51 protein-coding genes and 1 pseudogene (2 of these 52 only partly in view) are annotated in these 57,671 nt (G+C 70.7%); 17 read left to right on the forward strand and 35 right to left on the reverse strand.

All coding sequences use genetic code 11. The features are described from left to right. Both BLS95_RS45995 and BLS95_RS46000 read left to right on the forward strand, forming a co-directional pair. Window positions 1-212, forward strand: partial view of an NAD-dependent epimerase/dehydratase family protein gene (locus BLS95_RS45995; protein ID WP_090945940.1) — the 3' portion only. It extends 796 nt beyond the left edge of the window; the window shows 212 of its 1,008 coding nt (coding positions 797-1,008); the start codon falls outside the window, past its left edge; it ends in the stop codon at window positions 210-212. A gap of 58 nt (window positions 213-270) precedes the next feature. Then, complete coding sequence (locus tag BLS95_RS46000; protein WP_245765691.1) at window positions 271-1,326, forward strand: dihydrodipicolinate synthase family protein; 1,056 nt, start codon at window positions 271-273, stop codon at window positions 1,324-1,326. A gap of 27 nt (window positions 1,327-1,353) precedes the next feature. Here BLS95_RS46000 and BLS95_RS46005 read toward each other — a convergent pair whose 3' ends face one another. After that, complete coding sequence (locus BLS95_RS46005; RefSeq protein WP_245765692.1) at window positions 1,354-2,559, reverse strand: helix-turn-helix domain-containing protein; 1,206 nt, start codon at window positions 2,557-2,559, stop codon at window positions 1,354-1,356. Between the two features lie 47 nt (window positions 2,560-2,606). Between BLS95_RS46005 and BLS95_RS46010 the strand changes: the two genes are divergently transcribed. The 5 genes from BLS95_RS46010 to BLS95_RS46030 all read left to right on the forward strand — a co-directional run bounded on the left by BLS95_RS46010 (window position 2,607) and on the right by BLS95_RS46030 (window position 7,835). Further along, window positions 2,607-3,782, forward strand: a complete 1,176-nt coding sequence (locus BLS95_RS46010) for a DegT/DnrJ/EryC1/StrS family aminotransferase (protein ID WP_218136313.1) — start codon at window positions 2,607-2,609, stop codon at window positions 3,780-3,782. A 62-nt stretch (window positions 3,783-3,844) separates the two neighbouring features. Continuing rightward, a complete protein-coding gene (locus BLS95_RS46015) occupies window positions 3,845-5,092 on the forward strand; it encodes an ABC transporter substrate-binding protein (RefSeq protein WP_090945942.1) in 1,248 nt (415 codons plus the stop codon). 54 nt (window positions 5,093-5,146) lie between these two features. Beyond that, window positions 5,147-6,013 (forward strand): carbohydrate ABC transporter permease, encoded by an 867-nt coding sequence (locus BLS95_RS46020; RefSeq protein ID WP_090945943.1) that lies wholly within the window; start codon window positions 5,147-5,149, stop codon window positions 6,011-6,013. Then, the gene (locus BLS95_RS46025; protein WP_090945944.1) at window positions 6,010-6,873 is read left to right on the forward strand and encodes a carbohydrate ABC transporter permease; all 864 of its coding nucleotides are present in this window, start codon (window positions 6,010-6,012) and stop codon (window positions 6,871-6,873) included. The genes BLS95_RS46020 and BLS95_RS46025 overlap by 4 nt, the downstream gene beginning before the upstream one ends. A 68-nt stretch (window positions 6,874-6,941) precedes the next feature. Continuing rightward, complete coding sequence (locus BLS95_RS46030) at window positions 6,942-7,835, forward strand: dihydrodipicolinate synthase family protein (RefSeq protein ID WP_090945945.1); 894 nt, start codon at window positions 6,942-6,944, stop codon at window positions 7,833-7,835. A 4-nt stretch (window positions 7,836-7,839) separates the two neighbouring features. Here the strand turns inward: BLS95_RS46030 and BLS95_RS46035 are convergent, their stop codons facing one another. Genes BLS95_RS46035 through BLS95_RS46045 form a run of 3 tightly spaced genes read right to left on the reverse strand, consistent with a single transcriptional unit; the run spans window position 7,840 to window position 11,263 of the window. Then, a complete protein-coding gene (locus BLS95_RS46035; protein ID WP_090945946.1) occupies window positions 7,840-9,768 on the reverse strand; it encodes a PQQ-binding-like beta-propeller repeat protein in 1,929 nt (642 codons plus the stop codon). Window positions 9,769-9,812: 44 nt separating this feature from the next. Continuing rightward, the gene (locus BLS95_RS46040; RefSeq protein ID WP_090945947.1) at window positions 9,813-10,541 is read right to left on the reverse strand and encodes an amidohydrolase family protein; all 729 of its coding nucleotides are present in this window, start codon (window positions 10,539-10,541) and stop codon (window positions 9,813-9,815) included. After that, entirely contained in the window at window positions 10,538-11,263 is a 726-nt protein-coding gene (locus BLS95_RS46045) for an amidohydrolase family protein (RefSeq protein WP_176993744.1), read from the reverse strand. Before BLS95_RS46045 ends, BLS95_RS46040 begins: the two co-directional genes overlap by 4 nt. 84 nt (window positions 11,264-11,347) lie before the next feature. Here BLS95_RS46045 and BLS95_RS46050 point away from each other — a divergent pair, with 84 nt between their 5' ends. From BLS95_RS46050 to BLS95_RS46075, 6 genes are all read left to right on the forward strand, one after another. Next, a complete protein-coding gene (locus tag BLS95_RS46050; protein WP_090945948.1) occupies window positions 11,348-13,351 on the forward strand; it encodes an NHL repeat-containing protein in 2,004 nt (667 codons plus the stop codon). After that, window positions 13,351-14,019, forward strand: a complete 669-nt coding sequence (locus BLS95_RS46055) for an amidohydrolase family protein (protein ID WP_090945949.1) — start codon at window positions 13,351-13,353, stop codon at window positions 14,017-14,019. The genes BLS95_RS46050 and BLS95_RS46055 overlap by 1 nt, the downstream gene beginning before the upstream one ends. Next, window positions 14,016-14,735 (forward strand): amidohydrolase family protein, encoded by a 720-nt coding sequence (locus BLS95_RS46060; protein ID WP_090945950.1) that lies wholly within the window; start codon window positions 14,016-14,018, stop codon window positions 14,733-14,735. The genes BLS95_RS46055 and BLS95_RS46060 overlap by 4 nt, the downstream gene beginning before the upstream one ends. Then, on the forward strand, window positions 14,732-15,889 hold the full coding sequence (locus BLS95_RS46065) for a DegT/DnrJ/EryC1/StrS family aminotransferase (RefSeq protein ID WP_090945951.1): 1,158 nt from the start codon (window positions 14,732-14,734) through the stop codon (window positions 15,887-15,889). Before BLS95_RS46060 ends, BLS95_RS46065 begins: the two co-directional genes overlap by 4 nt. A gap of 280 nt (window positions 15,890-16,169) precedes the next feature. Next, window positions 16,170-17,039: a bile acid:sodium symporter family protein gene (locus BLS95_RS46070; RefSeq protein WP_342742830.1), complete on the forward strand. Its 870-nt coding sequence runs from the start codon at window positions 16,170-16,172 to the stop codon at window positions 17,037-17,039. Window positions 17,040-17,426: 387 nt separating this feature from the next. After that, window positions 17,427-20,462 carry a BTAD domain-containing putative transcriptional regulator gene (locus BLS95_RS46075; protein WP_218136314.1) on the forward strand — a complete coding sequence of 1,012 codons (3,036 nt, stop codon included), beginning with the start codon at window positions 17,427-17,429 and terminating at the stop codon, window positions 20,460-20,462. Window positions 20,463-20,493: 31 nt separating this feature from the next. Here the strand turns inward: BLS95_RS46075 and BLS95_RS46080 are convergent, their stop codons facing one another. Beyond that, window positions 20,494-20,709, reverse strand: coding sequence for a 2TM domain-containing protein (locus BLS95_RS46080; RefSeq protein ID WP_090945954.1), 216 nt, complete (start codon window positions 20,707-20,709; stop codon window positions 20,494-20,496). A gap of 140 nt (window positions 20,710-20,849) precedes the next feature. On the opposite strand from BLS95_RS46080, the gene BLS95_RS46085 reads away from it, so the two are divergent. The 4 genes from BLS95_RS46085 (at window position 20,850) to BLS95_RS46100 (ending at window position 25,192) form a co-directional block, all read left to right on the forward strand. After that, window positions 20,850-21,647 carry an alpha/beta fold hydrolase gene (locus tag BLS95_RS46085; protein WP_090945955.1) on the forward strand — a complete coding sequence of 266 codons (798 nt, stop codon included), beginning with the start codon at window positions 20,850-20,852 and terminating at the stop codon, window positions 21,645-21,647. A 6-nt stretch (window positions 21,648-21,653) separates the two neighbouring features. After that, window positions 21,654-22,997, forward strand: a complete 1,344-nt coding sequence (locus BLS95_RS46090) for an MFS transporter (RefSeq protein WP_218136315.1) — start codon at window positions 21,654-21,656, stop codon at window positions 22,995-22,997. Between the two features lie 104 nt (window positions 22,998-23,101). Then, window positions 23,102-24,616 (forward strand): FAD-dependent oxidoreductase, encoded by a 1,515-nt coding sequence (locus BLS95_RS46095; RefSeq protein WP_143044179.1) that lies wholly within the window; start codon window positions 23,102-23,104, stop codon window positions 24,614-24,616. Between the two features lie 69 nt (window positions 24,617-24,685). Beyond that, window positions 24,686-25,192: a monooxygenase family protein gene (locus tag BLS95_RS46100; protein WP_090945958.1), complete on the forward strand. Its 507-nt coding sequence runs from the start codon at window positions 24,686-24,688 to the stop codon at window positions 25,190-25,192. A gap of 21 nt (window positions 25,193-25,213) precedes the next feature. Here BLS95_RS46100 and BLS95_RS46105 read toward each other — a convergent pair whose 3' ends face one another. The 30 genes and pseudogenes from BLS95_RS46105 to BLS95_RS46240 all read right to left on the reverse strand — a co-directional run. Then, complete coding sequence (locus tag BLS95_RS46105) at window positions 25,214-25,681, reverse strand: NAD(P)-dependent oxidoreductase (RefSeq protein WP_245765693.1); 468 nt, start codon at window positions 25,679-25,681, stop codon at window positions 25,214-25,216. A gap of 154 nt (window positions 25,682-25,835) precedes the next feature. Next, complete coding sequence (locus tag BLS95_RS46110; RefSeq protein WP_090945959.1) at window positions 25,836-26,162, reverse strand: DUF1048 domain-containing protein; 327 nt, start codon at window positions 26,160-26,162, stop codon at window positions 25,836-25,838. Between the two features lies 1 nt (window position 26,163). After that, the gene (locus BLS95_RS46115; RefSeq protein ID WP_090945960.1) at window positions 26,164-26,520 is read right to left on the reverse strand and encodes a DUF1048 domain-containing protein; all 357 of its coding nucleotides are present in this window, start codon (window positions 26,518-26,520) and stop codon (window positions 26,164-26,166) included. Beyond that, a complete protein-coding gene (locus tag BLS95_RS46120; RefSeq protein ID WP_090945961.1) occupies window positions 26,517-26,843 on the reverse strand; it encodes a PadR family transcriptional regulator in 327 nt (108 codons plus the stop codon). The genes BLS95_RS46115 and BLS95_RS46120 overlap by 4 nt, the downstream gene beginning before the upstream one ends. Before the next feature lie 112 nt (window positions 26,844-26,955). Beyond that, window positions 26,956-27,258: a serine hydrolase gene (locus tag BLS95_RS57290; RefSeq protein WP_218136316.1), complete on the reverse strand. Its 303-nt coding sequence runs from the start codon at window positions 27,256-27,258 to the stop codon at window positions 26,956-26,958. Between the two features lie 148 nt (window positions 27,259-27,406). Next, window positions 27,407-27,829 (reverse strand): annotated as a pseudogene (locus BLS95_RS57295) (serine hydrolase domain-containing protein); the annotation flags it as partial. 92 nt (window positions 27,830-27,921) lie between these two features. Beyond that, window positions 27,922-29,130 (reverse strand): cytochrome P450, encoded by a 1,209-nt coding sequence (locus tag BLS95_RS46130; RefSeq protein WP_090945962.1) that lies wholly within the window; start codon window positions 29,128-29,130, stop codon window positions 27,922-27,924. 61 nt (window positions 29,131-29,191) lie between these two features. Next, a complete protein-coding gene (locus tag BLS95_RS46135) occupies window positions 29,192-29,956 on the reverse strand; it encodes an ABC transporter permease (RefSeq protein ID WP_090945963.1) in 765 nt (254 codons plus the stop codon). A gap of 9 nt (window positions 29,957-29,965) precedes the next feature. After that, window positions 29,966-30,730, reverse strand: a complete 765-nt coding sequence (locus BLS95_RS46140) for an ABC transporter ATP-binding protein (protein ID WP_090945964.1) — start codon at window positions 30,728-30,730, stop codon at window positions 29,966-29,968. Next, the gene (locus tag BLS95_RS46145) at window positions 30,730-31,134 is read right to left on the reverse strand and encodes a DUF1048 domain-containing protein (RefSeq protein ID WP_090945965.1); all 405 of its coding nucleotides are present in this window, start codon (window positions 31,132-31,134) and stop codon (window positions 30,730-30,732) included. The genes BLS95_RS46140 and BLS95_RS46145 overlap by 1 nt, the downstream gene beginning before the upstream one ends. Before the next feature lie 386 nt (window positions 31,135-31,520). Beyond that, entirely contained in the window at window positions 31,521-34,007 is a 2,487-nt protein-coding gene (locus BLS95_RS46150) for a P-loop NTPase family protein (protein WP_090945966.1), read from the reverse strand. Window positions 34,008-34,019: 12 nt separating this feature from the next. Continuing rightward, a complete protein-coding gene (locus tag BLS95_RS46155; protein WP_090945967.1) occupies window positions 34,020-35,417 on the reverse strand; it encodes a hypothetical protein in 1,398 nt (465 codons plus the stop codon). Then, on the reverse strand, window positions 35,410-36,459 hold the full coding sequence (locus BLS95_RS46160; protein ID WP_143044180.1) for a TRAFAC clade GTPase domain-containing protein: 1,050 nt from the start codon (window positions 36,457-36,459) through the stop codon (window positions 35,410-35,412). The genes BLS95_RS46155 and BLS95_RS46160 overlap by 8 nt, the downstream gene beginning before the upstream one ends. Window positions 36,460-36,654: 195 nt before the next feature. Next, complete coding sequence (locus BLS95_RS46165; protein WP_342742832.1) at window positions 36,655-39,906, reverse strand: CHAT domain-containing tetratricopeptide repeat protein; 3,252 nt, start codon at window positions 39,904-39,906, stop codon at window positions 36,655-36,657. Between the two features lie 8 nt (window positions 39,907-39,914). Beyond that, entirely contained in the window at window positions 39,915-40,304 is a 390-nt protein-coding gene (locus BLS95_RS46170; RefSeq protein ID WP_143044181.1) for a hypothetical protein, read from the reverse strand. Between the two features lie 95 nt (window positions 40,305-40,399). Beyond that, on the reverse strand, window positions 40,400-44,554 hold the full coding sequence (locus BLS95_RS46175; protein WP_090945971.1) for an AHH domain-containing protein: 4,155 nt from the start codon (window positions 44,552-44,554) through the stop codon (window positions 40,400-40,402). A gap of 13 nt (window positions 44,555-44,567) precedes the next feature. Further along, window positions 44,568-45,131 carry a hypothetical protein gene (locus tag BLS95_RS46180; protein WP_090945972.1) on the reverse strand — a complete coding sequence of 188 codons (564 nt, stop codon included), beginning with the start codon at window positions 45,129-45,131 and terminating at the stop codon, window positions 44,568-44,570. A gap of 4 nt (window positions 45,132-45,135) precedes the next feature. Next, window positions 45,136-46,572 carry a hypothetical protein gene (locus tag BLS95_RS46185; RefSeq protein WP_090945973.1) on the reverse strand — a complete coding sequence of 479 codons (1,437 nt, stop codon included), beginning with the start codon at window positions 46,570-46,572 and terminating at the stop codon, window positions 45,136-45,138. 31 nt (window positions 46,573-46,603) lie between these two features. Then, on the reverse strand, window positions 46,604-47,089 hold the full coding sequence (locus BLS95_RS46190; protein ID WP_090945974.1) for a hypothetical protein: 486 nt from the start codon (window positions 47,087-47,089) through the stop codon (window positions 46,604-46,606). Beyond that, window positions 47,082-50,168, reverse strand: a complete 3,087-nt coding sequence (locus tag BLS95_RS46195) for a LamG domain-containing protein (RefSeq protein ID WP_090945975.1) — start codon at window positions 50,166-50,168, stop codon at window positions 47,082-47,084. Before BLS95_RS46195 ends, BLS95_RS46190 begins: the two co-directional genes overlap by 8 nt. Further along, a complete protein-coding gene (locus tag BLS95_RS46200) occupies window positions 50,165-51,481 on the reverse strand; it encodes a baseplate J/gp47 family protein (protein WP_090945976.1) in 1,317 nt (438 codons plus the stop codon). Before BLS95_RS46200 ends, BLS95_RS46195 begins: the two co-directional genes overlap by 4 nt. A 3-nt stretch (window positions 51,482-51,484) precedes the next feature. Continuing rightward, window positions 51,485-51,952 carry a hypothetical protein gene (locus BLS95_RS46205; protein WP_090945977.1) on the reverse strand — a complete coding sequence of 156 codons (468 nt, stop codon included), beginning with the start codon at window positions 51,950-51,952 and terminating at the stop codon, window positions 51,485-51,487. Then, window positions 51,949-52,293: a hypothetical protein gene (locus BLS95_RS46210; protein ID WP_143044182.1), complete on the reverse strand. Its 345-nt coding sequence runs from the start codon at window positions 52,291-52,293 to the stop codon at window positions 51,949-51,951. The genes BLS95_RS46205 and BLS95_RS46210 overlap by 4 nt, the downstream gene beginning before the upstream one ends. Then, the gene (locus tag BLS95_RS46215) at window positions 52,293-53,966 is read right to left on the reverse strand and encodes a hypothetical protein (RefSeq protein ID WP_090945979.1); all 1,674 of its coding nucleotides are present in this window, start codon (window positions 53,964-53,966) and stop codon (window positions 52,293-52,295) included. Before BLS95_RS46215 ends, BLS95_RS46210 begins: the two co-directional genes overlap by 1 nt. Next, window positions 53,963-54,346, reverse strand: coding sequence for a hypothetical protein (locus BLS95_RS46220; RefSeq protein WP_143044183.1), 384 nt, complete (start codon window positions 54,344-54,346; stop codon window positions 53,963-53,965). Before BLS95_RS46220 ends, BLS95_RS46215 begins: the two co-directional genes overlap by 4 nt. A 26-nt stretch (window positions 54,347-54,372) precedes the next feature. Beyond that, the gene (locus tag BLS95_RS46225; protein WP_090945981.1) at window positions 54,373-54,876 is read right to left on the reverse strand and encodes a hypothetical protein; all 504 of its coding nucleotides are present in this window, start codon (window positions 54,874-54,876) and stop codon (window positions 54,373-54,375) included. After that, complete coding sequence (locus tag BLS95_RS56350) at window positions 54,873-55,040, reverse strand: hypothetical protein (protein WP_176993746.1); 168 nt, start codon at window positions 55,038-55,040, stop codon at window positions 54,873-54,875. The genes BLS95_RS46225 and BLS95_RS56350 overlap by 4 nt, the downstream gene beginning before the upstream one ends. Before the next feature lie 2 nt (window positions 55,041-55,042). After that, window positions 55,043-55,435 carry a hypothetical protein gene (locus BLS95_RS46230; protein WP_090945982.1) on the reverse strand — a complete coding sequence of 131 codons (393 nt, stop codon included), beginning with the start codon at window positions 55,433-55,435 and terminating at the stop codon, window positions 55,043-55,045. Between the two features lie 14 nt (window positions 55,436-55,449). Continuing rightward, the gene (locus BLS95_RS46235; RefSeq protein ID WP_218136317.1) at window positions 55,450-56,889 is read right to left on the reverse strand and encodes a hypothetical protein; all 1,440 of its coding nucleotides are present in this window, start codon (window positions 56,887-56,889) and stop codon (window positions 55,450-55,452) included. A gap of 223 nt (window positions 56,890-57,112) precedes the next feature. Beyond that, window positions 57,113-57,671, reverse strand: the 3' portion of a protein-coding gene (locus BLS95_RS46240; protein WP_090945983.1) for a hypothetical protein. It continues 257 nt past the right edge of the window; 559 of the gene's 816 nt are visible here — the last part of the coding sequence; its start codon lies off the right edge, out of view — the gene reads right to left on this strand; the stop codon is at window positions 57,113-57,115.

Here is a 57,671-nt window from a genome sequence, read left to right on the forward strand (position 1 = left end):
CGCTGGGCGAGGCGCTCGGCAAGGAGCCGGTGTTCACCGGCGAGGAGGCGCCGACGGCGCTGCTGTCGAACGCCTCCCGGTGCCACGCCCTGTTCGGCTACCCCGAGCTGACCCCCGCCGAGCTGATCGAGCACACGGCGCGCTGGGTCGAAGGCGGCGGGCCGCTGCTGGGCAAGCCCACCAAGTTCGAACGCCGCGATGGGCGTTTCTGACCGCACGTGCTCACTTCTCACGCCCGTGCTTACTTCTGACGACAAAGGGGGATCCCACGTGCTCGGCACGGCTAGAGAGGCGCAGACGTCGGTGCGCGACCTGTTCAGACGCGGTCTGGTGATCCCGGCGCACCCGCTGGCCCTGACCGAGGACAGGAAGCTGGACGAGCGCCGCCAGCGCGCGCTGACCCGTTACTACGTCGAAGCCGGCGCGGGCGGGCTGGCGGTGGGCGTGCACACCACGCAGTTCGCCATCCACGGCACCGGCCTGTTCGCGCCCGTGCTCGGGCTGGCCGCGGACACGGCGAAGGAGTTCGACCGCGAGGTGGTGCTGGTGGCCGGCGCGACCGGGCCCACCGAGCAGGCGGTGGCCGAGGCGGAGCTGGCCAGGTCGCTCGGCTACCACATGGTGCTGCTCAGCCCGTACAGGGAGCTCGACGAGGACGGGCTGATCGAACGGGCCGGTGCCGTGGGCGAGGTGCTGCCCGTGATCGGCTTCTACCTGCAGCCCGCGGTGGGCGGGCGGCCGCTCTCACGCGACTTCTGGACGCGGCTGGCGGCCATCGAATCCGTGGTGGGCGTCAAGGTCGCGCCATTCGACCGGTATCGCACCCTCGACGTGCTGCACGGCGTCGTACGGGCGGGCCGGGTCGGTGAGGTGGCGCTCTACACCGGCAACGACGATCACATCCTGGCCGACCTCATCACCTCGCACAAGGTGGTCGTGGACGGGCGGCAGGTGGAGGTGGAGTTCGTCGGCGGGCTGCTCGGCCAGTGGGCGGTCTGGGTCCGGCGGGCGGTGGAGCTGCTGGAGGAGGCCACGCTCGCCCGGTCGGGCGACGACGCGGCCGTGCGCCGGCTGCTCGGGCTCGACGGCCACCTCACCGACGCCAACGCGGCCATCTTCGACTCGGCGAACGGCTTTCACGGCTGCATCCCGGGCATCCACGAGGTGCTGCGCCGTCAGGGGCTGCTGGCGGGCCGCTGGTGCCTCGACCCCGAGGAGGAGCTCTCCCCGGGGCAGCTCGCGGAGATCGACCGCGTCTGGGCCTCCTACCCCTGGCTGCGCGACGACGACTTCGTGGCCCAGGGCCTGGACCGATGGCTCGCCTGAGCTCCACCAGGGCTCGGGCCGGACGGCTCAGAGGGTGAGGCGGTAGAGCGTGAGGGGACGGCCGCTGGATCCGCTGGTCAGGTTGCCCGTGCGCTCGGCCAGCCCGGCCAGCTCCAGCCGGTGCAGCATGCGCCGGGCGGTGCGCTGCTGGACAGCGAGCCGCTCGGCGATCTCCCGGGTGGTCAGCGCCTCGCCGCCGGCCGCGTCGCGGGCCTCCAGCAGCCGCTCCAGGGTCGGCACCGACAGGCCCACGCGGCGCGCGATCAGCGACAGGTTCTGCTCGCCCGAGGGCGCGCTGATCACCGACTCCAGCACGATGTCGGTGTCGGCGCGCAGGGACAGCACGGCGGCCACGTTCCCGATGCGCCTGGCCCTGGCCAGGGCTCGGCGGGCCAGGCTCTCGGCCTCGGCGGCGCTGCGCCCGAGGCCGAAACCCACCCGCGCCACGCTGCTGTGACCGGCCAGCCGCGCCAGCATGGGCAGCCCGGTGAAGCCGCCCGTGGCCTCGTAGAGGGGGCCGCGGGTGGTCACCAGCAGGTGTGTGCCGCCGCGGAAGCTGGCCAGCGTGCCGCCCAGCGCGCCGGCCTCGCGCAGCAGGCCCTCCTCGCTGTCCACCTCCACCAGGCCGAGCGCGATCTGCGCGTCCTCCTGGACCTGGCCCTCGGCGGTCAGCAGGAGCTGGCGCAGCGCCGCGCGTACCGAGTGCTCGGACGGGGCCAGGCGCAGCACCTGCATCTCGTCGCGCAGCGCCTCGTGCACGGAGCTGAGGCAGGTGATCACCGGGTGGTCGGGAGAACGGCGGTGGAAGGCGATGATCTTCTTGGAGGTGGTCTCAGGCCGGTAGCCGAGCATCCGGAGCTGGTCGGTGGGCAGCCCGGCCTCGACGAACGTGGCGGTGACGTCGGCGGGGGAGAGGGTGTCGATGGACAGGCGGGTGATGTCCCGGCCCTCGCGCTGGAGCCGTACCAGGGCGCTGAGCAGCGTCGCCCCGGAGTAGTCGACGAACACCGCCGGGCGGGAGAGCACCTCGGCGCCACGGGCCAGCATGTACGGCACCACGCCGGTGAACAGCCAGCCCTCGGCCGCGCCCGCGTGAGCCTCGACGATGGCCGGCGCCTGCGACTCGTGGTCGTAGTCGAGCCGCAGCGTGCTCACGCCGGGCTGCTCCTCGCAGGTGGCCGCGACGTCGTCGACCAGATCGTGCGGGCCGACGACTCCGATGACGAAACCCACCCGCGCCTCCTTCTCCCTCTTTACGGTCCCGACCGAAAGGTTATCTCGTGACCCTGCACTTTCCCAATATGGCCGAACCCGCGGGCCGCACCCTCGGCGACGAGGAGGTGGCCGCGCTGGAGCGGGTGATCCGTTCCGGCATGCTCAACTCCGTGTGGGGGACCGAGGCGCGGGCGCTCGAACACGAGATCGCGGAGCTGTATGGCTCCCGCCATGCGATCGCGTGCTCCTCCGGCACCGCGGCCCTCCACCTGTCGGTCGTGGCGGCGGCGCCGGATCCCGGTGACGAGATCATCACGACGCCGATCACGGACTTCGGGACCGTGGCCCCCATCTTGGCGCAGAACGCGGTTCCTGTCTTCGCCGACGTGGACCCGTCCGACGGCAATCTCGATCCCGGCGCCGTGGCCGCGCTCATCGGGCCGCGCACCCGCGCGATCATGGTAGTGCACCTGTTCGGCGCGCCGGCCCGAATCGGCGAGCTGCGCCGGCTGGCGGACCTGCACGGCCTCACGCTCATCGAGGACTGCGCGCAGGCGTGGCTGACCGAGCTGCCGGGCGGCCGGTTCGCGGGCACGGCGGGCCACGTCGGCACCCTGAGCCTGCAGCAATGGAAGCACATCACCTGCGGTGACGGCGGGCTGACCATCACCGACGACGACGAGCTGGCCCGGCGGATGCGGCTGTTCACCGACAAGGGGTGGGACCGGGCCGCGGGGCGTTCGCACGAGAGCCCGGGCCTCAACTACCGCATGACCGAACTGCAGGCCGCGGTGGCGCGCGCCCAGCTCGCCAAGCTGCCCGGGGTCGTCGCGTCCAGGCGCCGCACCGCCGCCGAGCTCATCGAGGTCCTGCGCCCGCTGGAGGGACCGGCACTGCGACTGCCCAGGGCGGACGGGCACGCGTGGTGGCTGTTCCCGCTCGTCCTGCCCGGCGGCGACGCGCCCGAGCTGGCCGCGCACCTGAGCGCGGCCGGGATTCCGGCACGGGCCGGTTACCTGAAGGAGCCGCTCAACCGGGCCCCGCTGTGGGGCAGGCCCGTGTACGGCTCCTCCCGCTACCCCCTGGAGCACTACGACCCCGCCCCCTGCCCCGAGGCCGAGCGGATGGTCTCCAGCACGCTCCTGATCATCGACTGGAACGAGCACTACACGTCGGAGCACGTCAAGATCATCGCTGACGCCGTCGCGAGCCGTCCCGAAAGGGCGTCATCAAGGGATTGACCACTTCAGCGCTGATCGCTAGGTTTCGGTCAGGACCGGTATTCAGGAAAGGAAAGCCGCCGATGAGGAACATAGCGGCAACCGGCATCGCGGTCGCCCTCAGCGTCGTGGTGGCCGGATGCGGATCCGGTGGCTCGGGCTCGGACAAGAGCGCGGTGACCCTGTGGATGTATCCCGTGATCTCGGACCAGGCCAAGAACCAGGCCTTCTGGGACAAGGTCGAGAAGGACTTCGAGGCCAAGAACCCCACCATCGACGTCACCATCGACCAGCAGCCCTGGGACGGCCGTCAGGAGAAGGTCACCACCGCGCTGGCCTCCAGGAAGGGCTTCGACCTCGTCGTGCTCGGCCCGGACCAGATCCCCCAGTACGCCGAGCAGGGCACGCTGGAGGCCGTGGACGACGTGATCGCGGCCGACAAGAGCGCCTACCTGCCCAACGCGCTCACCGCGCTGACCGTGAACGGCAGGCTCTACGGCGTGCCGATCTACCAGACGATCACGGCCCCCATCTACAACAAGAAGCTCTTCGCCGACGCGGGCGTCACCAAGGTGCCCGAGACGCTGGCCGAGCTGAAGGAGGCCGCGCCCAAGCTGGCCGCCAACAAGATCGCGATCCTCGACTACCCCGGCAAGCCCGAGGTCTCGCTCAACCAGAGCTTCTACCCCATCCTGTGGGCCAACGAGGGCTCCGTGTTCTCGCCCGACGGCAAGAGCGTGGTGGTCAACAACCAGCAGGGCATCGACAGCCTGCAGTTCATCCTCGACCTGAAGGCGGTCGGCGGCCTGCCGGAGAACGCCGCCAGCAAGAGCAACGACATCGAGGGCGGCGCCCTCGCCGCCGGCAAGACCGCGATGTACCACGCGGCCACGGCGCTCAACGCCGACCAGCTCGGCGCCGCCATCGGCGCGGAGAACGTCGGCATCGGCCTGCCCTTGGAAGGGACCAAGCGGGTCGCGTTCGGCATCCCCGGCGGCCTCGTCCTCGCCAAGCACTCCGAGAACAAGGACGCCGCCAAGAAGCTCGCGGGCTACATCGCCTCACCCGAGGTGGCCGCGACGCTGGCCAAGGAGTCCGGCTTCTTCTCCCCGCGCACCGACGTGACGATCCCCGGCCAGTCGGAGGCGTCCAAGGAGTTCGCCAAGTCCCTGCAGTACGCCTTCCCCGGCGACACCCACCCCAAGGCCCGCCAGGTCATGGCGATGATCTCGGCCCACATCCAGGCGGCGCTGATCGGCAAGGAGGACGCCAAGACGGCCCTCGACGCCGCCGCCAAGGAGGGCAACGAACTGCTGGCCAGCGGCGGCTGACCCGACCCGGGCCGCCAACCGGCAGGCCCGTACTCTCGAAAGGTGTGAACCCCGGTGCGCCATCGCCTGCGTGATCCGGTCACGGGACTGCTGTTCGTGCTCCCGATGCTCGTCCTGTTCCTGATCTTCAAGATCTTCCCCACGCTCGGCGCGGCGGGGATGAGCCTGACGAACTGGAACATCGGCGGCGAGTGGAGCTTCATCGGCGCGGACAACTACACGCGGCTCGTGAACGACCCGAACTTCTGGTCCAGCCTGCGGGCCACGCTGGTGTACACCGTCATCTACGTGCCGCTCGTCATGGCCGTCTCCCTCGGCACCGCCCTGCTGCTCAACTCGATCGTCTTCATGCGGGGGCTGTTCCGCGGCATGCTGTTCCTGCCGTACGTGACCAGCTTCGTGTTCGCCGGCATCATCTGGCGCTGGATCTTCGAGTTCGACGGCCTGGTCAACGGGGTGCTGGCCAAGCTGGACCTCGGTCCCGTCGGCTTCATGGAGCGGGCGGAGCTGGTGCTGCCCGCCCTGGCCGTCGTCTCCTGCTGGAAGGGCTTCGGCTACTCCATGCTGATCCTGCTGGCGGGGCTGAAGGCCATCCCCGGCTCGTACCTGGAGGCGGCCAAGGTCGACGGGGCCGGCCCCTGGCAGCGCTTCCGCGGCATCACGCTGCCCCTGCTCAAGCCCGCCCTGTTCTTCGTGCTGGTGATCGAGACGATCGCCTCGTTCCAGGTCTTCGACACGATCTACGTGATGACCGGCGGCGGGCCCGCCAAGGCCAGCTACACCCTCATCTACGGCATCTTCGAACGGGGCTTCAGGTTCTGGGAGTTCGGCTACGCGGCCACCTGGGGGATGGTGCTGTTCGCCATCGTGCTGGTCGTCTCGCTGATCCAGCGCCGCTTCATCGGCAAGGAGAACACATGACGATGACGGCTGCGCGCCCCGCCACCGCCCAGGCCAGGCCGGCCGCCAGGCCGCGCCGCCACGGCCGGAGGTGGCCGCTCTACACGCTGCTCGCGGTCATGTCGCTGCTGACGCTCGGCCCGTTCATCGCAATGGTCATCGTGGCGCTGTCGCCCAGGAACGCGCCGACCGTGCCCGCGCAGTGGCCGGACTCGCTCACCCTCGACAACCTCACGCAGGTCCTGGGCGCCTCCGGGTTCGCCGAGTGGACGCTGAACTCGCTGGTCTACTCGGGCGTCTCCGTGGTGATCATCCTGCTCACCGCGTCGATGGCCGGCTACGCGTTCGCCAAGAAGCGCTTCCCCGGGCGCGACACCATGTTGTGGACGTTCCTGGCCACCATGATGGTGCCGTTCCAGGCCACCCTCATCCCGCTGTACGTGCTCGTCTCCGACTTCGACGGCGCCGACACGTTCTGGGGGCTGATCGTGCCGACGCTGGCCAACTCCCAGGCCGTCTTCCTGATGCGCCAGTTCATCATGGGGCTGCCCGACGAGCTGTTCGACGCGGCCAAGGTGGACGGGGCCTCGGAGCTGCGCGTCTACTGGACGATCGTGGTGCCGCTGACCAAGCCGATCCTGGCCACGCTGGGCGTGTTCGTCTTCCTGTGGCACTGGAACGACTTCCTGTGGCCGCTGGTGATCTCCCAGAGCGACGCCACGCGGACGCTGACCGTCGGGCTGACGGTGCTGAAGACCGAGGAGGCGCAGTGGTCGATGCTGATGTCGTCCGCGGCGATCTCGGCGGTGCCGTGCCTGCTGGTCTTCTTCCTGCTGCAGCGTTACCTGGTCAACAGCATCGCGATGACCGGACTGAAGTGACCTGCCGCCCGCGCCGGAGCTGAAGGGCCTACGCTTGTCGCCCGGAATGTCCGGTGAGGGGAGCGACGATGAGCACGCCGATCGATCCGCGGGCCGCCGGGTTGCGCGACCGCCTGCGCGGCGGGCTGGTCGCCGCCGCGCTGACGCCCATGACACGGGCGGGGGAGGTGGATCTCGACGTCGCGCAGGCGTACTTCCGGCGGCTGACCGCCTCGGGCGCCGACGCCCTGGCCGTCCTCGCCCACACCGGCCGCGGCCCCTTCCTCGGCCCGCGGGTACGCGCCGGCGTGATCACCCGCGCCCTTCGCACCGGCGTCCCGGTCATCGTCGGCGTCGGCGGCTCCTCTCGTGGGCAGGACGCGGTCGCGGACGCGCGGATGGCGGCCGAGCTGGGGGCCGACGGGGTGCTGGTGTTCCCTGAGCCGGGGGATCGGGTGGCGTTGCACGAGGCGGTGTGGGAGGCCACGGGCCTGCCGATGATCGCGTTCGACCTGTACACGAACCCGTGCCCGCCCGATACCCTGCGCGGGATTCTGGGCGTCCCCGGCGTCGCCGGCCTGAAGACGGCGTTGTTGTCGGACGCGATGGGCTGTCAGGAGACGATCGCCCTCACCCGCGAGGCCGGCCGGCTGGCGATCACCGGTGAGGACCGCATGTTCGCCCCCACACTCCTGTGGGGCGCCCAGGCGGCGCTGGTGGGCATCGCGGCGGCGTCGGTGGAGACGACGGCGGCCGTGATGCGCGCGTTCGAGGGGGACGACCTGCGGGGTTTCGAGAAGGCGTCCGCGCGGCTCGACCGGCTGGCGGCGGCCACGTTCACGGCTCCCATGGAGGGCTACGTGCAGCGCATGTCCTGGCTGGCCGCGGAGGAAGGGCTGATCCCCGGGGAGTACGCGTACGACCCGTACGGACCCGCCCTTCCCGACGGCGAACGCGCCAGGGTGCTGGCGGCCGCCTCGTAGCCGGTCAGATGGCGATGCGGATGAGGTTGCGCGCCCTGAGCGCGTAGAGGGCGTCGTGCGACGGGTCGATGTTGATCCGGGAGCCGCCGCCGAACCAGTCGCTCGCCAGCCCGTCCACGAGCGTGACCGACGTGAGGCGCGACAGGTCGATCTTGTAGACGGCGTTCTCGTCGCTGGTGTACCCGTACTTCCCCGCCAGCACGAGGTCGCCGCCCCGGTCGCACACCTTCAGCGTGCGGGTGACCTTCCGCCGGCGCAGGTCGTACTCGAACAGGACGCCCTTGTCGGTGATCCCGTACAGGGCGGAGCCGGTGTGCTTCAGGCTCGTGACGGCCTGCGCGCCGGCCACCGGCTCGATCTCCCAGAGCACCTCGCGGGAACGCAGGTCGAACGCCGCCAGCCTGGCCGTCGGGGTGACGGGCGGCGCGCCGAGCCCCTCCTGCGTGCTGGTGCCCATGTAGACGGTGCCCCCCTGGGCGGTCAGCGAGAAGACGGTCTGGCGCTCGACGATCGGGCGGTAGTTGTCGAGCCTGCCCGTCCTGGGGTCGTACACGTCGAGCGAGCCGTTCTGGTGTCCCGGCTCCGGCTGGGTGGACATGACGATCAGCCCGGTCGCCTTGTCGTGCACGAGGTCCTTCGGCCGGTCCTGGTTCTGGCCGGTGCGGAAGAGCAGCCTGGCCTCGGGGTCGCCGGCGCGGTGGGAATAGAGCGCGGCCTGGGTGTAGACGCCGAGGTAGGTGGTGTCCTTGACGGTCATGATGGTCTTGGGCTCGCCGGCGATGCCCAGCCTGGTGACCTGACCGGTGGCCAGGTCGTGGATGTCGCAGCCGCCCTTGCCGCCGACGTAGACGTGCTCGCCGTCGCAGTGCACGGACATGGGCTCCTCGGGCGCGGCGCGGAAGCCCTTCTGGACATGGCTGACGTAATCGGTGGTGCCGGTGGCGGGGTCGTAGACGAAGATGCCCGGGTCCTGGACGCCGTAGATGAGGCCGCCGTGCTCCAGGATGCGGCAGGTGGCCGCCTCCGGGTAGGGCACGCCGAGGACCTCGTACGTGCCGGTCGCGATCTCGTAGCGGTAGAAGGTGCCCGAGGGGCGGCCGGCGAAGTAGACCCAGCCGTCGTGGATGAGCACCGAGACGACGTACTTCTCGCCGGGGGCGGTGGCCTTGACGACCTTGTACGCGGCCGGGTTCGCCTTCTCCACCACGAGCAGCTCGGCCAGCGAGTTCATGCCGCCGGCGATGTGCGTGCCGCTGATCGCCATGCTGGACACCCAGTCACGGTCGGCCACCTCGGCGGGCAGCAGCTCGCGCTTCTCGCCGGTCCGCCGGTCGATGGCGATGAGGTGGGCGTTGGTGCCGACGCCGGCGTAGACGTGGGTGGCGTCGGCCTCGATGCTGCGCACGTACGCCTCGCCGGGCGCGGGCTGGCCCAGGTCGCGGCTGGTGCCGGTGGCGGGGTCGTACTCGATGACGCGTCCCGGTTCGGAGGTGCCCATGTAGACCTTGCCGTCGGGCGAGGCGGCCATGGTCCAGATGTAGTTGTCGGTGTACTGGGCCAGCAGGGTGGTGGCGCCGGTGAGCGTGTCGATCTTGTAGAGGTCGGAGCGTGAGTGGGTGCCGGCGTAGACGTCGGTGCCGACCTTGCACATCGCCCAGATGCCCACGCCGGTGGGGATGTCGAAGTGGGCGGTGACCTTGTCCTGGTTCAGGTCCCACGCGCCCACGACGTTGGGCGACAGGCCGCGCGAGCCCAGGTAGAGCACGTCGCCCACGAACTCGGCGTTGCCCAGCGGGGCGGCGACGCTGGCCGGGCCCAGGTCGGTGATCGTGCCTTCCGGATCACGGGGGGCGGCCAGTGCGGGAGCGGCGGGGAGGGTGAACGCGGCGGCGGAGGCGGCTGCGGCTTGGAGAAAACGACGGCGAGGGATCATTCGCTGCTCACTCCTTGTTAAGTTCCGCCGCACGCTATAACGGCCTAGGCCGTAATGTCCAGACCGAAGAGCCGGGCCGCGTTCCGCCACGCGACCAGCTCGGCCGTCTCCGCGTCCAGGCCCGCCGCCGCCACCGCGCCGAACGCCGAGGCCGGGTCGATGAGCGTCGAGTCGGTCCCGAAGAGCAGCCGGGCAGGGTCCACCGCGGCGGCCACCCGCGCGACGCGGCCCGCGGGGGCGTGGGAGTAGCAGGGCTCAAGGAAGAGCCGGTCACAGGCGTTCGCGGCCTCGATGGCGTGGGCGTAACCGTCGGCGCCCATGTGCCCGGCGATGACTCGCAGGCCCGGCGTGTCCAGGCAGGCCTGCGCCAGATCCAGCACCGTGGCGCCCCAGGTGTGCACGAGCGCGGGCACCCCCGCCTGCGCGACCATGGCCAGCGCCTCGCGGGTCTGGGGCGAGGAGACGGGCGACCCGGTGTAGTCGGTGTGGATCTTGACGCCGACGAACCTGCCGGTGGGCAGATAGGCGCGCAGGTCCCGCTCGGCGTCCGCCGGCCTGCGCGGGTTGACGGTGACGTAGCCGAGGTGGCGGGGCTGGGTCTCCAGCCAGGCGGCCAGGGCCCGGTTGCCCGCGGGGGCGTCGTAGATGACCGCTTCGGTGGCCGAGACGATCGACAGGCCGATGCCGAACCGGTTCATGGCGCTCAGGTTGGCGCCGGCCACGTCCATGGTGAAGAACCAGGGGCCCCAGTGCGCGTGCACGTCGATGATCATCCGAGCAGCCTCCTCGCGTTGCCGCCCGCCACGGCGGCGAGCTCCTCCGGCTTCAGGCCGCTGGTCGCCAGGCGCAGCAGCGGGACGACCGGCTCGTAGTGGGGGGTGCGGGAGCCGTACAGGAGCCGGTCGGCCGGTACGGTCTCCAGCGCGTCGGGGGAGTTGAGCAGCCGGGTCGAGGTGTGGAAGCCGGGCTCGTCGGCGGCCACGACGAGGAAATCGCCCAGGTGGTAGAAGTGCGTGTCGAGGAAGACCACCTTGGCGTCCAGCCCCGCGAACGGCTGCCAGAACCGCCGCACGTCCCCGCCGGTCAGCACGACGAGGCCGAGCCCCGCCGCCTTCCTGGCCACGTGGCGGACCGAGGGGAAGCCCGCCTCCACGCCCTGCTCGTCGGGGAAGAGCCTGATCGCCCTGACGCCCGCCTCGGCCAGCCGGTCGATCTCCCGTACGGCGCCGATAGGGTCGCGCAGATCCACGGCCCCGACCGGGACGACCGCCGAGCCCAGCGCCAGCACCTCGTCATTGCCCGAGCGCACGTCGAACAGGGCGGCACGCAAGGACGCGACCGCGCCCGCCCCGATGCCGTGCGCCGCCAGGGCGTCCAGCACCGACCGGGGCGTTCCCGGCGGGCCGTCGCGATCGGGGTACGCGCCGACCAGGACGTCCACGTCGAGGCTCACCTTGAGATCGCCCACCAGTTCGCTCGCGTCGAACACCGTCACAACCCGCCTCCCATTGACTTATCAAGCTCAGCACATTACGGTCTGGGCCAAAATTGGGCAACACGCTCTTGTGGAGGTGCGGCAGTGCCGCGTAAACCCCTCGCAGTCCTCGCGGCTCTGACCGCCGGCCTGCTGCTGCCGGCGTCGCCGGTGCTCCCGGCCCAGGCGGCCACCCCATCCGAGACATCCTCGTGCGCCGGGCCCAGGGTGGAGACCTTCGGGCCGGCCTCCGTGACCGGGGCGATCGTGGGCGCCGCCGTCCACGAGGGCAAGGCGTACGTCGTCACGCGCGGGCAGAAGCCGCCCGTACTGGCCGAGATCGACCTGGCCACCCGCAAGGTCGTCAGGAGCGTGCGCCTGCCCGACGCCCCGGCGGCAGGGGAGGCGGAGGGGGGCTGGGCCACCGCCGTGTCGGGCGGCAAGGTCTACGTCGGCACCTACCCCGTGCCCGACCTCTACCGGTTCGACCCCGCCACCGGCGAGGTCGCGCACCTGGCCTCCTTCGGCAAGAACGGCGGCTACATCTGGGCGCTGACCGCCGCCCCCGACGGCACCCTCTACGCCGGCACCTACCCCGACGGCCGGGTCAGGGAGTACGTCCCCGCCACCGGCGCCGTACGCGACTTCGGCGTACTGGCCACCGGCGAGCGGTACGTCAGGGCGGTCGCCGCCGACGCCGAGAACGTCTACGCCGGCCTGCTCGACAAGGGCAAGCTCGTCGCGATCAACCGGACCACCGGCGCCGTCAAAGAGCTGGCCCAGGGCGGCACGGGCATCGGGGTGGTCGCCGACCACGGCGACCGGATCCTCGCGGTGAGCGGCCCGACCCTCATCGACGTGCGCAAGGACGGCACCGACGCCCGGTTCGTCCCCCTCGGCGCCGACAGCTTCGACACCCTCACCGTCTCCCCCGACGGCACGGTCTACGGCACCTCGCGCCCCGACGGCGCCGTCCACCGCTACCGCACCGGCGACAGCGCGCCCGTCAAGGTCGCCGACCCGCCGTCGCAGGACGACGAGACCCGGCAGATCGCGCTGAGCGGCGACGACACCCTGATCGGGTTCTCCGGCAGCGGCGGCATGTGGTCGCTCGACCTGCCCACCGGCAAGGCCGAGTTCACCGACCTCATCGAGGCGGGCCTGCCGAGCGGCGCCGAGCGCCCCCAGAGCATGCTGCTGGTGCCCGGCCGCGCCGTCTACGTGGGCGGCCACTTCTTCATGGACGTGCGCGACCTGCGTACCGGCGAGCAGCGCAGGTTCCGCGTCCCCGGCGAGCCCAAGGACCTCGTGCGCCGCGGCAACAAGATCTACGCCGCCATCTACCCCAGCGGGAACATCATCTCCATCGACCTGCGCACCGACGAGATCCACAGCCTCGGCTACCTCGGCCACGGCCAGCAGCGGCCATGGGACATCGAGTACGACCCGGTCACCGACAAGCTGCTCGTCGCCTCCGCCCCGCTGGGCGCCAAGCTCGACGGTGCGCTGTCGATCGTCGATCCCGACACCGGCGAGATCGACGTGTACGAGGGCGTCATCCCGGGGGAGAGCCTGATGAGCCTCTCGCTGGACTCCGCCGGCGGCATCGTGTACCTGGGCGGCGACGTGCTCGGCGGCGGCGGGACCCCGCCGGTGAAGACCTCGGCGTCCGTCGCGGCCTTCGACCTGGCCTCCCGCACGGTGCTGTGGCAGGTGGACCCGGTCCCCGGCTTCCGTACCTTCCAGGACATCAAGGTGCACGACGGGCTGCTCTACGGCGTGTACAAGCGCGACTCCGGCGCCTGGATCGCCCTCGACCTGGCCACCAGGACCGTCAGGCACCGCGGCACCCTGTCCGGGTACGGCGAGCTGACCACGCACCGCGGCAGGGTGTTCGTCAGCACGTTCTTCGGCGGCGGCAACGCCTACGAGCTGAGCGACACGGCCACGCACCTGGCCACCGGCCTGGGCGACGAGTGGTACACCAACCCGCAGCTCCACTTCGAGCCCGGCTCATGGAAGGCGTGGGCCCTGAGCGGCCGGCACCTGGCCAGGATCGACCTCGACCCGCGCTGCCCTCTCCTGACCGTCGTGCCTCCGCAGAGCTGATGCCCGGCCTCATCGTGGACGCCCACCGGCTCATCGGCCCCGTACCCTTCGACGACCTGCCGGAGGACCCGCGGCCCGAGATGGACCGGCTGGGCGTCCACCGCGCCTACGTGACCCACACCCTCAGCCTCTACTCCGACGCCCGCGCGGGGAACGAGGCGCTGGCCGTCCTCGACGACCCCCGGCTCGTCCCGGTGCCCGTGCTGCTGCCGCAGCCCTTCGAGCCCGTGCCGGACTGGGACGTGCCCATGGTCAGGCTCTGCCCGGTCCGGCACCGCTTCGAGCTCACCGGGCCGACCACCCTGCGGTGGCTGGCGGAGCTCGGCATCACGGCGGCCATCGACTTCGACGAGACCTCACCCGGCCAGTTGCTCACCCTCGCGCGGGAACTGCCGGGCCAGCGTGTCCTGCTGCTCAACCCCGGCTACCGCCGCCTGCGCGCGATCGCCGAGCTCATGGCCGAGATCCCGAACCTGTGGCTGGAGATCGGCACCGTCAACACCCAGCGCGGCGTCGAATGGCTGGCCGGGCACTTCGGGGCGCAGCGGCTGGTGTTCGGCACCGGCGCCCCCGTCATGGACGACTGCGGCCCCCGCTTCCTGCTCGACCACCTCGACCTGCCGGAGTCCGACATCGCCCTGATCGCGTCGGGAGGTGGCCTGCTGTGATCCTCGACGCGCACGGCCACCTCGGCCCGTGGCCCGACTTCCTCATCCCCGACGGCTCGGCCGACGGCATGATCGGCCTCATGGACCGCCTCGGCATCGACGCGATGGGCATCAGCCACCTGCTCGCCGTCGGCCCCGCCGCCGAGGAGGGCAACCGGCTGGCGTTCGCCGCCGCCGAGCGGTATCCCGGCAGGTTCGGGGTGTGGCAGGTCTACAACCCGCACCAGCGCAACCGCCTTACCGAACAGGGCGTCTGGGGCGTCAAGCTCCACCCCGACGTGCACCAGTGCGCTCTGGACGACCGCCGCTACGACCCCGTCTGGGAGCTCGGCCTGCCCGTCCTGGCCCACGGCCAGACGGACTCGCCGTGGAGCGACCCCGAGCGGTTCGTCACCGTGGCCCGGCGGCATCCCCACGTGCCGCTGCTGCTCGGCCACACCGGGCTCTGGCCGTACGGCTTCGCCCGCGCGGCCGAGCTCGTCCGCGACCATCCGAACCTCTACCTGGAGATCTGCGGCTCCAAGATGACCGGACGCTGGATCGCCCGGCTGGCCGGCCTGGCCGGCGCCGACCGCGTGGTCTACGGCTCCGACGCCTGCTTCCTCGACCTGCGCATGGGCTTCGGCCGGGTCGCCCTCGCCCCGCTCGACCCCGCCGACCGCGCACTCGTCCAGGGCGGCAACCTCGCCCGCATCCTGGGAGGAGACCTCTCATGACGCTCGCCATCGACGGCGGCACCCCCGTACGCACCGCTCCCTGGCCCTCGTGGCCGCCTCCGATGGACGACGCCCAGCGCGCGCTCGTCACCGCCGTGCTCGACAGCGGCCGGTGGGGCGCCACACAGGGCGGCTCGGCCTGTTCGGACCTGGTCGCCGCGTTCGCCCGTCGCTCAGGCGTCTCCCATGGCGTGGCCGTGGGCAACGCCACGCTCGGCCTGTTCGCCGCGCTGCGCGGGCTCGGCGTCGGGCCCGGTGACGAGGTGATCGTGCCCGCGTACACCTTCGTGGCGACCGCCACGGCCGTCCTGCTCGCCGGCGCCACGCCGGTGATCGCCGACGTGGACGTCGCCGACCTGCACCTGTCCGCGCCCGCCGTGGAGGCGGCGCTCACCTCCCGCACGGCCGCCATCCTGCCGGTCCACCTCGCGGGCAGCGCCGCCGACATGGACGCGCTGAACGCGATCGCCTCCCGGCACAACGTGGCCGTGGTCGAGGACGCGGCCCAGGCGCACGGGGCCACGTACCGCGACCGGCCGGTCGGCGGGCTGGGCGACGCCGGCGTCTACAGCTTCCAGGCGAGCAAGGCGATGACGGCGGGGGAGGGCGGCCTGATCGTCTGCCGCGACCAGGCCGCCCACGAGGCCATCTGGTCGGTCTGCAACCTGGGCCGCTCGCTGGACGGCGCCTGGTACGGCCATCCCCACGTCGGCTGGAACCTGCGCCTGACCGAGATCCAGGCCGCCCTCCTGCTGCCCTGGCTGGACCGGCTCGACGATGAGATCGACCGCAGGAACACCTTTGCGTCCGCGGCCGAACGCGAACTCGCGCCGCTTCCTGTGACCGTGGTCCCGCAGCCGCCGGGCGCCACCCGCGACTCGCGCCACCTGCTCATGCTGCGGCTGCACGTGCCGTTCGACCGCTCGTTCCTCCTGGCGGCGATGGCCGCGGAAGGCGTGCCCCTCGACGGCGGCTACCCGCCGCTCGGCACGATGTCCGCGCTGACCGAGGCGGGCGCCCGTGTGGAGCCCTGCCCGGCCGCCGAGGCCGCGTCCCGCGAGGTGGTCTGGGTCCGCCAGTCCATGCTCATGGACGACCTCACCGGCGCCACCCACCTCGCCGAGGCCCTGGCGAAGGTCCTCACCCGGGCGTGAGGCAAACGTGTTCGTGGCGGTGAGGTAGGCCAAAGCCCGGGTCCACGTCACCGTAGAACGCCTCGTAAAGCCGCTGCTGGTAGACCGCGTCGTCCGTGGCGCAGTCGTCCCCGTCGAAACTCTCGCGTCGTGTCCGGCTGGGGCTCACGGCTCTGTGTCTCGCCGCCCTCCTGACCTGCGGTATCGCGCGCGGGAGCTGGGTGGGTGAGATGAGGTTCAAGGGCCGAGGTGCTCGAGCGAACCGAGGTTATGCCCGAGAATGTCCGCTATGGGCTCATCATTGATCTTGGCCAGTCTGCCTTTTGCCATCGGCATCGTCATGCTCGGCCTGGGCCTCAGCCTGACGCTGGACGACTTCCGGCGGGTGGGCCAGTATCCCAAGGCGGCCGTGTACGCGCTGCTGTGCCAAATGGTGTTGCTGCCGGCGATCTGCTTCGGTGTGGTGCTCGCCTTCGGGCTTCCGCCGGAGTTGGCGGTCGGGATGTTGCTGGTCGCGGCGTCGCCCGGTGGCCCCACGGCCAATCTGTTCAGCCACCTGTTCGGCGGGAACGTCGCGCTGAACGTCACGCTCACCGCGATCAACTCGGTGCTGGCCGTGGTCGCACTGCCGATCGTGGTGAATCTCTCGGCCGGGTACTTCCTGTCCGACGGGGCCGCCCTCGGGTTGCAGTTCGACAAGGTCCTGCAGGTCTTCCTCATGGTGCTCGTGCCGGTCGCGGTCGGGATGCTCGTACGCGCGGGGGCGCCGGAGGCGGCGCGGCGGCTCAACCTCCCCGTACGGGTGCTGTCGGTCGTGGTCCTGGTCGGGGTCATCTACGCCGTGCTGTACGCGGAGCGGGAGAATCTCGTCGGTTATTTCGTCTCGGTTGGGCTGGCCGCGCTGGTTTTCAACATCGTGAGCCTGCTGATCGGCTACGGCGTGCCACGCCTGGCGGGCGTCGATCACCGCGCGGCGACCGCGGCCGGGTTCGAGATCGGCATCCACAACACCGCGCTCGCCATTACGGTGGCGCTGAGCCCGATGCTGTTGAACAGTGCCCAGATCGCTATCCCGGGCGCGGTGTACGGCATTGTCATGTTCTTCACGGCGACCGGGTTCGGCTGGTTGATCAGCCGTCGAGCCCGAAGGCCGGTCGCGGAGACCTCCTGAGACAAACGTGTTCGCCGAACGGCAGAAGGCCCCACGCCGGGCGGTGACCCGCCCGGCACACATCCCCGTCGAGCCGGCCGCGTGGAGTCGCACACACCTGCAGCTCAGCCCCCATACCGACCCTTCTGCGACACATCCCGGCCCCGTATACTCGGTGCACGCTGCGGTCCGGCACGGGTCGCAAGCGGACCAATCTGTCATGTCCATCCAGGAGTCGGCGTGACTGGGCCCGCCCATCCCGTTCAGCCCGACGGCGAAGGTCCGCCGACCGGTGCCGGTTCACTGCGTCTACAGGTTCTCGGTCCGCTGCGGCTGTGGCGCGATGGCGCTGAACTGCACGTCGGTCCCCGACAGCAGGCGCAGCTGCTGGCCCTGCTCCTGGCGCGCGTGGGCCATCCGGTCAGCACGCGGGAACTGATCGACCTGATCTGGGCAGACGACGCTCCCGCCAGCGCGCTCAATCTCATCCAGAAGTACATCGGGGCACTGCGGCGGGTGCTGGAACCCGCGGTCCCCGCCCGGGCAGCCGGTACATACCTGCTCCGCCGCGGCAACGCCTACGTGTTCAGCGCCGGCCCCGGGACGCTGGATCTCGTCACGTTCCGGGAACTGCTCGAAGCCGCCGATGCCGCCCTCGCCCGGCAAGCTCGCGAAGTGGCCCTCGACCACTACGTCAAAGCGCTCGGCCTCTGGTGTGGCCCCGCGGCGGACGGATTGTCCTATGGACCGACCGCGATGCCGATCTTCGCCGCCCTGGACGACGAGTTCTACGCCGCCTGCGCGGCGGCGGCCGACCTGGCCGTGTCGTTACGCCGGCCGGAGCGGGTGATCCCGCCGTTGCAGCTGGCCGCGTCGATGGCACCGTTCCACGAACCCGTACATACCGGCCTCATCACCGCCCTCGGCGTCGCTGGGCGGCAGGCGGAGGCGCTGTCAGTGTTCCACGCGGTCCGTGACCGCCTCGCCGAGGAGCTCGGCATCGACCCCGGTTCGGCGTTGCAGGCCGCGCACCTGCGAGTGCTGACGCAGTCCCCGGAGTCGCCGGTGGTGACGAGCACGGACAGCGAAGGTGACCGTGCACCGGCGAGGCAGGCGGCCGGCCTGGTCGGCCGGGGCGAGGAACTCGGCGTGCTGCGGCAGTCCATCGAGGCGGCGCTCACCGGCCGTACCGGGCTCGCTGTCGTCGAAGGCGAACCGGGCGCGGGCAAGACGCGTCTGCTGGAAGAGGCCGCCGCCGCCGCGGATCAGCGGGGCGCGCTCGTCGTGTGGGCTTCCTGTCTGGAAGGCGACGGAACACCGTCGATGTGGCCATGGGAGCAGGCGCTCACCGTTGTCCTCGACAGCCTGCCCGCGTTGGCGCGCGAGAAGTGGCTGGCCGGCGAGCTGGGCCGCCTCCTCGAATCTCGGGACGATGAGGCCGCGCCGCCGGTTTCCGGCGGCCGCGCCCAGTTCCGCCTGTTCGAGCAGGTGGTCACCTTTATCGGCCAGGCCTCGGCGGAACGGCCGACGCTGATCGTTCTGGACGACCTTCAATGGATCGATACCGCCTCGCTCCAGCTGTTCGGCCATCTGGCGGGCCGGTTGCCCACCGGCACCGCGATCATCGGCGCCCTTCGCGACCGCGCACCCACACCCGGCCCCGACCTTTCGCGGGTACTGGCCGCCGCCAGCCGGCTGCCCAGCCACCGCAGGATCCAACTCGGCCCGCTCAGCCTGACCGACGTGGCCGAGCTCATCCGCCGCGAGACCGGTCAGGAGCCCGGCGCGGACATCGCCCGCAACATCCACGTTCGCACCGCCGGCAACCCTTTCTTCGTCCGCGAACTGTCGCGGCTCCTCAGCGACCGCGGCGCGCTCAGCGACGGTGACGCGTCCGCCCGGGCCGGGGTGCCGTCCACCGTGCGAGACGTCGTCCGCGATCGGATGGCGGGCCTCGACGAGAGCGCTCGCGACCTGCTGCGGGTCGCCGCGCTGATCGGCCGCGACGTCGACCTCGGCCTGCTCGCCCGCGCCGCCGGTGTCGGCATCGCGGACTGCCTCGAACACCTCGAACCGCTGCGCGCGCTCGGCCTGCTCGAAACGGGGCCGGAGGACCCGTTCTCGTGGCGCTTCGCGCACGACCTGGTTCGCGAATCGGTCATGGAGACAACGGCGCGGTTGCGGGCCGTCCGGCTGCACCTGCGTGTCGCGGACGCGCTCGAAGAAGGCCAGGCGGACGACGAGTCCGTCATCGAACGCCTCGCGTTCCACCTGTGTGCCGCCGGCCCCCTCGCCGACCCGGTTCGTACCGTGGAGGCGCTGAAGCGCGCCGGTCGTCGCGCGGCGACCAAGCTCGCGTTCGCTGCCGCCGATCGGCACCTGGAATCGGCCGCCCAGATCGCGCGGACCGCTGGGCTCCCGGAACTCGAGCTCTCCGCCCTCTCCCTACTCGCCATCGCCCCGCGCCGGCAAGCCGGGTTCGGCGGCACGACGTTCGATCTGCTGGAGCGTGCGGAACACCTGGCCCGCCAGCTCGGCCGTGAGGTCGATGCCGCCGGCCTGCTGTTCGCCCGTCTGTTCGGGGCCTACACCTTTCTGGAGTGGGACCGCGTCCGGCTGGTCCGCCGGCTGTACGAGCAAGGGGAGGCGTCCTGCGATCCGGTCGTCCGGGTGTACGGCCGGCAAGCCTGGGGCCTGCACCAGTGGGACATCGGTAACATCGGCGAGGCATACCGGTGCTTCACCGCGAACAACCCCGCCCTTCTCGAAGGGGTGGTCTCCTCGCACAGCGAGACTCCGATCCGGCGTGACGTCTCGGGCGAATGGCCCGGCTGGCATGCCGTGGTGACGGCACTCCACGGTGACGTCGAGACGGCGGGGACCATCATCGACAAGTGGAACGGCCCCGACGACTCCTATGCGGTGGCGACCTGGGCCTACTACACCACGATCATTGCCACGATGGCCGGTGACGCGGGCTGGGTGATGCGCACGATCGAGCGCTGGATGGCCGTGGGCACCGGCCTCGCCGCCATTCAGCAGGAGCACTACATCCGGCTGAACTGGTACTGGGCCCGTGCCCTCACCGGCGACGACCCGGCTGGCATCGCGGCGGAGGCCGAACAACTCCTGGCCGGGACGCTCGTCGATCCGCCGCGGTGGGGCGTCGCCTACCACCACGCGCTGAGCGCCGAAATGTGGCTGGCCGCCGGGATGACGGACGAGGCGGGCACCGCTCTCGACCGGGCGGACCAGGCCTTGGACGCCTACGGTCAACGCTACGCCGAAGGACTTGTGCTGCTGTTGCGGGCGCGCCTGCTTCACGCCCGCAGCGAACCGGCCGAAGTGGTACGAGCCGCTGCCGAGCAGGCCCGCGACCGGTCCAACGAACGCGGGTCTCACCTGTTCGCCCGCCGCGCCGAGACTTTCCTTGCCGAGCTGTGATCGCAACCTCAGCCAGTCCGGCTGATCGGGCTCAGCGCGCGGTATTCGATTGGGGCGGCGAGTAGACGCTCCAGATGTGAAAGGCCAGCCCGATGCCCCAGAAGACGATTGACCACACAGGCCAGAAGTGGCTTCCCGAGTCGTAGAGAAACCACACCACGACCTGGGCCAGATTCGACAGGACATAAAGAAGCAGGTGAATCCGTAGGCCCCACTTCCTGGCGGCCTCGCTCTTCTGTGTTCTCATGCCCGCAGGCTAGGTCGGCGTACTTGCCAAAGACTGAGGCGTACTTCCCAACGACTGACCTACCGGGTTCAGCGATCGTCAAGTACTCGGGACCTACTCTGACCTGCATTCGAGGTGCACACATTGGAGAGGACCCCACTATGACGACGACCCGCCGAGCGGTGCTGGCCGGATCCGCCGCGGTCGCGACCGGCGCCCTGCTGGGAACGTCCGAGGCGCAGGCGCAGTCCCGGCCGGAAGCCAAGCCCAAACCCACCGTGGTGCTCGTGCACGGGGCGTTCGCCGATTCCTCCGGCTGGAACGACGTCAGCGCCAGGCTCATCCGCGAGAACTATCCGGTGATCGCCCCGGCGAACCCGCTGCGCGGCGTGGCCGCCGACTCCGCCTACCTGGCTTCCATCCTCGCCACGCTCAGCGGCCCGATCGTCCTGGCCGCGCACTCCTATGGCGGGATCGTCGTCACGAACGCCGCGGCCGGTAACCCGAACGTGAAGGCGCTGGTCTACGTGGCCGCGTTCGCCCCCGATGAGGGTGAGTCGCTGCTGGATCTGCAGACGAAGTATCCGGGAAGCAAGCTCAGTGAGGCGGCGCTGGACTTCCGCCCCTACAGCGACGGCCTCGTCGACGGGTACATCAAGAAGGAAGTGTTCCACGACGTCTTCGCCGGGGACGTGCCAAGGGCGACCACCGACCTGATGCAGGCCGGCCAGCGGCCCGCTGACGTGCGCGCTCTCGGGGAGCCGTCCGGGGCCCCGGCGTGGAAGACCATTCCCTCGTATTACCTCGTCGCCCGCAACGATCAGGTGCTCCCCGTCGCCGCCCAGCGGTTCATGGCGCGGCGGGCCGGGTCACGGGTCCACGAGGTCGGCGCCTCGCACGTCGCGATGATCTCGCAGCCCTCCCTGACTGCCGACCTCATCAGAAGCGCCGCGCGCTGACGTGCTGTGAGCGGGCGGCGACCCCGCCCGCCTCTGATCTCTGTCGACCGTCTGGAGGACGAGACGATGCATCAGCGTGCGTACGAAGGCCAGTGCACCGCTGAAGAGGACCGGCACACCATTGCCAAGTCGCCCGTCCGCAATCCGGGGCCGACATTGTTCGCGCTGGCGCTGGGTACCTTCGCGATCGGCACCGGCGAATTCGGCAGCAACGGCATCATCCAGCTGTTCGCCTCCGATCTAGGGGTGTCCATCCCGGTCGCGACACACGCGATCACCGCGTACGCCTTGGGGGTGGTGATCGGCTCCCCAGCGATCACCCTGCTCGCCGCCCGCGTCAACCGGCGCACTCTGCTGCTCGGCCTGATCGCTCTGTTCCTGGTCGGCAACGCGCTCTCCGCGCTGGCGCCGAACATCGGACTGTTGGTCGCCTTCCGGTTCGTCGCCGGCAGCGTGCAGGGCGCGTTCTTCGGCGCCGGCGCCGTCGTCGCCGCGTACATGTACGGCCCGGGAAAGGGCGGCAAGGCGTTCGCCACCGTGATGGGTGGCCTGACCGTGGCCACCATCGTCGGGTCGCCGCTCGGCACGTTCATCGGCCAGAGCGCCGGCTGGCGCACCATGTACTGGGCCGTGGTCGCCCTCGGCCTGCTCGCCGGCGCCGCCCTGGTGGCCTGGCTGCCACGCACCGATGACCTGCACGGCGGCTCCGTCGCGAACGAGCTGGGCGCCCTCCGCCGGCTCAACGTCTGGCTGATGGGCGCCGTCGCGGCGCTCGGAATCTCCAGCATCTTCGCCGTCTACACGTTCATCGGCCCATTCGTCACCGACGCGGCGCTGCAGGACGCCGCACTCATCCCGATCGCGCTCGCCGTTTTCGGCCTCGGCATGGCCGCCGGCAATTACCTGGGCGGGCGCGTCGCCGACCTGTACGAGCACCGTGGTCTGACCTGGGGGTACGGCGGTGTGCTGGCGCTTCTGGTGCTGATCGGCGTGGCCGGCGGCAATTTGGCGATCCTGCTGCCTTGCTTGTTCGGCGTCGGCGCGACCATGATGTTCGCGATTCCCACCATCCAGGTCCGGCTGACCGGTTTCGCGCCGGGCGCCCCGACCCTGATGGGCGCGCTCAACCTGGCCGCCCTCAATCTGGCCAACTCGCTGGGCGCGATCGGCGGGGCGATCACCCTCGATGCCGGCTGGGGAACTCTGTCCACCGTCTGGGCCGGCTTCGCCCTCACCACCGCCGGGCTTCTCCTGTACCTCGTGACCGTGGCCCGGGTGAAGCCGGCGGCCGGTCACGGTGACCTGGCTCGACCGGCTGTTCCGGCCCGGCATGACGGAGGAACCACGTGAACGGCGGTGCGGCGCAGCGCGGGCCGGTCCTGAACGACGAGCAGTTCCGCCGGCTCGCCGCGTACGGGCAGGTGGAACATGCTGAGGCAGGCCGGGATCTGCACGTGCCCGGCGACGGCTCCTACGATGTCTTCCTGCTCCTGACGGCGACCGTGGACATCATCCGGGACGCGACGGCGACCGAGCCGGAGCGTCTGATCTTCCAGGGTGGCCCTGGCGACTTTCTCGGTGAGCTCAATCTGCTGACCGGTCAGCACATCTACCTGACCGCTCGGGTGGTGTCCGCCGGGACAATCGTGCGGATCGGGGCGGCGAAGCTGCGCCAGGCCCTCAGCGAGCAGGATGACATCGCCGACCTGGTGCTGGCGGCTTTCAGGGAACGGCGCGAGGTCATCCGCTCGGCCGCCGGCGGCGTCCTGGAGATCATCGGTCAGCCGGAAACCGCGGAGACGCTGGAACTGCGGACCTATGTGACGCAGATGCTCCTGCCGCACACCTGGCGCAGCGCCACCTCACACCCGGGACGTTCGCTGATGACGGTGGCCGGGCTCACGGCGGACGACCTTCCGGCTGCGATCTCCCGCGGTTCGGTGTTGCGGCGCGCGACGCCACGAACGGTCGCGAAGGCGCTCGGCCTCACCTACCAGACCGACGGACGTCCGGTCGATCTCGTCGTGGTGGGCGCCGGCCCGGCGGGGCTGGCCGCCGCCGTCTACGGGGCGTCCGAAGGACTCGTCACTGTGCTGCTGGATCGAAGCGGGCTCGGTGGCCAGGCCGCCAAGAGCGCCAGGATCGAGAACTACCTGGGCTTCCCCCAGGGTGTCAGCGGTTCGAACCTGACCCGCCTGGCGATGATCCAGGCACTCAAGTTCGGCGTACGGATCCACTCGCCCTGCGCGGTGACAGGTCTCGATCTCTCCGACGATCGACGGCCGACCGTCCTGCTCGAGGACGGCGCGCGCATTCCGTGCCGGGCGGTAATCGCCGCTACCGGAGCCGATTACCGGCGTCTCGACATTCCACGGTGGGCGACGTTCGAGAAGTCCGGCTGCATCCGATATGCGGCGACCGAACTGGACGTCGGAGAGTACGAGAACCAGCCGGTGACGGTCGTCGGGGGCGCCAACTCGGCCGGGCAGGCAGCCCTGTCCCTCGCCGCCCACGGCGCGACGGTTCACCTGATCGTTCGTGGCGCCGATCTCGGGGCCGGGATGTCGTCCTACCTGACCGACCGAGTCCGTGCCCATTCCCGGATCCACGTCCGCACTGACAGCACGGTCCGCGAACTGGCCGGAGATGACAGGCTCACGTCGATTGCCGTCGAGAGGCCGGGCGAGCGGCCGGAACGGCTGGCCTGTCACGCACTGTTCTGCTTCATCGGGGCCGACCCCGTGTCGGGCTGGCTGTCCGGCGTGGCCAAGGCCGACGACGGCTTCGTACTCACGGACAGTCGGCTGCCCGCCGGGTCGTCCGGCACGCGACTCCCGTTCCAGACGAGCGCTCCGCGGGTCTTCGCGATCGGCGACCTCCGTTCAGGCTCGACGAAACGAGTGGCCACGGCCGTCGGTGATGGCGCGAGCGCGGTCTCCTCCGTACACGTGGCGCTCACCGGAGACTGACGTGTCCGCGCCACCACGCCGCCTCCGACCGGAGACGCGGCTTGTGATCTGAATTGTAAGGAGCATCGAATGCCCACTCGCGTGAACCGGCAGACCGTCGATCTGTCCGCCTATCCCGACCTCATCGTCCTGTACCTCGGTATGCGGGTGAATCGTCTGTACGGGATCCGAACCTTCTTCAGCTTCGGCCGGAAGATCAGTGGGTCGGTCGCGGGTAAGCCGGACGGGCTGCTGCTGCACGAGCCCGTGTACTACTCGTTCTTCCCGATGAACATGGGGATGCGCCAGTACTGGCGGGACCTGCCGTCGCTGCTCGCCTTCGCCCGGTCCGAGCCGCATCGGGAGTGGTGGCTGGACTTCCTGCGGGACTCGGGTGGCACCGGTTTCTGGCATGAAACGTACTCGGTCAAGGGTGGCATGGAGGCCGTCTACGACGACGTTCCCAAGCCGCTCGGGTTCGGACGGTTCGCTGGGATCAAGCGCGCTCGTGGACCCATGTTCGGTTCCGCTGCCCGTTTGGGACGCTCCGATGACAGCAGCCCGGTTTTGAGCGAGACGGACCTCTACGGGTCCTAGCCAGGACATCGGAAGTCTCGATCATGCCTGCACCACCAGGCTTTCCCGGGTGACAGGGCTCTGCGGAGGCAGGCCGGCACCGTACCGCTCCAACTCCGTGAGCGCCGCATCGGCCATCCGACGTGTCTCCGAACCCAGAGACCCCGCGACATGCGGGGTCAGCAGAACGTTGGGAAGGTCGTAGAGCGGCGAGGAAGCAGGCAACGGCTCAGGGTCGGTGACGTCGAGAATGGCATCCAGGCGTCCCGCGACACAAACACGCTCCAGAGCCGCGGTGTCCACCAGCGCTCCACGAGCCGTGTTGATCAAGGTGGCGCCCGGTCGAAGCATCCCCAACTCGGCCTCGCCGATCATATGCCGGGTCTCAGGCAGGGACGGCGCGTGCAGCGACAGCACATCCGCACGCCGCAAACCCTCGGCCAGGACGACAGGCTCAGCACCCGCCGAGACGACCTCCGCCGTGGCCGCTCTGCTCACCCCGGCGGTCACGGTAAGCCCAATCCTCGCGGAAGCGACGAGCATCCTGCGCGAGAAACGGAACCTTCTTCAACGCCCACAACAGCGCACAGCACAGCTCCTGGACAGAACGATCCAGGCGGGCGCCCGCCTGGCTGCAGTCTGAGCCCCACAGGGGCGACGGGGGCTACTTCTCGGCCGTGCCGGGTTCCCCTCTGATGGACTCCTGGTAGATGTCCGCGAAGGTGCGCGAGTCCTTGATCAGGTCGTCGCAGAAGGCGGCGACATCGTCGCCGATGAGTTCCAGGACTCCCTTGCCGGACGCGGCGCCCTCCTCGAAGAAATCGAGGATCCCCGAGAGCAGGGACCCGTCAAGCAGGTCGATCGGTCCAACCTTGAACAGGTACCTCTGAATCTCCTTGTAGACGATCTGGTAGTCCCGCGGGAGCGCCTTGACCCGCGCCATGTGCGCCCGCCACTGCCTCTTGCCTTCGATGATGTCCTGGATGCCCACGTCAGCCTCCTGGCCGGCCCAATTTCCTTGCGACGTTCCTGTTCAACTGCTCGCGCCACCGGTCGCGGTAGCTCCGGGCCCCTTCTCCGCCGGCCAGCGCCGCGCAGAAGCCCCCAATGTCGTCACCCAGCACCTCGTGAATGCTCTGCCCATCGACCGCTGTCTCCTCGAGCAGCCCCAGCGCACCGTCGAGAATCGGCATCAGGTTTCGACCTGTGAAGTCCCCGTAGGGAAAAAGATGACCCTTGATCTCTTCCCACGCCGCCCGGTAGTCGGCCGGCAGTGCCTCGGCCCGAGCTTCGAACGCCTTCCATTCCCTGGTGAGATCGTTGCCTGTAATGGTGTCCCAGAAGCTCATCTCCCGCCCTCCTTGAGCTTGTCGATGCGTGATGTGATGTACTCCCATTTCGCCCAGAACGTCGCGAGTTCTTCGCGCCCCGCGTCGTTGAGCGCATAAAACTTGCGCGGCGGGCCCAGCCCGGACGGTCGTTTTGTCACCTGGACGAGGCCGTTCTTCTCCAGCCGCAGCAGAATGGTGTATACCGTCCCCTCGACGACATCGGCGAAGCCGAGTTCGTTCAGCCGACGCGTGATGGCGTACCCGTAGGTCTCCTCGCTGCCGATGATCTCGAGCACGCAGCCCTCAAGCGTGCCCTTCAGCATCTCCGTCAGGCCGTCCATCGTGGGTCCTCTTCCATCTCTCTCCTGGTACTCGGTATCACCAAGTACCACTATAACGGGCACGTTTGTGGTCGTCGGCGTCCGCTCACCGGCGGTCAGGCGGGAGCCGTCGTCATCCGAGGCAGGAGCGGACGGCCTTGGCCAGGTTCGCCGCCCGCGGGTCGTCGGGCCGGTAGTTCCAGAGGTTCGTGACGTAGGCGAAGCCGACGCCGGCGTCGGGGTCGGCGAACCCGATCGACCCGCCGGAGCCCGGGTGGCCGAACGAGCCCGGCCCGGTCATCGGCGGCGGCCGGCAGGCTCGCCAGAAGCCGAGCGACATGTGGAAGGAGCGGTCGGCCGGGAGGTTCAGGCCCGGCGGCAGCCCGTGCATCGGTGTCGTGCCGGTCTGCACGTCTCTCGGCGGCGCGCCAGGCACGCGTGGTGTGATACCCGGCGGTGGTCAGGGCGCCGCCGAGCTCGCCGGCGCGGGCCTGAACGGAGCCTGGAGCCCATACGGCGTTCACCCAGGCGGTGACCGTGTCCCACAGCGGCTTCTGGGCCTCCAGCGCGCGGATGACCGGGTGCCAGGCGCACGCCTGCTCGAAGGTCAGCGGTCCGTCGACGATGGGCAGGCCGACCTGGTGCGACAGTAACCAGCGCACCGGGATCCGCTCCTTGCCGGCGGCGGCGAACTCCGGCCAGTACTGCGCCACCGGGGCGTCCAGGTCCAGCTCACCGCGCTGGACCAGCAGGTGGGCACAGACGCTGCACGCCGCGCCGACCTCGCCAGGGTTCTTGAAGTTCGCGCGGAACGCGTCGGCGACCTTGCCCCAGCCGTGCTCGACACCGCGCTCGCCATCGTCACCACCGCCACTCACGGAGGCGTTGGCCCGGCCGGTGAGGGCGGCGTGTGTGGTGGCGAGCGCACCGGCACCCAGCATGCCCTTCAACACGCTCCGGCGCCCGACATGTTCCTGTTCAGGTGCTCCGTGTGTCGTGTCTGCCATGCTGCGATTCCTCTCTGGGAAACGTCGCGCGGGTGATGCGTAGGCGGTGAATCGCCGGCTCGTACGAGCACTCGCCTGTCATCGGCGAGTGGTCACGCGTCCCAGGTGACCGGAAGGCTCTTGATCCCGTAGATGTCGGCGGCCTCCGGGCGCAGGGCGACCTCGTCGGCCGGTACGGCCAGGCGCAGGGTGGGGAAGCGGTTGAGCAGGGCGGGGAAGGCGACGCGCATCTCGACGCGGGCGAGTTGCTGGCCCAGGCACTGGTGGATGCCGTGGCTGAAGGCCAGGTGGCCGCCGTCCTGCCGGTGGAGGTCGAGCGTGTGGGGGTTGGGGAAGCGTTCGGGGTCGCGGTTGGCGGTGTTGAGGGACAGGATGACGGTCGTGCCGGCCGTGATGGTGTGGCCGCCGAGCTCGACGTCCTCCAGCGCGATCCGGTAGAACTGCTTGGCGACGGACAGGTAGCGCAGCAGCTCTTCCACGGCCTGCTCGGCGAGGCCGGGGTCGGCGCGCAGCGCGGCGAGCTGCTCCGGGTTCTGCAGCAGGGCGAAGGTGCCCAGTGCCAGCATGTTGGCGGTGGTGTCGAACCCGGCCGACAGCAGGATGAGGGCCATGCCCTGCAGCTCCTCGTCGGTCAGGTCGCTGTCGGTGAGGTCGCTGAGCACGTCGTCGGTGGGGTTGGCGCGCTTGGCGGCGACCAGTTCGGCGAGATACTGCTGGGTCGCGATGTAGGCGGCGATCAGTTCCTCGTCGCCGGCCTCGCCGCCGAGGAACTTGTCGATGTTCTCCTGGAAGCGGCCCCGGTCCTCGTACGGCACGCCCAGCAGCTCACAGATGATGATGGCGGGGATGGGCTTGGCGAACGCGGTCACCAGGTCGGCCGTCGGCCCGGCCTTCTCCATGGCGTCCAGGTGCTCGGCGGTGACCTGCTCGACGCGCTCGGTGAGCAGCCGCATCCGGCGGACGGTGAACTTGCCGACCAGCGGTTTGCGGTAGCGGCTGTGTTGGGGATCGTCCATCAGGAGGAACTCGCCGGGCGGCGCCGGAGGGACCTCGATGTCGCCGTAGTCGATGGTCGGGTGGTGGCGCATGAGCTCCTTGCGGGAGCTGAAGCGGGGGTCGGCCAGGATCGACCGGGTCAGGTCGTATCCGGTGACCAGCCAGCCCTGGTGCCCGTCGGGGAAGGGGAAGCGGCTGATCGGGCTCTGCTCGCGGGCCTCGATCAGCTCCTTGGGCGGGTCGAAGGGGCAGCCGGGCTGACGCTCGGTCGGCATCGTCGTGACGGTGTGCAGGGGTGCAGTCATGATCTTTCCTTGTCTCGCGGTCGTACGTGTTGTGCGGCGATCTGCCTGAGCGCCAGGCTTCCTAGGAGATCTTGCGGCGGTAGGTGTTCATGGCGAAGCCGTAGGCGACGATGAGGATGCCGACGCACCAGGCCAGGGCGATCCAGATGTCGGTGTTCACCGGCTGCTCGGCGAACAGGGCACGGATGGCGTTGACGATGGAGGTCACCGGCTGGTATTCGGCGAAGACGCGCAGCGGGCCGGGCATGGTGTCGGTGGGCACGAAGGCCGAGCTGAGGAAGGGCAGGAAGATGAGCGGGTAGGAGAACGCGCTCGCGCCTTCCATGGTCTTGGCGGACAGGCCGGGGATGACGGCGATCCAGGTCAGCGCCAGGGTGAACAGGATCAGGATGCCGGCCACCGACAGCCACGCCAGCACTCCCGCGCTTGAGCGGAAGCCCATGAGCAGGGCCACGAGCATGACGACCACGAGCGAGACCAGGTTGGCGACCAGCGAGGTCAGCACGTGTGCCCACAACACCGACGAGCGCGCGGTCGGCATCGACTGGAAGCGCTCGAAGATGCCGCCCTGCATGTCCATGAACAGCCGGTATGCGGTGTAGGCGATGCCCGAGGCCACCGTGATGAGCAGGATGCCGGGCAGCATGTAGTTCACGTATGACGTGTCCGACCCCGTTCTGATCGCGCCGCCGAACACGTAGACGAACATGAGCATCATGGCGATCGGCATGATCGCGGTCGTGATGATGGTGTCCGGGCTGCGGGTGATGTGACGCAGGGATCGTCCCAGCAGGACGGTGGTGTCACCGAAGAAATGCTTGGTCATCGTTGTTCCTTATGCCTTCGTGCCGACGAGGGTGAGGAAGACGTCCTCGAGGGTCGGCTGCTTTTCGACGTATTCGACCTTGGCGGGCGGCAGCAGTTGCTTGAGCTCGTCCAGGGTGCCGTTGACGATGATCCGGCCCTCGTGCAGGATCGCGATCCGGTCGGCGAGCTGTTCGGCCTCGTCCAGGTACTGGGTGGTGAGCAGCACCGTGGTGCCGTTGGCGGCCAGGTCCTTGACGGTCTGCCAGACCTCGATGCGGGCCTGGGGGTCGAGCCCGGTGGTGGGCTCGTCGAGGAAGATGACCGGCGGGTCGCCGATGAGGCTCATCGCGATGTCGAGACGGCGGCGCATGCCGCCCGAGTACGTGGACACCCTCCGGGCGCCCGCGTCGGTGAGCGAGAAGCGGGCGAGCAGGTCATCGGCGACCTTGCCGGGGTTTCTGAGGTGCCTCAACCGGGCGACCAGCACCAGGTTCTCCCGCCCGCTGAGGATCTCGTCCACGGCGGCGAACTGTCCGGTGAGGCTGATGCACTCCCGTACGTCGGCCGCCTGCGTGGCGACGTCGAAGCCGTTCACGCGGGCGGTGCCGGCGTCGGCCTTGAGCAGCGTGGAAAGGATCTTCACGGCCGTGGTCTTGCCCGCCCCGTTGGAGCCGAGCAGGGCGAAGATGCTGCCGCGTGCCACGGTGAAGTCCACGCCGCGCAGCACTCGCAGGTCTTTGTAGGACTTCTCCAGTCCGTGCACCTGGATCGCCGGGGCTTGCTGTGTCGTCATCAGTCTGTCCTGTCTCTTCTTGCGGTGTTCTCGCCGGCGGCGCGGTCGATGGCGCTGGTGAAGCGGTTGCGCTCCCGGGTCCGGTAGTGGCCGAGGGGGTAGTTGGCCATGAACGCCTCGACGAACTCCACGGGGTCGTCCCCGAAGATGTCGCGGATCGGGGTCCGGTCGGCGGCGCTCTGCTCGAACAGGTCGGCGAGGTCTTCGTACATCGTCATCGCGCCGGCGCCATCGGCCGGCCCGAAGTGCATCAGGTACCGCTCCAGCGCTTCGACCGCCGTGCGATAGTTCTCCGGAAGTTGCTTGATGCGCGCCTTGTACTGCCGATAGCGCTTCTTCTCCTCCAGTGACCCGGTGACGATCTCCAGGTACTGCAGGTAGCGGCTCTTTGGTTCGTCAGCCACGTCTCATTGCCTCCCTTGCGAAGCTGTTGGAGCCGTTCGGCCAGGAAGCTCCAGGTCTTCCAGAACTCGTCGAGCGGGGCGGCCCCCCCATTCCGACTACTCGGTGTTGCTGACTACCGGTACAAAGTAACACTGACTACCAGTACTCAGCAACACCGAATAGCGGGGGTGCAAGCCGGTGTGAGTGGGGCTGCCTGGCCGCCTGATCTGTTCATGGCACCAACCATCGCCGGAGGCGCTGTCACCGGGCCGTCGCGGCGCTGACACGGACGCCGGCACGTAACCGAAGGCATGCTGAAGTCACGTGGCGACGTCGGCAGCCGGTCGATCCCGGGTGCGGGCGGGCAAGGTCGGAGATCGCCCCTCGTGGGGCGGATCGATGAGCTTCAGGAGATCGACAGGCGGTCGTACGCCTCGAAGGCGTCGCGGACCGCTGTGCCGCCTGTGGTCAGGTCTCGCAGGATCGACGCCAGCCGGACCGGGCCGTCGTTGGACGGCGTACGGTCCAGCGAAGCCCGGCACAGGTCGCGCAGCTCCTGCTTGGTGCGCTGCCCGCGCAGGAAACCGTCGAAGAACTGGTCCGCGCAGGCGTAGAGGGCCCGGACGGCCATCGCCGACTCGATCTCCAGTTCCTCGCGCAGGCGGCCGAGTGCCTGCTCGATCATGCTGGTGAGCGTCTCCGACACCCACTGAACGGTCTCCTCGGCGCGCTGCTCGGTGGACACCGCCTTCAGCGCGGCCTCCACGGTCAGCCCGTGAGTGGTTCGCTCGACGTTGTTCGGTTCGGACGCCGGCCATGAGCTGGATGCGTCAGGTTTGTTGCGTCGCGCCCAGGCGGGCACGTCATCGTCGTCGTCCGTCCGCGTGCTGTCCTGGTGCCAGGCCGGCTGCTCGTACGGTCTGCTCTCTTCGCGCCGCGGCTCCTGCCCGCCGGGGATCTTCCCCCTGACGTCGATGTCGACGACGATCGGCTGCACGATCCGCAGGAACAGGCTCCGGGCACCGTAGCTGGAGCTCAGGTGGGCCAGATCGGACACCGTCGTGGCGAGGGCCACGTGTCCGTCGTTGCTGAAAGCCTCGGCGAGCGCCGGCAGCGACTGTTGCTCCGGCAGCGTCTCCTGCGGCAGGTGGGTCCACAACGCCTGCGTCACCCGCTGCTGCAGCTCCACGATCGCCTGGCCCATGGAGGCGTCCACGACCTTCTTGAAGGTGTCGGAGACGTAATGGCGGCTCCGGATGAACTCCTGCTCCACCGTGTCGAGCCGCAGCCGCTTGGCGTCGGCCCGGACCTCGTTGTACCACTCCTCGTGGGCGCTGCGGCCGAAACCGGCGGCCATCCACGTCCTGACCTCCTCCGCGGCGGAGGCCGCGGCCGCGTCGAGTTCGTCCGTCCGCCGCCCCTCCTGCACCCGCCGCAGGTACTCGTCCACGATGTCGCCCAAGGCGTTGGAGAGCCCGCGGAGGATCTTCGTCACGAGCTCGCTCACGATCGCGTCTTCCGTGGGCAGGACGACGTTCTCCCGGCGCAGCGCCTCGGCCAGGCCGGCGACCGCCTCGACCGCGCGGCGCCCGGCGGCTTCGGTGCCGCTCCGCGCCGCGGCGAACGCGGCCTGGTCCATCGCCGCCAGCCGCTCGGCCAGATGTGACAGGACGGGGCCCAGCACCCGCTCGCGCACCTGATCATCCTGGATGACGTCGGCGTGCAGCACCTGGATGCCGTGCATGCCCACTGCGCCCCGGGCCTGCTGAGACGCGGTTTCGAACTGGTCCTGCGTCAGGTCGGTGTGCGCGGCGTCGTGGTTGAGCAGAATGATCATGAAGTCCCCGATGGCCGCCCCGGCGCTCGCCGAACGCGCGAGCCGCTGGATCTCGGCGTCGCTCTCGCTGAAGTGCACCGAGGTCTGCCGCGGCCGTTTGATCTGCAGCAGCAGGTCCACCTCGTTCCGCAGGTCCTGCATGAACTGCTGGGCGACGTCGATGCCCCGTTCCTGCGTGCCGGGGAGGTCGATCAGCGTGAGGTCGCGAACAGGGTTGTTCGGGAACGGGCAGTAGATCCGGACGTCGCGTACCGCGAGGTAGGGGCGCGGCGCGTCCAGCGGGGCGGATGCGGGGGGATAGGAGACGTGGTCGGCCACCTGGTCGAGCGGGATCTCGCGCACCTGGTCGCGGACAAGTTGCGACCTGTACGAGTGCAGCGACGCCTGAGCCTCGCGGAGCCGACGCAGATGCTCGGGCGCGGCCGTGAGGTCGTGCTCGGCCGATCGCGGATCCCGGCGATAGCTCTCCCACGTCGGATAGGGATAGCCGGCGAATTCCTCGATCGTGAACGGCAGACTCAGCCCCAGGGCTTCGTGGCGTGGTTTGAGGTAGACGTCCCTGAACTCGGCGAAGTCGCGCAGCACGACCTCCGCGCGGGCGGCGTCCGAGTTGGAGATCCGGCTACGTGTCGCGGTGGTGGGAAGCGAGTCCTGCGAGGTCGGCAACACGTTCACGGACAGGCGGTCCAGACCGGAGATCGACCGGAGAAGGGTGCTCTTGCCCATCTGGGTCTGACCGATCACGCCGATGTTGAGGGTCGTCCGGGACGTTCGCCCCCGGACCGCCTGCAGGTGCACGGCCGCCTCGGTCAGATCCGCGAGCACGCCCCGGGCGTCGCCGTCGTCGAGGAAGCTCCTCAGGGCAGCACGCAACCCATGGCTCGGCTCATCGGCCGAATCGTCGCGCCGGGTCTGCTCGACGAGGGACACCAGGTCCGCGAACGCCTGCCGCAGAGCCTCCCATGCCGCGTACGCCTGCTCCGCCTGTGCCCGCCGCTCGCGCCGCATGGCCAGCACGGCGTTGATCCTGACCTGAATCTCAGACGCGTCCACCACGCCTCGCCATCTCTAGTCGGTCTCTTTCGCGGGTTCCCAGACGTACACGGTCACCTGTGCCGTGTCCCGCGCCTGCTTGTTCACCCGGATCGCGGCCAGGCGATCCGGCTTGCCGGGCACGATCACACAGGTCACGTCAGCGACGCCGACCGCGACATGCGGGAGATCGGCGGGATGCCGGTACCCGACGTCCTTCTTGCATTCCGGCAGGGTGCCCGCCCGGCCGATCAGGGCGGGCGTCCGCGGGGCGAGTTCGACGGAGACGCCACGACCCTGGCTGTAACGGAGCCACGGGCCCCGGCCGGCTTCGAAGCCGGGCACAGGTTTCCTGTCACTCTGCCCCAGGGTGAGAGGCATGGCGACGACCAGCGTCCCGCTCGGTGGACTCACCGGCGTTGCCGGAGTCGCGGCCGGGGTGGGGAAAGGCCGGGTCGGGGACGGAGTAGGCGCGGCACCGTCAAAGGCTCGTAGGAAGACGGCCGCGCCGGCGATCAGGACGAGGAACGCGCCCGCGCCGCCGAGCAGGATCGGTGTCGCACGCGAGGACGGAGTGCTGGTCCTGCGCGGTCGCCCGGTGCCTCCGACGGTATGAGGCGCCGCGAACGCGGCATCACGGACGAGCGTCGGCGCGGGCGGCGACGCGCCCACGGGCCGGGGGACCGGCACGGGTACGGGGGGCGGCAGAGGAGGCGGCGCGGGAGCATCGAGGGACGGGATGAGGGCTTCGCGGTCGGCGCGAGGAGCCTCGCGGTCACGGTGGGGAACCCTGCGGTCGAGCCGGGGGACGTCACGGTCGAGCACACCCAGGTGGGTGACGCCCTCCCTGCCGAACCGCCCGGCTGTCTTCCACCCCAGCACGACGCGGGCCGGGGTCGAGGCCGCGAGGGCGTGGTTCCACACGATGTCCCAGTCGTCCAGGTGGATCACCGGCTGGAGCACGATGTGCCGTTCGACCGCCGGCGGCGCCGTGACCGGCCACGGCGGCGGGCCGGCTTGGCCGGGATGGGGCCGCCGTACCTGGCTCACGGGCGCGTTCCATACGGGTCGCATGTAGTGTTCGTAGGTGGCGCCGGCCCATCGGGGATAGGACTCGTACAGGTCCGGCAGTTCCGGACCTCCCGTGTCGGCCGCGGAGAACCAGCCGACGAAGCAGTACATCTCCCTGGTGCCATCGGAGTGCATGGACTTGCTCAGTTCGGCCGCCTGACAGGCGACTCCCACCAACCGTGCGCCTGGCCGGACGGTGATCAGGAAGCGGGAGTTCTCCTGGAGTTGCCTGCCGTCGGCGATGACGGCGTACACGGCGCTCTCCAACCACTCGCGGTCGATCCCTGGCGGGCGGACCCGCCACCACACGTCGGCCCCGGCGGTACGACCGTAGACCACGGGTGTCCAGAGCTGGTCAGCCACGGCGGTTCACCGCCCAGCGCGCCGGGGCCCCGCCTTCGAACACGCGCAGGTTGCGGAGCCGCGGGGTCAGCGCGGAGATCTCCTGGGTGGAACGTTCGAAACGGAGCTGGTTGTGACCGATCGCTTCTTCGACCGTCCGTAATTCACGCTCCAGTCGCAGCCGCTGGTCACGTACGCTGCGCCGCTTGCTCGGCGGCAGTGCCGCCATCTGCGCGCCGATGCCGTTACGCCTGGACGCGAGTTCGCGCAGGTGCAGGTCTTCCTGGTGGGCGGCAGCGCGGTAGTAGTACGTCATGGCGAACAGCAGAGGCAGGTGCACATCGTTCGGATCGACGCCGTCCGGCCGGGCGTGACCGCCCGGCATGGGCTGCAGGGGCCCGACCGTCACGGGGCAGACCGCGGTGCATACGCGCGGCTGGAAGGCCACGGGCAGCAGGTCCCGGATCTCGTGGATGACGCCGGTCAGGGTGCGTCCCGAGCCGCCGCCCCAGTCGATGAGATCCGCCTTGGTGAGCAGGATGGCGATCGACGGCCACGCCAACCCGCGCGCGGTCCTGCGGGTGAGGGTCTCGGTCAGCACGCTCGAAATTCGGTGAATGACCATCTCGCGGGCCAGCGGCTCACGGCGTTCGCCGCTCACAGGCTTACGGAAGTGCTCCCCGTCGAGCGTCACGAAGATGGCGTTGGAAAGCGATATCTTGTCGAGCAGGAATTGCGCGTCGAGCGAGCCGTCCACGCCGACGAAATCATGCAGCGCGCCACCACGGAAATCGGTCCAGTCGAGGATCGCCGACGGACTCATCTCCCGGGAGAAGACGAACGTGTAATTGGTGGGCTTGTCCAGCGTACGCGGCACAAGTGTGCCTTGGCCCAGCTCATGCCATGCCTCTACCAGGGAGACGTCGGCATTGTTGTTGCGCTCGTGCAGGTTGCAATTGTCGACTCCCCGCGTCATGGTCGCGTAGAGAGCGTGTAAGTAGGTGGACTTTCCCGAACCCGAGGCGCCGATCATTGAGATCGTCAGCGTGGGTAAATTCTGCATGCGACCCCTCCCCGTCGGCATGACGCATCGAATTTGACACGCGATCGGGTCGAACGGAACGGAAGACAGCGAAGAGTGTCCAAGACGTTACAGTCGCCGGAAATCGTACTGGGCTGGTCGGGAATTGTGCGGACGGGCGTCAGGTATAGCGGGTGGTGATTAATTTGATTTCCGGCGGTCCGCGGTTCCGGCGTGCTACTGCTCGGCCGCGGCGACATTGAGGGCCTCGCGGACGTGTTCGGGTACGCCGCGACCGTTGGCCCTGCGCCACGCCTCGTCCACCGCGTCCCACCCCGCCGCTCCCGCGAACCAGGCCAGATCCCGCTGTAGCTCAGGCAGGGCCTCGTCCGGAAAGGTGTGATACATGCCCGCGGCCCGCACCAGGCAGTCCAGAGCCGCCGCCGGATCGTCCTGATACAGCACGCCGGCCAGCGCGCCGAGGGCGCGGCACATGGTCGCTCGGTCCTGCTCCTGCTGGGATCGTTCCAGTGCGGTGCGGTAGTGCATGGCGGCGCTCGTGTATCTCCCGGCCAGACGCAGGGCGTGCCCCACCTGGAGGGAGCAGAGCGTCATGCCGATCGAGTCCCCCGCCCGCAGATAGAACGATCGAGCTCGTTCGGCGAACCGCAAGGCCTGCCGGTGGTCGCCCCGTAGCTCGGCCACCCGGCTGAGCTGGTACCAGCACGTGGCCTGTCCATGATTGTCCCGCCGCGGTTCGTACTCTGCCAGGAGCTCCCGGTAAAGTCGCTCAGCCATCGTCAGCAGAGCCTGGTCCCCTGATGCCAGGTGCAGTGCGTAGTCGACGTTGGCCAGGTGGAAGCGGGCTTCGGCGGAGTCCTTGTGCAGCCGCAGAACCTGTTCGTACCGGTCGCGTGCCTCCGTCAGTCGTCCTCTCTCCTCCGCGATCCGGCCTCGGAGGAACGCCATGCCCGGATCGTCGGCGGTGGGCACCCCCACATCGTCGCAGGTGTCGAGTAAGAGAGTCGCCTCATCCCAGTCCTGGTCGAGCAGCCGATCCCGAGCCGCCATCGTGATGGTTCGGCGGGCGAGCGCGTCACGCTCCGGGCTGCCGGGCAGGTGGCCGGTGTGGCCGAGCACTCGGCGGGCCAGCCCCCGGATCTTCTCCCGGGCGGCGGGAGAGGCGATGCGGTCATAGAGGCGGTCGAGAAGCGTCAGCAGAATGTGGGCCTCGGCCAGGTGACGTAGCTTGAGCGCGTCCTCCAGGCATTCGTCGACGGTGTGACTCAGCAGCGCCGTCGCGGTGACCGCTGCTATGTCCGCGTGATCGAACCGGGCGAGAAGTTGCGCGGCGATGCCGGACAGGACACGGATGCGACGAAGCCGCAGAGCGGCATACTCCCGTGCGAAGGCATCGGGAGTTTCACTCGCCCAGTCGGCCAGGAGGGTGAAGCGTAGCGCCGGATGCACGCTCACGACCTCGGGGATGCCTGTGGGCGCGGCGAGCCCGTCCCGGCACAGCCGAGTGAGAATGGCCTGCCAGCCTTCGATCGTGGTGCCCGCCCACGGCTGCCCGCAGTCGGGAAGCGCGCTGAGATGCGCCAGCGTGTTGGCATCCGCCATGCCGTTGGCGACAGTGATCAGGCGCAGCATGAGCCGCTCGTCGTGGCCGTAGCCGCCGAGGACCCCGAGCACGTCAACGGTGAACGCCCGGTGCAACGGATGGCCGGGGAGACGGAGCAGGCTGATGTCACCCACGCCGTCCAGGTATCTCAAGGGATGCTCCGGCAGCCTCCCCAGCCATGGCAGGACCGCCTCCATCGGCCCCGGCAGCCGCTGCAGCACGTTGAGCAGGCGATTCGTCTGGTCGGGCGATGCGTCGGCGCGCGCAGCGGCGAATTCGCTCACGTACTGATCGGCGGCGACCGCGTCCAGGCCCGCGACCTGCAGCACCGTGGCGTGGTGTTCGGGCAGGGTCAGGGCGTTGGCAACGATCAGCAGGCGCCCCCGTCCGGCGCTTTCCAGCCGTTCGGCCATGTCCGCCAGCAGGGGCCCCTGTCCCGCGCGGATCGCCGCGTCCGCGTCGTCCCACACCAGCAGTGAGTCATGCGTCGTCAGGTGATCGACCACCCACGCGACCAGGTCATCGACGCCCTCTCCCTCGATGGCGCCCACCTGCGTGCTCACGGTGGCGGTGCTGTTCGGCGTACGGGTACGGCGGAACCAGGCGGCGTACAGGAAGGCCAGGCATGAACGCCCTGACCCGCGTACCCCCTGAAGGACGACGCAGCGCCTCTTGCGAAACGCGTGCCCGATCGCGGTGATCTCCTCATCACGTCCTATGGCGATCGACGGCAGCATGTCGAGAGAAGGCCGGGCGGGCTCGCGCGCCGCGGACCGGATGCGCCGTGACGGCCGGAAGGTGACATCACCGGATGCGTACATGACGGGCACCAGCCAATCCGCCAATTCCTGCGGACCGAGTTTCCCCACCCGGACCGGATCGGCCCGCAGGGCGGCCCGGCCCGCTTCCACCGCCTCTGACAGCGGGATTCCCTCCAGGAATGCCGTGGTCATGGCCTGCAGAAAAGTGGAGGCCGCCTTCGGCTGCGCCCGTGCCGTCATGCCGACCACCGCGGGCACTCCCGCGTTCATGAGCGCGGTCGCGACGGCGGCGTCGGTCGGCCAGGGCGGTGCCACCAGGGCGGACTGACAGGCGTTCAACACCACGGCCCGCACACCTGATCGCGCGATCATCGCGGCCAGCACCTCGGCGGAGACGTGGGTCCGGCGCCAGTCGTCGTCCTCGAGCACGACATACCCGCCGGCCACGCCGTTCTCCCGCACGTGGTGGCCGCCGTGGACATCGAGATAGACGAGATGGTACGGAACACGACGGGTGACCGCTGTCTCCAGGAGAGCGGCGAATGATTCGAGGGTCGGCGGGTCGGCGACGTGGACCCGCACCCGGCCGGCCTCCGCGTCGAAGATCTTGAACAGCGGCCGCAAGATGGCGGTGGAAGGCACCGCCTCCAGACCTTCGGGCCGAGCGATCATTACCAGCACCCGCAGGGCGGCGGCGGTGATGGGGCGCCCGGCGGAGAACGTTCGCAGGGTGCGCACCACTCCTGCGCCGAAAGGGGCTTGGTCATCGCCCTGGGCTGTCAGCAGTTCCCAAGGTTGTGCCAGAACGGAGGCCGACCCGGACGACACCACGAGCTGCCGTCGGCCTGGCGACGCGGCCCCGGGCACGACTTCGGCCAGTCTCGCACGCCACCGGGAGAACCGGGCCTCCACGCCGGCCGCCCGGTTCGCGGCGGGGCCGAGCGGGGCTTCGAGGTACCGCTCGAGGTACCAGCGGAGGTCGTCGAGTTCATCGACCGCCAACAGGTCGAAGGCCGAATCGTCGAGGGGGAGGCGAGAACCGCGTCCGGCGAAGAAACGCCCACCGACCTCACTCAGGACGGTTTTGGGTGGGCGATCACGCACAGCCTGCCTCAGTCGTCCGTGCCTGGTTCTTCAGTTCGCTGAACGGTCTCGTCTCGCTGAACGGTCTCGTCGACGACCCGTTTCCGTGCCTCGTCGGAGGCCCTGTCCAGGCGGGGTAGTTCGCGCTCCAGATATTCCCTCAGCCCCTCGCCGGCCGGATCCACCGCCGCGTCTCGCCTGCGGGCGCGCCGCTCGGACCACTGCAAGTAGAGCTGTGCGGCTGAGACCACGAGCGCGGCGACCGCCACAGCGGTGGCCACGTCGTAATGCTCAGGGAGACGCGGTGCATGAGAGGCGGCCAGCAGGCTCTCCACCTCATCAGGCAGTTCGGCCCCGAAATCACCCGCCAGCCGTTCGGCCAGGTCCCGTGCCAGGTCCTCCTGTGTCGGCTCCATCACGCTCGTATGCTGACATATTCGCGCGCCGCTTGACCATTACCCGGTACGAAGCCTGATCTGCGCCGGGTAGTCAACTCCACAGGGGACTTCCCCGATCATTCGATCCACTCGGGCGCCACCGTGGGATCGGCCGGGGCGGTCATCCCCGGCTCCCACCTGGTCTTCCAACCGCGCGGGATCTCCAGGATCTTGAACTTGCCCTCGGCCATCTCCCCGCCGATGGTCTCGATCTCCTCGAGGAGCGCGTCGCCCTGGAGGCCGTCCAGCCGCCGGGTGAGGGTGTAGGCGTACTCCTTGGTCTCGCCGGCGTGGATGTAGGAGTTGTGCAGGCGGGTCAGCTCGGGGTTGGCGGTCGACCTCGACCCGGCGAGGAAGACGCCGTTGCCCGCCTCGTTGATGCCGCAACCCGCGTCCGACAGCCGATCACGCAGCCAGTCCAGCCCGGGGCGGAAGTCGTTCTCGGGCACGATGTGGTGGGCGTGAGAGCCGGGCGGCGGCGGCACGCCGTCGCGCGCGATCAGCGACGCCCGCAGGGCGCGGCTGCCTGGCGTCTCCACCACGTCCCGTAGCGGTCTCTCCACGCCGTCGGGCCCGACCCGCGTCCTGGGCGGCTCGGTCTCGTGAACGGACAGGCCGGCCAGGTCCTTCTCGGACAGGCCCGGTGGCGGGGTCTCGTCCCCGGCCAGGAGCTGTTCGAGGTCGTCGATCGCCGCCTCGAGCTTGCCCTTCGGCACGTTCTCCAGGAGCTGCGTGACGATCTCGTCGTCCAGGTAGACCTTGTGCTCGGCCAGGTAGCGGCCGAACGCCCGGACCTCCTCCGGGCCGTACTTCTCCAGCAGTCGCGCGACGCGGCGGGCGAGCTGGGCCGACAACCGCGTGCGGTCCCCCATGAAGGCGCGCACGTCGCTCCGGGTGAAGCCGCTTTCCGCGAGCCTGCGCAGGATGTCGTCGAGCGTCTCGGCCGGCGGGGCGACCGCCTCCGGCGCCTTCGGCTCGGCCGGGCCCCGGGCCTCGTCGAGGACCTGCGCCGGCGTCCGGCCAGCGGCGTTCTCCAGGGCCGCCGCGCGCCGAGCCTCGGGGAGCTTGGCGAACTCGTCGGCGAAAGTCTTCAGCGACGGTCCCGAGCCGTCGAAGAACGCGCCGATCCGGACCTTGGCGCCGTGCAGCCGTTGCAGCATCCGCACGGCCACCTCGTCGAGGGTGGCGACCTCGGAGAGCTTCCCGGTCCGGGCGAGGTCCACGAGGAGCGATTCCTCGGCGTGGCCGAGCGCGCCGAGCAGTTCGGTGGGCGTACGCCGGCCGGCCAGTGCCCGCTGCAGCAGCGCGTCGACCTGATGCTCCCCGCCGGCCCTGAGCAGCCGCTGGAGGGTGCCGAGTGCCTCGCCGCTCAGCTCGGGCCCGTACAGGTCCAGCAGCGACTGGTAGGCGCGGGACTCGTACTCCCGGCCGAGCGCCTTCAGGACGTCGCCGACCTTCTGCCGGAACCCCCGGACGATCGCGGGCCCGGCCTCATGCTGGACCGTCCGTCCGATCGCCGCCTCGACCTCGTCCGCTCCCTTGAGCAGCAGCTCGGCGATCTCGCGCAGCGACTTGCCGCTCGCCCGCAGCGCGCGGGCGGCCTCCCGCGCGGTCGAGGCCTTCTCCAGTGCGAGGCGCATCGGCGGGGCGAGGATCGGCACCGCCAGGAACTCGAACGCCAGGGTCATGGCGAAGCCGGTGGTGAAGCGGTCCCAGTACTTCCCCGGGTCGGACCAGCCGTTGCAGTGCGAGTAGTGCAGCAGGTCCTCGCCCAACTGGTAGGTGACCTCCAGGCCGCCGACACCGGTGGCGGTCGCGACGCCGCGCAGGCCGTAGACGATCCACTTGGTCGCGACCTGGCCGACCAGCTCCCGGGTGACCAGCTGGCCGGCGACGAACCCGCCGAGCTGCTTGACCGCCCCGGAAAGGATCTTGAAGCCGACCGCGTCCAGCTCGCCCTTGAGCGCCGCGCCGAGATAGCCCTCCAGGGTCCGGTCCTCGGCGTCGGTGGTGAAGTGGTAGACGACCACCTGCATGCTGACGAAGAAGAAGAGCTGGCCGATCGTGGCGACGCCCAGCTCGACGATCATCACGCCGCCGAGGACGACCGCCTCGGCCATCAGGAAGACGGTGAGCGCGCTCTCCATGTGCTGCACGTGGTACGAGGTGAGGTAGGCCTCGAACCCGGCGGGCGCCTGGACGAGCACGTCCCCGGCCGGCATCCACGGGTTGTCCCCGACCTTCTGCACCGGCTGGTAGTGCACGTAGATCTCGTCGACCCCGCGCTCCCGGCGGCGCTCCAGCCGCAGCACCCGCACCGACTTGAGGAGGGTGACCTTCACCAGGTCCTTCTCCTCCAGCGGCGGCAGCTCCTTGGCGGCCTCCTGGGTGGCCTTGCGCAGCAGTTCCTCGCGGGTCATCCGCTCGCCCGGCCGGCAGACCATCCGGCCGACCAACTCGGCCACCTTCTTCCGGGTCGGCTCGCGGAGGCGGTCCAGGATCTCCTGCTTCGGCTGGAGGATCCGCGAGGACTCGGCGTAGTACGGGTCCACCACCGCCACCACGCCGGCCGTGTCGTCGCTGCTCCCGCCCGCCGCGCGCAGCTTCCGGCCCGGGTCCCGGTCGATCCAGATCTCCTGGGCGTCCACGTCGTAGTGGCTCTTCCCCAGGTCGCGCACGAGAGCCTCGATGTCCTCCGCCACCATCGCGATCCGCGGATCCCCGTCCGCCAGCGCGACAACCTCCCGCTTCAGATAGGTGTTGAGCGACGGCAGGGCACGGATCGCGCGCACGAAGGCGTCGAGCCCGCCGCGCCGGTCCAGCTCGTCGAGCAGGAGCCCGAACAGCGCCGGGTCGCCCACCTTGGTGGTCCATCGGGTGAGGAAGCCGCGGAGCGCGTCGTCCCGGTCTGCGCTCCAGAAGCCGTTCTCGGTCCGCAGGATCCGCTCCACCTCGGCCGCTTCCGAGGAGATGAAGGCCGCGTTCGCCGTACGCAGTGCCTGCTTGCGCACGTCGGCGACCAGCGGGGTGAGGTTAGCGCCCGCGCTGCCCGGCAGCCAGAAACCGCCCGTGGGCGCCGGGGCCGGGGTGGCCAGCGTGGCCAGGAACGGCCCGAGGGTCGGCCCGAGCCCGGCGATCGCGGACTGCGTGAACGGCACGACGGCGCCGAGCCGACCGCCGCCGAACTGCTCCCGCCGGTACCGCTCGAACAGGGCCGCCAGCGTGCGCTCGTGGATCCGGCGCCGGACCGTGAACGGGGTGACGACCACGGTGACCGGCACGTCCGGCACCTCCCGCACGGCGGCGGGCAGGTCCAGCCCGGCCTCGGCGGCGAAGTCGGCCGACGAGCCCAGCCCGGCGGCCTCGCGCAGCGGCACGTCGACGGTCTGGACCCGCCCCCGCTCGACGAGGTCGTCGAGGACGATATTGGGCAGCGCCAGGAAGACCGAGAGCGTCCACGCGCCGGGCCGCAGGATCGTCTGCCGCTCGCCCTGCGCGGGTCCGGGCCGGTCCTCGACGAAGCCGCGCCGGCCGAACTCCGGGATCCGGGTGGCGACCTTGTGGTCGGCCTCGGCGACCATCGCGCGCAGCGCGCCCCACCCGTGCACCGACCAGACGTACTCGTCGGGCCGCCGGGTCGCGGCGAACCGGCTGAGGACCTCCCGGCTGTGCGCGGTGAACTCGCGTTCGGCCGGCACCTCGGTCACCCACGCGGTCGCCGGCATCGGCTGGTCGAGCAGCGGGAAGTAGAGCTCCAGCGGGTCGGGCGAGCCGTCGTCCCGGTGCGCCACGTACTTCCGGCGGATCTCGAAGAACTGGCGGGGCGTGAGCCGGAACTCCACCTTGATCCGGATGCGCCAGGTCTCCGCCGCCACCGCCTGTCCAGCAGGGTGGTGGCGCGGGCCGGTACCGGCGGGCGCCGGCGCGGCGGCCGGAGCCAGCGGCAGCGACTGCGCCCGGGCGGCTTGCTCGATCGCCCGGCTCAGCCGGCCGAGGAGCGTGGCCTGCTGCTCCGGGGCGAGCTCGCCCCGGACCAGCTCCGGCGGCTGCAGAACCACGACGGACGCGGGCAGCGTCTGCCGGGCGCGGTCGAAGGCCCGGCCCAAGGCGCGCGCCACGGCATCCTCCAGCCCGCCGGCGGCCAGCAGCTCGCTCATGCCGGTGCAGCGCAGCCGGAGGGGGAACGTGAGCACGCGGACCGTGGCCGGTCCGCTCGTGCCGCCGTCGCTCACGCCGCGCCCCCCGTCAGTCCGCGAACGGCTCGTCCCAGCGGCTCAGCTCGGGCCGGGCCGGGTCACGGCGCGGGCAGCGCTCGGTGGCCAGGCGGGCCTTGCGGGAGGCCACGCATCCGCAGGCGCCGCAGACCCGGTCGTCGCCCGCCGTGGCCAGGGCCACCTTGTAGACCCACCTGACCGGCGGCTCGATCAGCTCGGGGCAGCCCGCGCAGGCCGCCGTCCGCCGCTCGTACGTCTCCTGGTCCACGGTGCGGAAGCCGGCCCCGGCCCAGCGGTTGAGCGCCTTGCCCGCCTCGATCACCAGCCCGGCGGTGGAGCGGTTCGCCGTCGTCGCGGCCGGAGCGGAGTCCTCGGGCAGCTCGTACGCGCGGTTGTCCGGGTGGGTGACCAGCTCTTTCAGGCGCGGCAGGTTTCCCCGAAAGGCCAGCAGGACGAGGCAGTAGCGGTCCTCCACCATGGCCCGGCGCAGCGCGGGTGCCGGGAGCGGGCCGGGCAGCCCGACGTACTCGGCCGCCGCTACCCGGGCCTGCTCCCACTCCAGGCCGTCCAGCTTCTCCTCGAGTTCGGTCAGCATGGCGTCAGCTCCTCCGCGGGGACCCGTCGTCCCGCTCGTCGTGCGGCGGCAGGGCACAGTCGGGCACCGGTTGCATGCCCATGGCGGCGACGTAGGCCTTCATCCGGCAGTCCAGCGACGGGCGCTCGCAGCGGTCCTCCGGGTTCTCCCGGGCGGCGGTCTCGTCCACGTGCCGGAAAATGCTCCTGATCTCCTCGACGGCCCGCTCGCACATCATCGGGAAGAGCGAGGGCGGCCAGATCCGCCGCAGGTCGTTGATGGCCGTGTGGTCGGCCTCGCCCACGCATGCGGCGCCCTCGTGGTAGGCCAGCACGTGGGTGAGCACCAGCGCGAGCCCCGCCTCGGTGAGCGCCTTGATCCGCAGCAGGCCGCCGGTGACGACCACGTACCTCTGGCGGAGCTGGGTCCACGCGTACGCGCCCGGCAGGCTGTTGTTCCAATCGATCAGCATGACCACGTCGTCGTGCCGCGGCCGGGCCAGGTCGATCATCTTCTGCGCCACGGTGATGCGGAATGTGTTGGTCGAGGAGAACAGCGGAACCGTGGCGCGGATCCGCTCGGCCTGCTCGGGGTGGAAGAAGCCTTTCGCCTCGGGCGGGACCGTGACCAGTGGCCGGGGAGGTTCCAGGGCGGTCGGGTCGAGGCGGATGCCGGCCGCCTTCGCCTCCTCGAGGAACGTCTTGGTCGGCCGGTTCCGGGTCAGGTACTCCTCGGTGCCCGCCACCGGGGTGTCCATTTCGAGCACGATCTGGTCGATGACGTCGATGTTCCGCAGGTCGCCGCGGCTGTGCACGCGCTGCACCGAGAGGTCGGCGGTGACCACGCCGTACGAGTTGAGCAGGTGGCCGTCGAGGTTGACGCCGTCGAACGGGCCCATCTCGATGGAGTACACGCCGACCGCCAGGGTCTTGGTGACCGGGCCGATGATCTCGGCCTCACCGCCGTCGGCGCGGCGCAGCCGGTCGCCGGGCACCAGCACCTCGGCCGACTTGAGCAGGCCGGTGGTCATCAGGAACAGGGTGTCGTCGGTCACCTGCAGGACGCGGACGTCGTTCCGGTCGAAGCGGTAGATGACGTTCAGGACCGAGTAGGCGGGCTGGGCGGTCTGCATGCCGGAGGCGAAGGCGACCTGCGCGGGCTGCCACACCAGGCCCTTGCCGGCCGCGAGGATGGTGTCGCCGGTCCGGATGTCCTGCACCTTCACGAAGACGCCGGGCTGCGCCTCGATCGGCGTGTCCTGGCCGTAACAGCTGCAGCAGCACGCGCACTGGGTGGGCGGGTTGCCGGCGAAGATGATCCACGGGTCGTCCGGCCGGTAACCGTTCAGTTCGCAGTGGCGGTCCACGGTCTGCTGGACCGCGGCGCAGATGTCGTCTCCGCACCAGACGTTCGCCGGTGGCGGCAGGCTGTTGACGTTTTCGAGGCATTTCTGCGACGGCATCGACGTGTCCTTTCCTCGGATGGTGGGGGTGTCAGTCCTGCAGTTCGAGCCGCAGGACGCGGACCGAGACCGTGACGGCGACGGGCCTCTGGTGCCGGAGGCGGAGCATGCGGGCGATCAGCGGCGCGCCCGCACCCGTGTCCGCCGCGAAGGCGACCTCCTCCCAGGTGACCTGTGCGTTCAGGAAGGCCGCGCCCGGGCGGACGCTGACGAAGTGGAAGGCGTGGCTGGTCAGCGGCAGCAGCGCGCCGAGCTGGACGTCGAACACGCCGCCGGTGGACGGGGGCCCGGCGTTGAAGGCGGGGATCGTGACCGTCGCGTCGATCAGCATCCCGGCCGTGGGCCGCTGCTGGAGCGCGCCGTCGACCTGGGTGATCACCTCGGACAGCTTGCCGAGGTCCTCCTGGAGGGCCCGGAACCGCGCGTTGAACCCGTTCGGGCCGCCCGCCTGCACCCGGTCCCGGTTGTCCACGTAGTCGGTGTGGCGGAACGTCGGGGTGAACGAAACGCTAGCCATGCTCGAGGTCCTTTCGGAGTTGTTCCGTACGCAGCCGCGCGGTGGAGCGGTGGAGCCGGAACTTGGGATACGTGTAGTCGGGGTCGAGCGACGGCCGGCCGGCCAGCTCGACGACGGCCGGGCGGATGTCGCGGGTCAGCACCTCGACGCCGAGCGGGTGCAGGGCGTGCACGACGTTCATGATCAGGTCGTACTGGTCGCGGGTGATCGTGGCGCCGGCCGGCACGGCGCTGGTCAGCCGCACCCGCATCGCGTACGGGCCGGTCGCCCCGGCCTCGCGGAACGCCGCCTGCACCCAGACCCGGCCGGCCTGCCGGCCGGTCAGTTGGAGGGCGGGCAGCGCCGGGCTCGCCACGTCCGCCCGCCCGGCCGTGGGGTCCAGCGGCCCGGTGGACCAGTGCAGGCGGGTGGTCGCCGAGACCGCTGAGGGGCCGGGCACCGCCTGGAGGGTGATGGTCGTGCCCTCCTCGACCAGGTCGGGCCCGCGGACCACGATCAGGTCCTCGGGCCGGTGCAGCACCTTGACGTCGGCGCCGTCCACGGTGACCCAGCTGAACCCGGCGGCGTGCGCCAGCGCCGCGAGCCGGCCGGCGGCCAGATTGGAGTGCCGCATGGTGAGCGCCCGCCCCTGGGAGGCGAGCGTCGGCGCGCCGCCGGCCGGCACCGGGACGAAACCGGAGCGCAGGGTGAGCGTGCCGGTGAGGCCGGTCAGCAGCGTGCGCAGCCGGTCGGCCGTGCCGGGCTGGATCCGGCCCGCGTCCGGGGTGGTGAGGGTGACGAAGGGGGCGGTGAACCTTTGGAGGAGGGCCGGGTCGAACCGCTCGGCGGGCGCGCCCGCCACCTCGGGGCCCGCGCCCAGGGTGCCGTCGGCGGCGATCGACGAGCCTTCGGCGAGGGTCGTCGGCAGCACGCGCACCGCGACCGAGGCGGTGGCGGCGAACCCCTCGTAGACCACGTCGAGCGTGACGACGGCCGGACCCGGGGTCACGCCGTTCACGGTGGCCTGTCCCGCGGCGGCGGCCGGGGTGACCCGCACCCCGCCGGCGGCCACCGACCAGCGCACCTCGGCCGGTCCTGGCGGCACCGGCGAGGCGGCCACGGTGATGGTCGCGCCGACGTCGACGGTGAGGTCCGCGTCGGGCGCGGCGCCCGGCCGGCCGAGGACGATCGGCGTGCCAGGAGCGCAGGAGGCGTAGACGCCGGTCGCGTCCGGCAGGGTCCGCACCAGCAGGAAGCCCGCCCGGTGGGCGAGCGCGGCGAGTTCGGACACGGCGATCGCGCTGTGCCGCAGGACGACGGCGCGGCCGGCCGCGCGGGCGTCCGGGGCGCCGGGGGTCCAGGCGCTCGCGATGCGCAGGCGGCCCGCGGCCTCGGCGGCGGCGATCGTGCGCAGCCGGTCGACCATCCGGGCCAGCGGCGGTTGCATGAGATGCGGGTCGCCGGTCGTCGCGGGCCCGTAGTCGACGTCGGCCGCGTCGTGCCGCAGTAGCAGCACCGGGTCGATGGTGAGGTCGTCCGCGTCGCCGTACAGTTCCTCCTCCGGCGGCACCCCGCGGCGGCCGGTCGCGTCCATGCTCTCGCCCGGCGGGAGCGCCACCGGCACCACCCGGACGACGAGGTGGCCGCGGTCGGTCGGGGAGTCGGCGTCGTCCACGACGAGCGGGTTCGCGACGCCGCCGATCGGGCCGACCGCGTCGTTGAGCACCGCCGTGAGCGCGGCCGGAGTGGGCAGCGTCCAGCGCCGGAAGATGCCCAGCCGGCGGCGGTAGTGCTCGTCGTGCTCGCCGAGCGCGGGGGCAAAGGTCCGGCGGGCCACCCGGCTGATCCGTACCTCGTCGATCGTGGCCCGCAGTGCCGCGCCCGCCCCCGGGCCGATCACCACCGGCTGCGCGGCGGTGAGCGGGCCGAGCGCCCCGATGGGCCGCAGGTCGGCCCGCTCGCCGTCCACCCAGAGCGCGACCGAGCCCTCGGCTCGGTCGACGACGACGGCGACGTGCGTGAACCGGTCGGTCCGCAGCGACCGGCCGCTGTGCAGCACCTGTTCGCGGGTGCCGTCCGAGACGGTGGCGCGTACGATCCGGGGCAGCCCGCGGCCGAACGCGCCCAGCTCGATCGACCAACCGGCGCCGGTCGCGCCGCGCCGGGCGAGGATCCGGGCGTCCGGGCCGTCCGCGTCCGGTTTGACGAAGCACTCGGCGGTCAGCGCGGCGTTCGTGGGAACGTCGAAGGCGGTATGCGAGGCGACCGTCACGGCGCCGGGGCCGGTGAACGCGGCGGCGGTGCCATACCGCCCGAGGGCGCCCAGGGTGACGCTGCCCGAGGGCGTCCCGTGGTGCGCGGAACGGCCGGGGAACCGGCCGGTGAAGTCCTCCACGGCGATCGGTGCGCCGGGCGCGTCGTCCAGGTGGTAGAGCGCGACGGTGTCGTCGTCCATCGAGTAGGCCAGCGGCGGGAAGCGCGGGACGGCCACGTCGGCGCCGATCAGGTCGAGGCTCACGCCGATCGCGGTGGCCAGCTGCCGCTGGGTCGCGGTCCTGGCGATGTGGCGGCGTAGCAGGTCCCGCTCGGCGCCGAGCACCCAGAGCAGGCGGGCGGTGTGGCCGAGCAGGGCGGTGACCGCCCACTCGTCCGCCACCGCGCCGGGCGCGGCGGCGAAGCCGGGCCCGGCTCTCCGGGCGACGGTGAGCCGGGTGAGCCGGGCGGCGTCGGTGGCGTCGGCGGGCAGGAGCAGCGGAACCGACTCGCCGGCCAGGGTGCCGGCCGGGAGGACCACCTCCGCGACGGCCGCGCCGCCGCCCAGGGCCGGGTCCGCCACGCGTACGGTCAGCAGGGTGTCGCGGTCGAGATCCCGCAGGGTCCGCACCACGTACGACGGGGTGGGCGTGGCACCGAAGCGGGCTATGTGATCGGTGAAGTCGTAGCGGCCGACGTCGGCCGACTCCGGCGCGCCCGCGGCCGGGGTCAGCGCCAGGTGCAGCACGTCGCCGCCGGCCGCGAAGGGCACGGTGAGGCGCCGGGACATCCGGCCCGCGGCGCCGCGGGCGAGTGAGGCGAGCTCGAGGTGGGCGGGCAGCGTCACGGCGTCACCAGCTCCAGGTCGTGCAGGTCGGCGTCGGGGCGGAAGACCGGCAGCTCGGTCGGGCCCATCACCAGGTTCTGCCCGACCGCGGCCTGCACCGTGGTGGTGTGGAACGCCACCTCGCCGAAGGTGATCCGGCCGAACGCCGCCGGGTGGCGGCGCAGGTGCAGGCGCTGGACGTCGAGCACGCCGTCGACCTCGACCACGGTCCTGACCACCTGGCTGTACAGCACGTCGCCGCCGAGCCGCAGGTCGCCGAGGGCGCCGGCGAGCCGGGAGCGGATCGCCCGGGCCAGCGCCGCCTCATCGGAGCCGCGCTCGACCACCACGAGGGCCCGCACGCCGACGTCGATGTGGTCGGCCTCGATGACGTTCGGGTGCACCCCGGGCGGCCGGATCCGCTCCATCACCTCCTGGACCCGTTCGAAGACGCCGCGTACCGCGCCGGTGGTCCGCCACGGCCAGCGGAACTCGTGCGCCACCACCACGTCGAAGGTGTACGGCTCGCCGATCCGCCGCTCGGCGCTGAACAGCCGCTCGCCGAAGGCGAACTCGTTGAAGATGCTCTGCGAGACGTCCACGCCGCCGAACGGGTCGGAGAGCAGCACGTCGACGACGCCGTCGACGTCGAGTACGGCCTGCCGGGCGGCCTCGGCGGTCCAGAGGGTGCGGGCGATGCCGAGCTGCCGGCCGCGGTAGGTGTCGTCGTCCTCGCGGGCGTCCCCGCCGCCGAGATCGGACTCATTGATCACGGTCACGCCGGCGGGACCGAAATCGGCCAGGTAGACCGCGCGGTACTGGGGATCGATCACGGTGATCGTGCCCTGCGGCACGTTGCCTCCGGAGCCGCGGGCGAGGGCCTGCACCGCCACGAGCTGCGCCGGCGTGCCGGCGGTGAGCTCGGCCGTGGCCGTGGTCGCGAAGGACTGCCCGCGGGCCGGGGCCAGCAGGATGGTGCCCTCCGGCACGACGTAGGTCCGGCCGGGCAGGCCCCCGGTGAGCGTCAGCGTGACCCTTCCGGTGGCGAACAGCTCGCGGCGGCGCAGGCCGGCGTCGCTGCCGAGCAGGTCGAGGCTGTCCCCGGTCGCGGTGGACACGTACCCGCTGTAGTAGAAGTCCTCCAGCCGCTTCCACAGCTCGGCGTCCTCCAAGGCCGCCGCCTCGATCAGCTTGGCCAGTGGGCTGGTGGCGGTGAGGTCGGCCGTCAGCCCGAGGGTGGCCCACATCTGCCGGGCCCGCTCCCTGGTGTCGCCCAGGATGGCATCGAAGCCCTTGAGGACGAAGCCGTCCCTGGTCACCCCGTACTCGGTCATCGCTCAGAACTCCACATCGACCAGGACCGACGTCGTGACGTTCTGGATCGTCTCCACGGTCACGAGCACCTGCCACAGCCTCGTGCGGTGGTCGGACGGACGCCCGCCGGCCGCCACGACCTGGGCCACGAACTGCGGGTCGTCGTCGAACAGCACTTCGGCGACCTCGAGGACACGCGGATCGGAGCCGAGCGTCCGCACCACTTCGAGCCGGATCAGCTCCTTGACCGTGCGCCGGTTGTCGCCGCCGGTGAACGCGCCCCGCACGTCCAGCCCGTATCCGGTGTTGACCGGATCGGTGCCGAACGGGGTGAGCAGCCGCAGGGTGAGCGCCTGCTCGAGGTTCGCGAGGCCGTGCACCAGCTGCGGCTCGCCGCCGCGGTGGTCCGCGGCGAGCACGAGGTCGCCGTCCACGAGCCGGAAGCTGGAGCCGAACAGGATGTCCCCGGTCGGCGGGGCGGGGCTGGTCATGACGCCTCCAGCACGCTCTGGCCGGCGCCGCGGACCTGCCACAGCACCGGTTGCGGCGGGACCGCGTCGGTGAGCCCCTGCGCCGTCTCCAGCATCACCGGCTGACCGGACACCGTCAGCGTGCTGCTCCGCCCGGCGATGATCGACGTCACCTTGAGGCAGGGCTTCTGCCCGAGGTCGGTCTTGGTGTTCTTGCAGCCGGACACTGTCGCGGCGAGGAGGTCCGCCTGCACCAGCACAGGCGCCCCGCCGACGGTCAGCGCCGAGGTGGACGCCTGGACCACCAGCTGTCCCTGGTGGGCGCAGACGAGCTGGGCGGCGGTGGTCAGCACGGCAGGCATCAGGACACCGCCACCTTCGCGCCGTCGAGCTTGAGCGACACCTGCCCGTTGGTGAGGGTCAGCGTCTTGTGGTCGGTGGTGATGGTGACCTCGCCCTGGGACGAGATCTCGATCTTGGTGCCGGAGTGGTGCTCGATGGTCACCGTGTCGTCGGCCGGCGCCGTCGGCCGCTTCCCGACCTCCGGCAGTTTCGAGCCGCCGACCAGCACATGCAGCGCGCGCACCTGGACGACCCGGCGGCCGGTGGCGTCGATCAGGTCGTTGGCGCCCTTGCCGGTGGGCAAGCCGTCCTGGTCGAGCTCGGTGGGCAGGGCGAGCCAGTAGTCGCCGGGCTCGTTGCCGGGCGGCTCGTGACCCGACCGCCGCGACCAGAGCCAGCCGGCGACCACGGCGTCGTCGACCGCGCCCCGGTTGTGCGCGAGCAGGGCGCGCATCCCCGGATAGACCGGGGTCACCAGGCCGACCCTGTGGAACGCGAACGGCGCCGAGAGCGGCTTGCCGTGCAGCTTCACGTCGTCGTCGACCGGGCTCGCGACGCTCGGCGTGGACACGTCGGGCTGCGGGTGCTGTCCGTAGTTGAGGTCCGTGAGGTGCCTGCCGTCCTTGCCCGGGCGGTACGCGGTCACCTCGCCCACGTCGATCGCCGGGTGGTCGGATCGGCCCCGCTCGACCACGTCCTGGACACGGTCCACCACACCGCGCACGCCGCCGGTGACCCGGGCCCGCTTGCCCGGCGCGACCGCGGTGAGCGTGAGCTTGCACGTGTAGCCGGTGGTCGTGCCGTACGTGTGGGTGATCCGGCCGATCCGCAGCGGGCCGGCCGGCACGTCGTCCAGGCCGGTGACCGTGACGGTCTGCCCGGCCCGCAGCTCGGGGTGCCCGAGAACGGTGACCTCCAGGCCGGTACGCACGGCCGCCGTCGTGCTCTCCGCCGGCACGTCCGGGCTCTCGGTCTGGGCGTCCGCCCGGGCGACCAGGTTCTGGTCCGGGTCGACTCGGACGGGCGCGAGCTCCCGCCCGACCGCGTCGCCGAGCAGGACCGAGCCGTCCCGCACGATGATGGGTACGTCGGCGTCGGCGGCGAGCTGCCGCAGCGCGGTGAGGGTGTTGCCGGAGCAGACGCTGATGTCGCCGACCGACCCGGGGATCGTCGAGCCGGGCGCCAGCTCGACGCCTTCTGGCAGCAGGTCGCGGACCAGCTTGAGCCGGGGCAGCGCGGCCGGCCGGTCCAGCCGGGCCCGCTTGCCGCGCAGCAGGTAACCGGCCTCCTCCTGGCCCTCGATGACCGTCTCGGTCACCCCGCCGTCGCCGATCCCGGTGGTCACCCTCATGACCCGCCCGGTCATCACCGGCCGCGAGCCGAACCGGGTGCCCAGGTCGTCGAAGTATCCGAGCCGGATCGTCACCTTCAGCCCGTCCGACGGGTAGCTCGACCGGAGCTGCCGGACCGCTGCGGCGGGCAGGTCGTAGAGGGTGACGCGGAACGTGTCGGCGGTCGCGCCCTCGCCCATCTCGACGGTCACCTTCGCGTCGACGACGATCCCGCCGGCGTACACGTCGTTGCTCACCGTGAGCGGCAGGCCGAATCCGGCGAAGGAGGCGATCGCCTGGGTCAGGCCGCCACCGCCGGAGGCCTGCTCGATGCGTACGCGATGCCACAGCACCAGGCTCATGGCAGCGCCACCCCCGCCACCACCTCGGAACCCCAGCGGCCGAAGCCGTGCAGGTTGCCCAGCGCGATCCGGATCGTGCGGAACACCAGCGCGAGCTCGCCCGCGTGGTACACCATGCCGGGGATCACCTTGCGGCGCAGCAGTGGTACGCCCCCGGCGATCCCCTCCCGGACCACGGTCACCACCAGGAAGGCGCCGTCGCCCGGCAGGCTCACCACGGCGTTGAGGCCGGCCGGGGCGTTCACGTCCGGCAGGACCTCCTCGGCGATCGTGACCTGGAGGCCGAAAACGTAGCTGCGGCCTTCGAACGAAAGCCGGAACGACTGCGGGAAACCCTCGTCGGGGTTCACTGGCAGCCGCAGGAATCGTGGTTCGCTCATCCGGTCTCCAGATGGGATACGAGGAACTAGAGCGGCGGGCCGGGGCTGCGCGGTGCCGGGCTGGGCGGCGGCGCGGCCCGGGAGATCGCCGTGCCTGCCGCGAGCGCGAGGTCCGCCGCCTCGCCGGCGAGCGCCGAGAGGTTGGAGCGGGGCACGTGGTGCAGGCTCATCGAGACGTCCAGCGCCTCCCGCTTCGTCGTGCTCTGCGTGATCCGCAGGTCGGTGATCTGCATGTCCAGGCTGATCGTCAGGCCGGACACCACCGGGATGCCGGCCACCGCCATCAGCGGCGCGGCGGTCGCGGCGAGCGCCCGGCTGGTCAGCGCCATCGCCTCCAGCGCCTTTTTGACGAGCAGCCGGTCCGGCCCGATAAGGACGGCCTCGATCGCGATCGTCTTCACGGTCGGCTGGGTCGCTTGCGACCAGCGGCTGCCCATGATCCGCTCGATCCGGTAGCCCTGGCTGATCGTCATGCTCTGCACGTGGAACAGCGGGACGGCGCCGACCAGCACCGGCGGGTTGGCGGTCACTGCCGGCTCGCCAGCTCACGGTCGAGCTCGGCGAAGACCTCGGAGACGACCCGCTGCACCAGCGCGTCGTTCGCGTCGCCGACGACCTCGACCTCGACCGGGAAGTAGTAGTGGACCACCGCGCCGTCGCCGGCCGGGAGGGCGGTGTCGCCGGAGCCGGCCACGGTCAGTCCTCCACGCCGACGGTCAGCGCCATGCAGGTGAAGTTCGCCTGCGGCACGCCGTCGATGACCACGTTGCTGGGGGACGCCGAGGTGACCACGCACCGGGCGAACTTCATGGCGTTGAACGCCCAGTCGGTGCCCCGCTTCTCGGCCACCGTGATGGCGAACTCGGTGCCGTTGACCGCCAGCTCGGTGAGGTCGGCCACGGTCGCCGCGATCGCCGGCACGGTCATCGTGAAGGTGAAGGTGAAGGGCTGCCGTACATAGCCGGTGTTGTCCTGCTCCAGGCTGTGCACCACGGTGTGCGGCACGTTGAAGGTGGGTGTGAAGTTCGTGATCGGGGTGATCGTCCGATTGCCGAGCTTGACCTCGAGGCGCGTATTCCAGTCGGCCATGGTCGCGGGTCCTCCTACACGAACTTGAGCGTGATCGACAGGCGATGGATCGCCCCGGCGTAGTCGACGGAGACCAGGACCTCGACCACGCGCTGGCTCTGCGCGTCGTTGACCCGGTTGAGCTCAGCCTCGGTCAACGTGTTGGGGTCCTTGTCGAGCAGCACCTTGAGCGGCGTGGTGATCGTGAAGCCCTCGATCACCTCGCTCCGCACCAGGGGCTGGAGCACCGCCTCCATCTGGGCCTCCAGCGCGCGCAGCCCGGAGCGGCTCACGCGCAGGATCCCGATCGTCTTGATGAGCTGCGCCTTCACGCGGAACGAGACGTCGTCGACGGTGCGTACGATGTCGATGTATTTCTTGCCACCGGGATTGCCGGTGTAGCCCTCGCCCAGATAGGTCCCGTGCCCGGGAATCAGCACCGGATCGACCAGCCAGTTCACGCCGTTCCCGGCCGGACCGCTCGCGAAGGTCTCGGTGCCGTTGATGGCCGCGATCTCCGAAGGCGTGAAGTCCGCGCTGGTGATGTTGACCGGCTTGAGCAGCATCGAGATGTGCGGCTCGTAACCGGCGATCATCCCGGCCAGGGCCGCCGCCGCGTCCTGGTCGCTCTTGTGGGCGATGTAGATCATCCGCTCGTTGGCCAGCGCCCCGGTGACGACGCCGGTCGCCGTGGCTCCCTTGGCGAGCATGGCCACGCCCATCCGCTCCTTGCCGTCCCCGCCGGTGTTGGAGACGCTGCTGACGTGGTTGGCCAGCAGGACGATCGCGCCACCGGGCGCGGCGCCGGTAGTGGCGTCGAGAGCCGTGTTCGCGAGCGCGACGAGCTGCGCGTCGAGTGGCGCGACCGCGTTGATGGCCGCCGCCCAGTCCGGTCCGGCGGCCGTCCGCACGCCGTAGACCAGCGTGGGCCCCGGCGACTGCGCGAAGGCGAGCGCGATGGCCTCGCCCAGGTCGCCCGGGGCGCGGCGGCGGGCCTCGGCCGGATCGGTGAAGGCGATCGGTGTGTTCGGGCGGGCGATGGGCGGCTCGGCACCCAGCCTCGCGTCCGCCGCTGTGTCGGTGAACGTGGTGGTGGTGTTGTCCTCGATCGTCGCCAGCAGCCGCCCGGAGCCCGCAGTCCCGTTGACGGCCGTGCGGTAGAGCCGGCGCGCCACGGTGTTCGTGCCGGCCCCGCCGGTCGGGATGGCGGTGACGTTGACGACCTGGTTGCCGGCGGTGGTGGCGACCGTGGCCTCGGCGCCGGTCTCGGTCTCCCCCTGGGCGGTCACCATCGTCACCGCGTACCGGTAGGTGCCGATCCCCAGCCCTGCGCCGGTGACCGCCGCGGCGGTCGGCGCGGCCGGCGCCGCGACGGCGGGCCGGACCTGACCCACCACTGCGATGTTGCCGAAGGCGCGCACCGCCGGCGCGAACAGGTCGGCAACCGGGTTCACCCGGATATATCGGACAGTCATCGATGCTCTTCTCCGTGCTCGCTCAGTGGAATTCGGCCGCTAGCCTGCGCCGCAGCCGCGCCTGCTGCTCGCGGCTGAGTGCGGAGGGCGGGGCCGGCTTGCCGGGCGTCGGGGCTCTCGGCCGCGCCGGTCTCCTCGTCCCGTGTTGTGGCGGGCGCCGATCGTTCGGCCGGCGTGCCTCGCTGCTGTTCGGGCATGTCTCCTCCATCCCCGGTGCCGGGCGTCAGACGAAGAGGGCGAGCACTCCTTCGGCGGCGAAGAACGACTCCAGGGCGGCCGTGCTCAGCGGCCCGCCCGGGGCGGCCGCCGCGGGCATGAGGACCACCGGCGCGTACGGTGTCCGGATCTCCGCCTCGTCGGGCTTGCCCGGGAGGACCGCGCTCTCCACGGCGGCCCGTGCCAGCTTCGCGTCGCGCAGGGCGGACGCGACGTCCACGGTGTCCCGGATGAGCATCGCCAGCCGCAGCTCGTACCGGTGCCGGTTCGCCGGATCGTCCGGGTCGAACGGTCCCAGGGTGCGCAGGTGGATCTCGGTGAGCAGGTAGTGGAACGCCTCGCGCAGCCCGTCAACGGTGGTGATGCCGTGCTCCCGCATGAACGCGTCCAGGTCGAGGAAGCGGAACCGGCTGCGGAAGTCCTCCAGGCTGGTCACCCCGGTGATCTCCCGCGTGACGATCGACTCCACCTCGCCGCCGTCGATCTCCAGCAGCAACGACAGGTCGATCTCGGCCGACAGATCCACCCAGACCGGCGACAGCGGATCGTGCCGCTCCAGCGTGAGC

The organism is Nonomuraea jiangxiensis (genome assembly GCF_900099965.1).
In the GTDB taxonomy this organism is placed as follows: Bacteria; Actinomycetota; Actinomycetes; order Streptosporangiales; family Streptosporangiaceae; genus Nonomuraea; species Nonomuraea jiangxiensis.

Coding starts and splice junctions, on each gene's coding strand:
- BLS95_RS46085 (WP_090945955.1), top strand. CDS start 20,850: ATGACGACGACCCGCCGAGCGGTGCTGGCCGGATCCGCCGCGGTCGCG.
- BLS95_RS46120 (WP_090945961.1), bottom strand. CDS start 26,843: ATGGACGGCCTGACGGAGATGCTGAAGGGCACGCTTGAGGGCTGCGTG.
- BLS95_RS46190 (WP_090945974.1), bottom strand. CDS start 47,089: ATGGCTAGCGTTTCGTTCACCCCGACGTTCCGCCACACCGACTACGTG.
- BLS95_RS46140 (WP_090945964.1), bottom strand. CDS start 30,730: ATGACGACACAGCAAGCCCCGGCGATCCAGGTGCACGGACTGGAGAAG.
- BLS95_RS46160 (WP_143044180.1), bottom strand. CDS start 36,459: ATGCAGAATTTACCCACGCTGACGATCTCAATGATCGGCGCCTCGGGT.
- BLS95_RS46210 (WP_143044182.1), bottom strand. CDS start 52,293: ATGCCTGCCGTGCTGACCACCGCCGCCCAGCTCGTCTGCGCCCACCAG.
- BLS95_RS46040 (WP_090945947.1), bottom strand. CDS start 10,541: ATGATCATCGACGTGCACGCGCACTGGGGCCCCTGGTTCTTCACCATG.
- BLS95_RS46055 (WP_090945949.1), top strand. CDS start 13,351: ATGCCCGGCCTCATCGTGGACGCCCACCGGCTCATCGGCCCCGTACCC.
- BLS95_RS46030 (WP_090945945.1), top strand. CDS start 6,942: ATGAGCACGCCGATCGATCCGCGGGCCGCCGGGTTGCGCGACCGCCTG.
- BLS95_RS46015 (WP_090945942.1), top strand. CDS start 3,845: ATGAGGAACATAGCGGCAACCGGCATCGCGGTCGCCCTCAGCGTCGTG.
- BLS95_RS46235 (WP_218136317.1), bottom strand. CDS start 56,889: ATGACTGTCCGATATATCCGGGTGAACCCGGTTGCCGACCTGTTCGCG.
- BLS95_RS46025 (WP_090945944.1), top strand. CDS start 6,010: ATGACGATGACGGCTGCGCGCCCCGCCACCGCCCAGGCCAGGCCGGCC.
- BLS95_RS46215 (WP_090945979.1), bottom strand. CDS start 53,966: ATGAGCCTGGTGCTGTGGCATCGCGTACGCATCGAGCAGGCCTCCGGC.
- BLS95_RS46100 (WP_090945958.1), top strand. CDS start 24,686: ATGCCCACTCGCGTGAACCGGCAGACCGTCGATCTGTCCGCCTATCCC.
- BLS95_RS46230 (WP_090945982.1), bottom strand. CDS start 55,435: ATGGCCGACTGGAATACGCGCCTCGAGGTCAAGCTCGGCAATCGGACG.
- BLS95_RS46200 (WP_090945976.1), bottom strand. CDS start 51,481: ATGACCGAGTACGGGGTGACCAGGGACGGCTTCGTCCTCAAGGGCTTC.
- BLS95_RS46180 (WP_090945972.1), bottom strand. CDS start 45,131: ATGCTGACCGAACTCGAGGAGAAGCTGGACGGCCTGGAGTGGGAGCAG.
- BLS95_RS46185 (WP_090945973.1), bottom strand. CDS start 46,572: ATGCCGTCGCAGAAATGCCTCGAAAACGTCAACAGCCTGCCGCCACCG.
- BLS95_RS46080 (WP_090945954.1), bottom strand. CDS start 20,709: ATGAGAACACAGAAGAGCGAGGCCGCCAGGAAGTGGGGCCTACGGATT.
- BLS95_RS46115 (WP_090945960.1), bottom strand. CDS start 26,520: ATGAGCTTCTGGGACACCATTACAGGCAACGATCTCACCAGGGAATGG.
- BLS95_RS46065 (WP_090945951.1), top strand. CDS start 14,732: ATGACGCTCGCCATCGACGGCGGCACCCCCGTACGCACCGCTCCCTGG.
- BLS95_RS46035 (WP_090945946.1), bottom strand. CDS start 9,768: ATGATCCCTCGCCGTCGTTTTCTCCAAGCCGCAGCCGCCTCCGCCGCC.
- BLS95_RS46135 (WP_090945963.1), bottom strand. CDS start 29,956: ATGACCAAGCATTTCTTCGGTGACACCACCGTCCTGCTGGGACGATCC.
- BLS95_RS46220 (WP_143044183.1), bottom strand. CDS start 54,346: ATGAGCGAACCACGATTCCTGCGGCTGCCAGTGAACCCCGACGAGGGT.
- BLS95_RS46205 (WP_090945977.1), bottom strand. CDS start 51,952: ATGACCAGCCCCGCCCCGCCGACCGGGGACATCCTGTTCGGCTCCAGC.
- BLS95_RS46130 (WP_090945962.1), bottom strand. CDS start 29,130: ATGACTGCACCCCTGCACACCGTCACGACGATGCCGACCGAGCGTCAG.